The 57671-nt window shown below is 71.9% G+C and carries 46 protein-coding genes and 1 other RNA gene (1 of these 47 cut by a window edge); 30 read left to right on the top strand and 17 right to left on the bottom strand.

The annotated features are described in order from the left end of the window. The 5 genes from mtrB to ACFP2V_RS16155 form a co-directional block, all read left to right on the top strand. Positions 1-34, top strand: partial view of an MtrAB system histidine kinase MtrB gene (mtrB, locus tag ACFP2V_RS16175; protein WP_381211983.1) — the 3' end only. 2141 nt of this gene lie to the left of the window's left edge; only the last 34 of its 2175 coding nucleotides appear in the window; the start codon falls outside the window, past its left edge; it ends in the stop codon at positions 32-34. Next, positions 24-1889, top strand: a complete 1866-nt coding sequence (locus ACFP2V_RS16170) for an LpqB family beta-propeller domain-containing protein (RefSeq protein WP_381211980.1) — start codon at positions 24-26, stop codon at positions 1887-1889. The genes mtrB and ACFP2V_RS16170 overlap by 11 nt, the downstream gene beginning before the upstream one ends. A 94-nt stretch (positions 1890-1983) precedes the next feature. After that, complete coding sequence (locus ACFP2V_RS16165; protein ID WP_381211977.1) at positions 1984-2991, top strand: ComF family protein; 1008 nt, start codon at positions 1984-1986, stop codon at positions 2989-2991. 308 nt (positions 2992-3299) lie between these two features. After that, positions 3300-3992: a ribosome hibernation-promoting factor, HPF/YfiA family gene (hpf, locus tag ACFP2V_RS16160; protein WP_381211974.1), complete on the top strand. Its 693-nt coding sequence runs from the start codon at positions 3300-3302 to the stop codon at positions 3990-3992. 207 nt (positions 3993-4199) lie between these two features. Beyond that, entirely contained in the window at positions 4200-4970 is a 771-nt protein-coding gene (locus tag ACFP2V_RS16155) for a response regulator (RefSeq protein WP_381211971.1), read from the top strand. Positions 4971-4976: 6 nt separating this feature from the next. Here the strand turns inward: ACFP2V_RS16155 and ACFP2V_RS16150 are convergent, their stop codons facing one another. Together ACFP2V_RS16150 and ACFP2V_RS16145 are read right to left on the bottom strand one after the other, a co-directional pair. Then, complete coding sequence (locus ACFP2V_RS16150) at positions 4977-6161, bottom strand: winged helix-turn-helix domain-containing protein (protein ID WP_381211968.1); 1185 nt, start codon at positions 6159-6161, stop codon at positions 4977-4979. A 327-nt stretch (positions 6162-6488) separates the two neighbouring features. Next, positions 6489-7058, bottom strand: a complete 570-nt coding sequence (locus tag ACFP2V_RS16145; protein ID WP_381211965.1) for a GNAT family N-acetyltransferase — start codon at positions 7056-7058, stop codon at positions 6489-6491. A gap of 278 nt (positions 7059-7336) precedes the next feature. Here ACFP2V_RS16145 and secA point away from each other — a divergent pair, with 278 nt between their 5' ends. Next, positions 7337-10174, top strand: a complete 2838-nt coding sequence (gene secA, locus ACFP2V_RS16140; RefSeq protein ID WP_381211962.1) for a preprotein translocase subunit SecA — start codon at positions 7337-7339, stop codon at positions 10172-10174. A 130-nt stretch (positions 10175-10304) separates the two neighbouring features. Here secA and ACFP2V_RS16135 read toward each other — a convergent pair whose 3' ends face one another. Further along, complete coding sequence (locus tag ACFP2V_RS16135) at positions 10305-11102, bottom strand: Rv3235 family protein (protein ID WP_381211959.1); 798 nt, start codon at positions 11100-11102, stop codon at positions 10305-10307. A 362-nt stretch (positions 11103-11464) separates the two neighbouring features. Between ACFP2V_RS16135 and ACFP2V_RS16130 the strand changes: the two genes are divergently transcribed. The 3 genes from ACFP2V_RS16130 (at position 11465) to ACFP2V_RS16120 (ending at position 18517) form a co-directional block, all read left to right on the top strand. Next, complete coding sequence (locus ACFP2V_RS16130; RefSeq protein WP_381211956.1) at positions 11465-12010, top strand: DUF6912 family protein; 546 nt, start codon at positions 11465-11467, stop codon at positions 12008-12010. 407 nt (positions 12011-12417) lie between these two features. Further along, positions 12418-13083, top strand: a complete 666-nt coding sequence (locus ACFP2V_RS16125; RefSeq protein WP_381211953.1) for an HAD family hydrolase — start codon at positions 12418-12420, stop codon at positions 13081-13083. A 505-nt stretch (positions 13084-13588) separates the two neighbouring features. Further along, entirely contained in the window at positions 13589-18517 is a 4929-nt protein-coding gene (locus ACFP2V_RS16120) for an NAD-glutamate dehydrogenase (protein WP_381211950.1), read from the top strand. Between the two features lie 107 nt (positions 18518-18624). Here the strand turns inward: ACFP2V_RS16120 and ACFP2V_RS16115 are convergent, their stop codons facing one another. Further along, the gene (locus ACFP2V_RS16115; protein WP_381211947.1) at positions 18625-19557 is read right to left on the bottom strand and encodes an ABC transporter ATP-binding protein; all 933 of its coding nucleotides are present in this window, start codon (positions 19555-19557) and stop codon (positions 18625-18627) included. Continuing rightward, positions 19550-20476, bottom strand: coding sequence for an ABC transporter permease (locus ACFP2V_RS16110; RefSeq protein WP_381211944.1), 927 nt, complete (start codon positions 20474-20476; stop codon positions 19550-19552). The genes ACFP2V_RS16115 and ACFP2V_RS16110 overlap by 8 nt, the downstream gene beginning before the upstream one ends. Before the next feature lie 312 nt (positions 20477-20788). Between ACFP2V_RS16110 and ACFP2V_RS16105 the strand changes: the two genes are divergently transcribed. Beyond that, positions 20789-21415: a TetR/AcrR family transcriptional regulator gene (locus ACFP2V_RS16105; protein WP_381211941.1), complete on the top strand. Its 627-nt coding sequence runs from the start codon at positions 20789-20791 to the stop codon at positions 21413-21415. Positions 21416-21427: 12 nt separating this feature from the next. Here the strand turns inward: ACFP2V_RS16105 and galE are convergent, their stop codons facing one another. Genes galE through ACFP2V_RS16090 form a run of 3 tightly spaced genes read right to left on the bottom strand, consistent with a single transcriptional unit; the run spans position 21428 to position 23141 of the window. Further along, positions 21428-22408 carry a UDP-glucose 4-epimerase GalE gene (gene galE / locus ACFP2V_RS16100; protein WP_381211938.1) on the bottom strand — a complete coding sequence of 327 codons (981 nt, stop codon included), beginning with the start codon at positions 22406-22408 and terminating at the stop codon, positions 21428-21430. Further along, complete coding sequence (locus ACFP2V_RS16095) at positions 22405-22575, bottom strand: hypothetical protein (RefSeq protein WP_381211935.1); 171 nt, start codon at positions 22573-22575, stop codon at positions 22405-22407. The genes galE and ACFP2V_RS16095 overlap by 4 nt, the downstream gene beginning before the upstream one ends. Positions 22576-22589: 14 nt before the next feature. Next, positions 22590-23141, bottom strand: a complete 552-nt coding sequence (locus tag ACFP2V_RS16090) for a MarR family winged helix-turn-helix transcriptional regulator (protein WP_381211932.1) — start codon at positions 23139-23141, stop codon at positions 22590-22592. A gap of 134 nt (positions 23142-23275) precedes the next feature. On the opposite strand from ACFP2V_RS16090, the gene ACFP2V_RS16085 reads away from it, so the two are divergent. Beyond that, complete coding sequence (locus tag ACFP2V_RS16085; protein ID WP_381211929.1) at positions 23276-23689, top strand: organic hydroperoxide resistance protein; 414 nt, start codon at positions 23276-23278, stop codon at positions 23687-23689. 76 nt (positions 23690-23765) lie between these two features. Here the strand turns inward: ACFP2V_RS16085 and ACFP2V_RS16080 are convergent, their stop codons facing one another. The 4 genes from ACFP2V_RS16080 to ACFP2V_RS16065 form a co-directional block, all read right to left on the bottom strand. After that, a complete protein-coding gene (locus ACFP2V_RS16080) occupies positions 23766-24743 on the bottom strand; it encodes a carbohydrate ABC transporter permease (RefSeq protein WP_381211926.1) in 978 nt (325 codons plus the stop codon). Beyond that, positions 24740-26086, bottom strand: coding sequence for a carbohydrate ABC transporter permease (locus ACFP2V_RS16075; protein WP_381211923.1), 1347 nt, complete (start codon positions 26084-26086; stop codon positions 24740-24742). The genes ACFP2V_RS16080 and ACFP2V_RS16075 overlap by 4 nt, the downstream gene beginning before the upstream one ends. Positions 26087-26093: 7 nt before the next feature. Next, complete coding sequence (locus ACFP2V_RS16070; protein WP_381211920.1) at positions 26094-27518, bottom strand: ABC transporter substrate-binding protein; 1425 nt, start codon at positions 27516-27518, stop codon at positions 26094-26096. Between the two features lie 543 nt (positions 27519-28061). Beyond that, positions 28062-31700, bottom strand: coding sequence for an FHA domain-containing protein (locus tag ACFP2V_RS16065; protein ID WP_381212002.1), 3639 nt, complete (start codon positions 31698-31700; stop codon positions 28062-28064). 497 nt (positions 31701-32197) lie between these two features. Here ACFP2V_RS16065 and ACFP2V_RS16060 point away from each other — a divergent pair, with 497 nt between their 5' ends. The 4 genes from ACFP2V_RS16060 (at position 32198) to ACFP2V_RS16045 (ending at position 37631) form a co-directional block, all read left to right on the top strand. Beyond that, positions 32198-33913, top strand: coding sequence for a serine/threonine-protein kinase (locus ACFP2V_RS16060; protein ID WP_381211917.1), 1716 nt, complete (start codon positions 32198-32200; stop codon positions 33911-33913). A gap of 224 nt (positions 33914-34137) precedes the next feature. Then, the gene (locus ACFP2V_RS16055) at positions 34138-35391 is read left to right on the top strand and encodes a serine/threonine-protein kinase (RefSeq protein ID WP_381211914.1); all 1254 of its coding nucleotides are present in this window, start codon (positions 34138-34140) and stop codon (positions 35389-35391) included. A 187-nt stretch (positions 35392-35578) separates the two neighbouring features. Further along, positions 35579-36685, top strand: a complete 1107-nt coding sequence (gene prfB, locus ACFP2V_RS16050) for a peptide chain release factor 2 (RefSeq protein ID WP_381211911.1) — start codon at positions 35579-35581, stop codon at positions 36683-36685. Positions 36686-36995: 310 nt separating this feature from the next. Next, entirely contained in the window at positions 36996-37631 is a 636-nt protein-coding gene (locus ACFP2V_RS16045) for a hypothetical protein (RefSeq protein WP_381211908.1), read from the top strand. A 153-nt stretch (positions 37632-37784) separates the two neighbouring features. Here the strand turns inward: ACFP2V_RS16045 and ACFP2V_RS16040 are convergent, their stop codons facing one another. Beyond that, positions 37785-37976, bottom strand: coding sequence for a hypothetical protein (locus ACFP2V_RS16040; RefSeq protein ID WP_381211905.1), 192 nt, complete (start codon positions 37974-37976; stop codon positions 37785-37787). Positions 37977-38206: 230 nt separating this feature from the next. On the opposite strand from ACFP2V_RS16040, the gene ftsE reads away from it, so the two are divergent. The 6 genes from ftsE (at position 38207) to ACFP2V_RS16010 (ending at position 42722) form a co-directional block, all read left to right on the top strand. Continuing rightward, a complete protein-coding gene (gene ftsE / locus ACFP2V_RS16035; RefSeq protein WP_381211902.1) occupies positions 38207-38896 on the top strand; it encodes a cell division ATP-binding protein FtsE in 690 nt (229 codons plus the stop codon). Positions 38897-38925: 29 nt separating this feature from the next. Further along, entirely contained in the window at positions 38926-39843 is a 918-nt protein-coding gene (ftsX, locus tag ACFP2V_RS16030) for a permease-like cell division protein FtsX (protein WP_381211899.1), read from the top strand. Positions 39844-39910: 67 nt separating this feature from the next. Further along, on the top strand, positions 39911-41074 hold the full coding sequence (locus tag ACFP2V_RS16025; protein WP_381211896.1) for a S41 family peptidase: 1164 nt from the start codon (positions 39911-39913) through the stop codon (positions 41072-41074). 113 nt (positions 41075-41187) lie between these two features. Further along, positions 41188-41667 carry an SsrA-binding protein SmpB gene (gene smpB / locus ACFP2V_RS16020; RefSeq protein ID WP_381211893.1) on the top strand — a complete coding sequence of 160 codons (480 nt, stop codon included), beginning with the start codon at positions 41188-41190 and terminating at the stop codon, positions 41665-41667. Positions 41668-41829: 162 nt separating this feature from the next. After that, positions 41830-42232: a transfer-messenger RNA gene (gene ssrA, locus ACFP2V_RS16015) on the top strand. 220 nt (positions 42233-42452) lie between these two features. Beyond that, positions 42453-42722 carry a hypothetical protein gene (locus ACFP2V_RS16010; RefSeq protein WP_381211890.1) on the top strand — a complete coding sequence of 90 codons (270 nt, stop codon included), beginning with the start codon at positions 42453-42455 and terminating at the stop codon, positions 42720-42722. Between the two features lie 21 nt (positions 42723-42743). Here the strand turns inward: ACFP2V_RS16010 and ACFP2V_RS16005 are convergent, their stop codons facing one another. Beyond that, complete coding sequence (locus ACFP2V_RS16005) at positions 42744-43751, bottom strand: LacI family DNA-binding transcriptional regulator (RefSeq protein WP_381211887.1); 1008 nt, start codon at positions 43749-43751, stop codon at positions 42744-42746. 285 nt (positions 43752-44036) lie between these two features. Next, positions 44037-45425, bottom strand: a complete 1389-nt coding sequence (locus ACFP2V_RS16000) for an MFS transporter (protein ID WP_381211884.1) — start codon at positions 45423-45425, stop codon at positions 44037-44039. An 83-nt stretch (positions 45426-45508) separates the two neighbouring features. Here ACFP2V_RS16000 and ACFP2V_RS15995 point away from each other — a divergent pair, with 83 nt between their 5' ends. The 4 genes from ACFP2V_RS15995 (at position 45509) to ACFP2V_RS15980 (ending at position 51673) form a co-directional block, all read left to right on the top strand. Then, complete coding sequence (locus tag ACFP2V_RS15995; protein ID WP_381211881.1) at positions 45509-46477, top strand: LysR family transcriptional regulator; 969 nt, start codon at positions 45509-45511, stop codon at positions 46475-46477. 182 nt (positions 46478-46659) lie between these two features. Beyond that, on the top strand, positions 46660-48138 hold the full coding sequence (locus ACFP2V_RS15990) for a hypothetical protein (protein WP_381211878.1): 1479 nt from the start codon (positions 46660-46662) through the stop codon (positions 48136-48138). After that, the gene (locus ACFP2V_RS15985; RefSeq protein ID WP_381211875.1) at positions 48138-50336 is read left to right on the top strand and encodes a bifunctional polysaccharide deacetylase/glycosyltransferase family 2 protein; all 2199 of its coding nucleotides are present in this window, start codon (positions 48138-48140) and stop codon (positions 50334-50336) included. Before ACFP2V_RS15990 ends, ACFP2V_RS15985 begins: the two co-directional genes overlap by 1 nt. Next, entirely contained in the window at positions 50333-51673 is a 1341-nt protein-coding gene (locus tag ACFP2V_RS15980; protein ID WP_381211872.1) for an acyltransferase family protein, read from the top strand. The genes ACFP2V_RS15985 and ACFP2V_RS15980 overlap by 4 nt, the downstream gene beginning before the upstream one ends. 470 nt (positions 51674-52143) lie before the next feature. Here the strand turns inward: ACFP2V_RS15980 and ACFP2V_RS15975 are convergent, their stop codons facing one another. Beyond that, a complete protein-coding gene (locus ACFP2V_RS15975; protein ID WP_381211869.1) occupies positions 52144-52347 on the bottom strand; it encodes a DUF397 domain-containing protein in 204 nt (67 codons plus the stop codon). 11 nt (positions 52348-52358) lie between these two features. Next, positions 52359-53213: a helix-turn-helix domain-containing protein gene (locus tag ACFP2V_RS15970; RefSeq protein WP_381211866.1), complete on the bottom strand. Its 855-nt coding sequence runs from the start codon at positions 53211-53213 to the stop codon at positions 52359-52361. A gap of 226 nt (positions 53214-53439) precedes the next feature. Between ACFP2V_RS15970 and ACFP2V_RS15965 the strand changes: the two genes are divergently transcribed. From ACFP2V_RS15965 to ACFP2V_RS15945, 5 genes are all read left to right on the top strand, one after another. Then, positions 53440-53898, top strand: a complete 459-nt coding sequence (locus tag ACFP2V_RS15965) for an ATP-binding protein (protein WP_381211863.1) — start codon at positions 53440-53442, stop codon at positions 53896-53898. 197 nt (positions 53899-54095) lie between these two features. Further along, entirely contained in the window at positions 54096-55307 is a 1212-nt protein-coding gene (locus ACFP2V_RS15960; protein WP_381211860.1) for a uroporphyrinogen-III synthase, read from the top strand. A 489-nt stretch (positions 55308-55796) separates the two neighbouring features. Beyond that, on the top strand, positions 55797-56393 hold the full coding sequence (locus tag ACFP2V_RS15955) for a CGNR zinc finger domain-containing protein (protein ID WP_381211857.1): 597 nt from the start codon (positions 55797-55799) through the stop codon (positions 56391-56393). A 323-nt stretch (positions 56394-56716) separates the two neighbouring features. Continuing rightward, on the top strand, positions 56717-57313 hold the full coding sequence (locus ACFP2V_RS15950) for a sigma-70 family RNA polymerase sigma factor (RefSeq protein ID WP_079040643.1): 597 nt from the start codon (positions 56717-56719) through the stop codon (positions 57311-57313). Beyond that, a partial coding sequence (locus ACFP2V_RS15945) for an anti-sigma factor family protein (protein ID WP_381211853.1) occupies positions 57313-57671 on the top strand: 359 nt, incomplete at its 3' end. The genes ACFP2V_RS15950 and ACFP2V_RS15945, both read left to right, overlap by 1 nt.

Below are 57671 nucleotides of genomic sequence, written 5' to 3'. Positions count from 1 at the left end.
GGACAGGCAGGGGGAGACTTCGCGTGGGCGGTGAGCGCGCAGGACGCGACCGAAGGACGCCGGCACGGATGATCGCGTACGCCACCAGTGGTGCCGTACTGCTGGCCGGGTGCGCCTCGATGCCCGACAACGGGGATCTGCGGGGCGTGGAGTCCACGCCCCTGCAGGACGCGCAGGTGCGGGTGTTCGCGATGCCGCCGAGCGAGGACGCGTCGCCCACACAGATCGTGCAGGGCTTCCTCGAGGCGCTGACGAGCGACGATCCGGACTACAGGACCGCGCGCCAGTATCTGACCGCCGAGGCGGCGGATGGCTGGCAGCCCGAGCGGTCCACCACGGTGCTGGCGGACGGGCCGGGCACGCAGGCCGACCCGCCGGGCCGGGAGAAAACCGGCGAGGTCTCCTTCACCCTGACCGGCGAGAAGGTCGCCACCGTGGACGCGCAGCAGGCGTACGCGTCCGCCACCGGGCCGTACAACAAGCTCGTGCATCTCACGCAGGACGCGAAGAGCGGGCAGTGGCGCATCGACGGGGTGCCGCAGGGCGTCGTCATGGGAAAGTCGGACTTCCAGCGCAACTACATGTCCGTCAGCAAGTACTACTTCGCCTCGAACACCGTGGGGACCGCCGCGGACGGGCCTCCGATGGCGGTCGCCGACCCGGTGTACGTCCGCAGTCATGTGGAGCCCACCAGCCAGATGGTGCGTTCCCTCCTGGGCGGGCCCACCAGCTGGCTGGACCCGGTCGTCAGGTCGAGTTTCCCCGCAGGCGTGGCGCTGCACGAGGACGCCGGACCGCTGACGGCGGACGACCGCGGCAAGCTGACCGTGCCGCTCAACGACAAGGCGGCCGGCACCGGCATCAAGCGGTGCAAGGAGATGGCCGCCCAACTGCTGTTCACGCTGCGCAACCTCAGCCCCGCGGTGGACGAGGTCGAGCTGCGGGCCGACGGGAAGCAGCTGTGCTCGCTGACCCAGGAGGCCACCGGGACCGTGGCCGACCGGGGCTCGCTGAACAGCCCCGACTACCTGTACTTCGTCGACGAGGAGCACCGGCTGGTGCGGATCCCCGCCGGCGGCGACGCCACCCAGCCGGACCCGGTGCCCGGGGCGCTGGGTGAGGCCGAGACCAAGCTGCGGTCGGTGGCCGTCTCGCGGGACGAACGCACGGCGGCCGGGGTCGCACTCGACGGGGGGGCGCTGTACGTCGGATCGATCGTGCCGGGCGGTTCGCTCGGGGAGTCCGTGCTGGGGAGCCAGGGCAAGTCCGAGGACGACCGGCTGACCGCGCCCAGCTGGGATGCGCAGGGTGGCCTGTGGGTGGCCGACCGCGACCCCGCCGATCCGCGGCTGTTCCTGCTCGAGGAGGGCGCGGGCGAGCCGCTGGAGGTGCGCACTCCGGGCCTGGACGGGCGTATCCAGGCGGTCCGGGTGGCCGCCGACGGGGTCAGGATCGCGCTCGTCGTGGCGAAGGGCGACCGGCGCTCCCTGATGATCGGACGGATCGAGCGGGGCGGGACGAACGGCCGGGAGGGGCCGGCCGGACCGGCCGAGAAGACCGGCGCGCGGCCCACCGTCACCGTGCTGCAGATGCGGCCCGCGACGCCCGAGTTGGAGAAGGTCACCGCCATGTCGTGGACCGGCGACAGCCGGCTCGTCGTGGTCGGGCGCGAGGAGGGAGGTGTGGAGCAGATGCGGTACGTCGAGGTCGACGGCTCCATACCGGAGGTCCCGCAGCCCGCCGCCCTGACCGGAGTCGAGTCGGTCACCGCATCCGCCGACGAACAGATGCCGCTGATGGCGCACTCGGTGGACGGGATCGTCCGGCTGCCGTCGGGGGCCCAGTGGCAGAAGGTGACGGAAGGAACCGCGCCGGTCTATCCGGGGTGAGCGCCCGCCGGTCGAGCGCCGGGCGTGCCGGGCGAACCCGGTGGAGTTTTCCACAGGGGTGGCCGGGTGCGGTGGGCCTTGGCACAGTGGGGTCATGCGGGGCTGGTCGCAGGATCTTTCCGACCTGGTGCTTCCGGCCGAGTGCGGCGGATGCGGCAGGCCTCGTGCGGTGCTGTGCGCCCGGTGCCGTACGGCGCTGAGCGGTGCCGCGCCTCGCCGGGTGCGGCCGGAGCCGGAACCGGCCGGGCTGCCGGTGACGCACGCCGCGGCCCGGTACGCGGACGAGGTGCGCGCCACGTTGCTGGCCCACAAGGAGCGCGGTGCCCTGGCCCTGACCCGGCCGCTGGGCGAAGCCCTGGCGGGAGCGGTGCGCGCGGGGCTGCGGGAGGCGTCGCCGCCGGGCTCCGGTGAGCTTGTGGGGCCGGTCCACGGCGACCGTGGCGTGGTGCTGCTGGTGCCCGTGCCGTCCGCGTCACGGGCCGTGCGGGCCCGTGGCCATGACCCGGCCCTGCGGATCGCCCGGGCGGCGGCGGGTGCGCTGCGGCGGCAAGGGGTACCCGCTTCGGTGCTTCCCGCGCTGCGGCAGCGGCGGGGCGTGGCCGACCAGTCGGGACTCGACGCCCGGCAGCGGCTGGCCAATCTCGCCGGCGCGCTGGCGGTGGCGCCGGGCTGTGGCCGGTTGTTGAGTGGTGGGCAGGTCGTCCTCGTGGACGACCTGATGACCACCGGGGCGTCGCTGGCGGAGGCCGCGCGTGCGGTGCGGACCGCGCTGCGGGCCCCGGACGCGGTGGATCACGCGAGATCCGCCGAGACGTGCACGCGGCCGCGTACGGAGGTACGTGTGAGAGTGGGGGCGCAGGTGCGGGAACAAGTGGATCTCAGGGCCGATTCGAGTATTTCGGCGCCCGCGTTCGTGTACAGAGGTGAGACGTGGGAAAGGAGAGGAGAACAGCGAAACGGATCGGCTCAGGCGAGGGCGGGTCGGTGGTCCGGCCTGTCAGTGGGTACGGCGGGTACGGACAGGGCCGACCGGCCCATTGACGTGAAGTGCGCTGCCGTTGTTGCGGCTTCGCCGGATTCTTTCGAAATAAACCGGAACTGATGGGGAACTTGCATCGTTGCAGGTAGTGAGAGCATAAATTCACCTGAACGGAGGTATGCGGCAGGAGAGGGTGACGCCATCCGTCCGAGCGAGATATGTTCGGTTGTGAGGGAAAGCCGCAGGCCACACCTCTTGAATCCGAATGCCGTGCTGCGGGTTTTTCATTATCACCCGGGCCGGTGGAGTGGAGATCTCGCCCGTGGGGGAGGTGGAAGTCACCGAGTCCGAGGTTCCGGGGCTGCCCGGAGCTTGGTGTAAAAGGGAGACGCTCCGCACCGAGGCGGAGTGATCCGGGAACGGAGTTCTGCGTGGACATCGTCGTCAAGGGCCGCAAGACCGAGGTGCCCGAGCGGTTCCGGAAGCACGTGGCCGAGAAGCTGAAGCTGGAGAAGATCCAGAAGCTCGACGGCAAGGTGATCAGCCTCGACGTCGAGGTGTCCAAGGAGCCCAACCCCCGACAGGCCGACCGCAGCGCCCGGGTGGAGATCACACTCCACTCCCGCGGTCCGGTGATCCGGGCGGAGGCGGCGGCGGGCGACCCGTACGCGGCGCTCGACCTGGCAGCGGAGAAGCTGGACGCCCGGCTGCGCAAGCAGCACGACAAGCGTTACTCGCGGCGTGGCGCGCGCAGGATCTCGGCAGCGGAGGTCCCCGCCCACGTCCCCGACGCGGCGACACTGAACGGCACGGGGGCGCAGTCCTCCGAGGGGACGCAGGGAGCCGTCCCCACCAAGAAGATCGGCTCGCTGGAGGTGCAGGGCGAAGGGCCCCTCATCGTCCGCGAGAAGACCCACGTGGCCGCCCCCATGACCCTGGACCAGGCGCTCTACGAGATGGAGCTGGTCGGGCACGACTTCTATCTGTTCGTCGACTCCGAGACCAAGGAACCCAGTGTCGTCTACCGACGGCACGCCTACGACTACGGCGTGATCCACCTCAGCACGGACACCATGGTCACGCAGCCACACGCTCCCGAGGCGGGCGGGACGCTCGGCGGCTGACCGAGCCGAGTCGCAGTCGGACCGGTGCCCCTGGTGCGCGCATGTGCGCCCCCAGGGGCACCGGTGTGCGACCACTTCGCACCCCGAGCTGTCACCCCGGCGCCGTCCGGGCATGGAATCATGGCGGCAACGGCCCAAACGGTGGGCCGTTGCCTTGGGTTGGCGATGGCTCAGGACCACAGGCCACAGCCTTCAGGGGGAGGAACGATGGCGGACAGCTTCGGACCGATGCGTGGAGAGGACTCCGACGACGGCGGCACCGGCATGGGGCCGGACGCGGACTCCGGGTACGGGGAGCCGGCGAAGGAGTCGGACCGGGAGCCGATCAGAGTCCTCGTGGTGGACGACCACGCGCTGTTCCGCCGCGGCCTGGAGATCGTGCTCGCGGCCGAGGAGGGCATCCAGGTCGTCGGCGAGGCGGGGGACGGCGCGGAAGCGGTGGAGAAGGCCGCCGACCTGCTGCCGGACATCGTCCTGATGGATGTGCGGATGCCCAAGCGGGGCGGTATCGAGGCGTGCACTTCCATCAAGGAGGTGGCCCCCAGCGCGAAGATCATCATGCTGACGATCAGCGACGAGGAAGCCGACCTCTACGACGCCATCAAGGCGGGCGCGACCGGTTACCTCCTCAAGGAGATCTCCACGGACGAAGTGGCCACCGCCATCCGAGCGGTGGCCGACGGACAGTCGCAGATCAGCCCGTCCATGGCGTCGAAGCTGCTCACCGAGTTCAAGTCGATGATCCAGCGCACCGACGAGCGCCGGCTGGTGCCCGCGCCCCGGCTGACGGACCGTGAACTCGAAGTACTCAAGCTCGTGGCCACGGGGATGAACAACCGGGACATCGCCAAGGAGCTGTTCATCTCCGAGAACACCGTGAAGAACCATGTGCGCAACATCCTGGAGAAGCTGCAGCTGCACTCCAGGATGGAGGCGGTGGTCTACGCGATGCGGGAGAAGATCCTCGAGATCCGCTGAGTGGTGTCAGGCGAAGGAGCGGGCCAGCTCCCCGATGAGCGGCTCACGCAACTCCGGCGCGTCGACCCGCTCCACGCGGACGTCCGTGCAGTCCACCCAGCCCGCCGCCTCGACCAGGGCCTGCGCGACGGCGGGGACCGCCTTGGGGCCGTCCAGCGTGATCTGCTTCGCGACCAGGGTGCGGCCCTCACGGGCGGGGTCGACGCGGCCGACGAGCCGGCCACCGGCGAGCACGGGCATCGCGAAGTAGCCGTGCACCCGCTTCGGCTTCGGCACGTAGGCCTCCAGGCGGTGGGTGAAGCCGAAGATCCGCTCGGTGCGCGCCCGCTCCCAGACCAGGGAGTCGAACGGGGACAGCAGCGTCGTACGGTGGCGTCCGCGCGGGGGCGTGGCGAGGGCCTCCGGATCGGCCCAGGCCGGCTTGGACCAGCCTTCGACCGCGACCGGCACCAGGCCCGAATCGGCGATCACCGCGTCGACCTGCTCGCCCTTGAGCCGGTGGTAGTCGGCGAGGTCCGCGCGGGTGCCGACGCCGAGTGACCTGCCGGCCAGGCGGACCAGGCGGCGCAGGCACTCGGCGTCGTCCAGCTCGTCGTGCAGCAGGGCATCCGGGATCGCGCGCTCGGCGAGGTCGTAGACCCGCTTCCAGCCGCGGCGCTCGACGCACACCACCTCTCCGTACATCAGGGCCCGCTCGACGGCGACCTTGGCGCCGGACCAGTCCCACCACTCGCTGGTGCGCTTCGCGCCGCCCAGGTCGGTTGCCGTGAGCGGGCCCTGGGCGCGGAGCTGCTTGACGACCTGGTCGTAGGCGCCGTCGGGCAGCTCGTGGTTCCAGTGCGGGCGGGCGCGGTAGGCGCGGCGGCGGAAGGCGAAGTGCGGCCACTCCTCGACCGGCAGCAGGCAGGCCGCGTGCGACCAGTACTCGAACGCGCGCGGCTCGGCCCCGCTCTTCCAGTACGCGTCCTCGACCGTCGCCCGGCCGACGGCGCCGAGGCGGGCGTAGGGGATCAGCTCGTGGGAGCGGGCGAGGACGGAGATGGTGTCGAGCTGCACCGCGCCCAGGTGACGCAGGACCCCCCGGACGCCGGAGCGGCGGTCCGGGGCGCCCAGGAAGCCCTGGGCCCGCAGGGCGATGCGGCGGGCCTCGGCCGCCGAGAGGTCCGTGGACGGACGAGGGAGGGTCGTCATACGTCCGCACGATAGAGGGCGGCACTGACAACGGCCGGGGCGGCGGACTGGGGCAGTGGGCCGGGGCAGTGGGCCGGGGCCCGCCCGGCGGACCGAGGCCGGATGCGGTCGGCGGTGCTTGTCCGGACGGGGCTCCGGCCCGAGCCGTCGGACAGGCCACCGAACTCTGGGCGGACACCGGTTCGGGACGATCCGAGCCGCCCCTTGCCGCCCCTGCTCCAGGCCGGAGATCGTACGGAGATCGAACCAAAGGGGTCCGGGGATCGGGCTGGGGCGGTCTGGAGGCCGGGCTGGTGCGGTCCGGGGATCGGTCCGGGTCCGGGGGCGTCACTCCTTGGCGGGCAGGTAGGGGGTCGTCGACGCGAGGCCCAGGTCGGACGGGAGCAGGGAGCCGATCCAGCAGTCGCGCAGCACCCCCTTGTTGTTGAGCGAGGAGCGCAGGGTGCCCTCGAGGACGAAGCCCGCCCGTTCCGCCACCGCGCGGGAGGCCCGGTTGCCGACCTCGGCGCGCCATTCCACGCGGTCGACGGACATTTTCGTGAAGGCCCAGCGCGACACGCTGACCGCGGCCTCGGTGACGTAGCCGTGTCCGCGGTGCTCCTTGACGCCCCAGTAGCCGATCTCCCCCACCCCCAGGGACCGCAGGGTGATGCCGAGCATGCCGATGAGCTCCCCGGAGGGGAGGAAGGCGCCGAAGGTGAACATCGAACCCCCCGCCCAGCCGTCCGGGGCCATCTGCTCCGTGAAGCCCCGCGCGTGCTCGGGAAGGTACGGGGAGGGAACCGTGGTCCAGCGCTGGATGTCGGAGTCCTGGCAGGCGGCGTACACGGCGTCGGTGTCCTGAGGGCCGACCGCGCGCAGCAGAAGACGGTCGGTGGTGAGGGTGACGGGGTCCATCGGCCGATTCTGCTCACGGAGGAGAGAGCGGCGCCAACTCTTTGCCGTACGTGAGGGAAGGGTCACTCTTCGTGTCATTCGGTGGGTGGGGCGGCACCATCCGGAGGGCCCGGGCGTTGTCCCTTTGAAAGCAGCCGTGAAACAGATATGACGCTGTGCGCGGCCACGGTCACGGCAGGCCTCCCGGCGTGGTGGGGTCCTCGCATACGATGGCCGTTGCTCAGCAATGAAATGGAAACCGACCGTCCCAGGCCCGACCGGCAAGGAGACCACCCCCCGTGTCCGTCCTCTCCAAGATCATGCGTGCAGGCGAAGGCAAGATCCTGCGCAAGCTGCACCGCATCGCGGGCCAGGTCAACTCCATCGAAGAGGACTTCGTCGACCTCTCCGACGCCGAGCTGCGGGCCCTCACCGATGAGTACAAGCAGCGGTATGCCGACGGCGAGAGCCTGGACGACCTGCTCCCCGAGGCCTTCGCCACCGTCCGTGAGGCCGCCAAGCGCGTCCTGGGCCAGCGGCACTACGACGTGCAGATCATGGGCGGTGCCGCCCTGCACATGGGGTACGTGGCCGAGATGAAGACCGGTGAGGGCAAGACCCTCGTCGGCACCCTGCCCGCGTATCTCAACGCGCTGTCCGGCAAGGGCGTCCACATCATCACCGTCAACGACTACCTGGCCGAGCGCGACTCCGAGATGATGGGCCGCGTCCACAAGTTCCTCGGTCTGGACGTCGGCTGCATCCTGGCCAACATGACGCCGGCCCAGCGCCGCGAGCAGTACGGCTACGACATCACGTACGGCACGAACAACGAGTTCGGCTTCGACTATCTGCGCGACAACATGGCGTGGTCCAAGGATGAGCTGGTCCAGCGCGGCCACAACTTCGCCATCGTCGACGAGGTCGACTCGATCCTCATCGACGAGGCCCGTACGCCGCTGATCATCTCCGGCCCGGCCGACCAGGCCACCAAGTGGTACGGCGACTTCGCCAAGCTGGTCAAGCGCCTCAAGCGCGGCGAGCCCGGCAACCCCCTCAAGGGCATCGAGGAGACCGGCGACTACGAGGTCGACGAGAAGAAGCGCACCGTCGCCATCCACGAGTCCGGAGTCGCCAAGGTCGAGGACTGGCTGGGCATCGACAACCTCTACGAGTCGGTCAACACCCCGCTGGTGGGCTACCTGAACAACGCCATCAAGGCGAAGGAGCTCTTCAAGCGCGACAAGGACTACGTGATCATCGACGACGAGGTCATGATCGTCGACGAGCACACCGGCCGTATCCTCGCGGGCCGCCGCTACAACGAGGGCATGCACCAGGCGATCGAGGCGAAGGAGGCGGTGCCGATCAAGGACGAGAACCAGACGCTCGCCACCATCACCCTCCAGAACTTCTTCCGCCTCTACAAGCGCAGCGACCACGGGGGCAAGGAACAGCCCGGCCTGTCCGGCATGACCGGTACGGCGATGACCGAGGCCGCCGAGTTCCACCAGATCTACAAGCTCGGCGTGGTACCCATCCCGACCAACCGGGACATGGTCCGCAAGGACCAGGCAGACCTGATCTACCGCACCGAGGTCGCCAAGTTCGAGGCCGTCGTCGACGACATCGAGGAGAAGCACGGCAAGGGCCAGCCGATTCTGGTCGGCACCACTTCGGTGGAGAAGTCCGAGTACCTCTCGCAGCAGCTCAGCAAGCGCGGCATCCAGCACGAGGTGCTGAACGCCAAGCACCACGACCGTGAGGCGACGATCGTCGCCCAGGCCGGCCGCAGAGGCGCCGTCACCGTGGCGACCAACATGGCCGGTCGTGGTACGGACATCAAGCTCGGAGGCAACCCCGAGGACCTCGCCGAGGCGGAGCTGCGCCAGCGCGGCCTCGACCCCGAGGAGCACATCGAGGAGTGGGCGCAGGCCCTGCCGGAGGCGCTCGCGCGGGCCGAGGAAGTGGTCAAGGCCGAGAAGGACGAGGTCGAGCGGCTCGGCGGGCTCTACGTGCTCGGCACCGAGCGGCACGAGTCGCGGCGGATCGACAACCAGTTGCGCGGCCGTTCCGGCCGTCAGGGCGACCCCGGCGAGTCCCGCTTCTACCTGTCGCTCGGCGACGACCTGATGCGCCTGTTCAAGGCCCAGATGGTCGAGCGCGTGATGTCCATGGCGAACGTCCCGGACGACGTGCCGATCGAGAACAAGATGGTCACGCGCGCGATCGCGTCGGCCCAGTCGCAGGTCGAGACGCAGAACTTCGAGACCCGTAAGAACGTCCTGAAGTACGACGAGGTCCTCAACCGCCAGCGCGAGGTCATCTACGGCGAGCGGCGCCGCGTCCTGGAGGGCGAGGACCTCCAGGAGCAGATCTACCACTTCATGGGCGACACCATCGACGCCTACGTCCAGGCGGAGACGACCGAGGGCTTCCCCGAGGACTGGGACCTGGACCGGCTGTGGGGCGCCTTCAAGCAGCTCTACCCCACCAGGATCACCGTCGAGGAGCTGGAGGAGGAGGCCGGCGACCGGGCCGGGCTGACGGCCGAGTACATCGGCGACACCGTCAAGGCCGACATCCGCGAGCAGTACGAGCAGCGCGAGGCGCAGCTCGGCTCGGAGATCATGCGTGAGCTGGAGCGCCGCGTCGTGCTGTCGGTGCTGGACCGCAAGTGGCGCGAGCACCTCTACGAGATGGACTATCTCCAGGAGGGCATCGGCCTGCGCGCGATGGCGCAGAAGGACCCTCTGGTCGAGTACCAGCGCGAGGGCTTCGACATGTTCACCGCGATGATGGACGGCATCAAGGAGGAGTCCGTCGGCTACCTGTTCAACCTGGAGGTCCAGGTCGAGCAGCAGGTCGAGGAGGTCCTGGTCGAGGAGGCCGGGCCGGAGCCGGCGGTGCAGGACGCGGTGCCCGCTCAGGCGGGCGCCCGGCCGGAGATCCGCGCCAAGGGGCTCGACGCCCCGCAGCGGCGGAACCTGCACTTCTCCGCGCCGACGGTGGACGGCGAGGGCGGCACCGTCGAGGGGGAATTCGCCGAGGACGAGCCGGTACGCTCCGAGGCCGACGGCCTCACGCGCGCCGAGCGCCGCAAGCAGGCGCGGGGCGGACGCCGTCGCAAGAAGTGACCGCGGCTCCGCCGGGAGCGGTGAGCTGCCGGTGGAGACGGGCCGAGGGCCGGGCACCCCAGGGGTGCCCGGCCCTCGGGCGTCGTACGGGGCCTGAGAGGGCGTACGGGCCCGATGGCGGGTGCGGGGTTCAGCGGCCGTACGGGAGGGGCGGGCGGGGGCCGCCCAGCTCCACGGCGGTGCAGCGCCAGCGCAGGTCGTGGCCCTGCTCCAGGCGGAAGGCCATGGCCCGCAGCCTGTCACCCGCCCCGATCCGGGCGAACACCTCGAGGGCGCCCTCGCGGGGGACGTAGTAGCCGATGTCGCGCACGACCGGGCGGGCACCGCGGGTGCGCAGCGGACCGCGCTCGGCCAGGTCCGCCAGCTCGTCGTAGGCGCGGCCCGCGGTGTGCCGGAGCATGGAGTGGACGGGCCGCTGACCGCTCAGGACGGCGAGGAGCAGCTCGGCGAAGTGGTCGGTGGGGCGGGGCTGCGGGACGGGCCGGCGGGGGATCTGGAAGGGCGCCCGGGGGACGGCCGGAGCAGGTGCGGGATCGATGAGCGGTGCGGGATCGGTGAGGGGCGCGGGGACGGCGGTGGGGTGGAGCGGTCGGGGCGCGGCGGGACGCGGGGCTCGGGCGGGGATGGCCCTCGCGGCGCGTACGGAGGCTTCCTGCGCGGGGCTGGCGGGCAGCGGCAGGGGACGAGGCCGAGGGCGTCCGGACGCCGCCGGGGCTGTCGCGGTGAAGGACGGCGGGCGGTTGTCGGTGGGGCGGGTGGAGGCGGCGCCGGCTGAGGGAGAGGGACGGTCCTCGCCGTGCGGCGGGGCGGGGGCGGGGCCACCCGCGGGGATGCGGGGAGGGGTGGTGCCGGTCGGGCGGCGCGTGTCGCGGCGGCCGGGAGGGCGTGTACCGGTGCGGTGCTGAGCCCTGGTCATGACCTTGTTCATGGGACCCCGTTCGACGGGCCGGGCGTCGCCGCCGGCCGGGGGACCGGGGCGATACCAGGCGGTAACTTCGTGGTTGGGGATCTTGTACGGGGCGGCGGAGGCCGGCGGCAAGGCGCTGTGGGCCGTGTCGCGGCGGCGGGAGGATTCACTTATCCGAGTGAATGACGGCCGGTCGACCCCGTGCTGGAGCGGGCGTACCGGGTGAATTCCGGGCTCGGGGTGGACGCCGCCGAGGGGGTGGGCAGGGACTCGATGGGGGACGCCCGCACGTACCCTGAAGGCCCACCCGGCCGGATGCGGCCGCCCCTCCCCGGAGGCGTCCCGCGATCCCCGGCGTACCTCCGACCACGAAAGCTGCCGACATGCGCGTCAAAGCTGCCGACAAGCGCGTCTACGTCCCCCTGACCCTTTCCGGTCTCGCCGAGGCGTACCGGACGGGAGAGCTGGGCGCGGGGCTCTTCCCCGCCTACGGTGTGACGCCCGCGCTGCGCGAGTGGTACCTCCCCGAGGGCGCCGAGGAGGTGGAGTACGTGGAGGAGCTGGAGTACGCGGCGCTGGGCCGTGCCGCGCTGGCTTCGCTGCGGCTGCTGGCGGCGGACGCCGGGGCCCCGCGGCGCCGGGTCGTGGTCGCCGTGGACGTACCCGACCGGGCGGTTTCGGCCGACCCGGCCGACCCGGCCGGCCCCGGTGAGCTACGGGTCGACGGGCCCGTACGGCTGGACCGGGCGGCGGCGGTGCACGTGGACGCGGCGGACGCGGAGCCGGACGTGACGTCGGCCGCGCAGGCGCTGCCCGCGGCGGACAGCGGGGACGGCGGCGCACAGTCCGTCGTGGACAGGGCGGAGGACCACGAACTGCTGTGGTACGCCACGCAGGAGATCCCGAACCTGTTGAGGCCGACGGCCTAGGGTCTTCCGCTGGGACCGGGCCGGGCCGGGTCGGGCCGGGTCGGGGAGAGACGCGATGCCGGGGCCCGCGAGCCCGGCATGATCCGAACGGCAGGCCCTGGGCGAAGCATCGAGGGGCGGTTCGGGGCTGGTGCGGCCGGGCGTCCCGCGGTGATGGGGCACGCCGGCGGCTCGCAGGGCCGTCCGGGGCACCGGGGAGCCCGCGTGGAGAAGCCGGCGACGATGTGGCCGAGGCCCCTGTCCGGAGCTGTCGGGGAGGGGCATACGGTCTCCTCGGCCCCGGTGCGGGCCGCCGGAGGCGGAGCCCGTCCCCGGTCTCCCGTTCCCGGTCTCCCGTTCCCGGCTGTCGGGTATGGCGCCGACCTGGTGTTCTCCCGGTTGTCAGTGGGGGCGGGTACTTTTTTCCCATGGGGATGCACAGGGACGCGCACATCGTCTGGGACTGGAACGGCACGCTGTTCCACGACGTCGACGCGGTCATCGGGGCGACGAACGCGGCCTTCGCCGAGCTCGGCCTGGAGCCGCTCACGCTGGAGCGGTACCGGGAGCTGTACTGCGTGCCGGTGCCGAAGTTCTACGAGCGGCTGATGGGGCGGCTGCCCACCGAGGCCGAGTGGGAGTTGATGGACACGACCTTCCACCGGTACTACACCGAGCACCGGGTGCGGTGCGCGCTCGCCGAGGGGGCGGCGGAGCTGCTGGCCGGATGGTCGTCGGCGGGGCGCAGCCAGTCGATCCTCAGCATGTACGGGCACGAGGACCTCGTGCCCCTGGTCCGGGGCTTCGGCATCGAGTCCCACTTCCTGCGCGTCGACGGGCGGACCGGCCCGTCCGGTGGCGGCAAGTCGGAGCACATGGTGCGGCACCTCGGCGCGCTGACCGTCGTGGACCCGGCCCGCACGGTGGTGATCGGGGACGCCGCGGACGACGCGCTGGCCGCGCGGCACGCGGGGGCGAGAGCCGTGCTGTACAGCGGCGGCTCGCACAGCAGAGCGAGCCTCGAAGCGGTGGGGGTGCCGGTGGTGGACACGCTGGCGGAAGCCGTTGAGGAAGCGGAACGCCTGGTGGCCTGATCCGGACGCCGGACGCCACGGTGAAGGGCGGACGGCGGGCGGGAAACGGACGGCAGGCGACCGGGTGTCGCCGGGCGCGCATTGTGCAGAACGTCAAAGTTCCACCCCGTGTTTTGTACACATACGGCTCATGACGGGCCCCCCGCGAAGGGCGATAGCCTGGGTGGCGTGATCAGCGCGATAGCTCGCGGGGACCTCGTCGTTCCCGCTGTGCGCCCGGCCGCGGACGACATCCGTGGCCGGGCGGCGCTCGCTGGTCCTCGCGGGCGGGACGGGACCCGGAGGGTCCCCACGGCGCGCTGCATCCCCCGGGTACGGACGCCGCGGAGAGCAGCGTCACACCCGTCGGGCGCGTCGAAATGGGCAGAGAAGCCCCCGCTCGTCTCATCCTGCGGCATAGCGTCGGCACGGAGCGGACACCCCGCGTCGGACCACCGCACCGCGGGCGCAGAGACCGCACTTCCTTCTACGTCACGCAACGGCGCGCGACAGGAGCCAGAGGACAATGCAGACCAAGCTGGACGAAGCAAAGGCCGAGCTGCTCGAAAAGGCCGCCCGGGTAGCTGAGAACAGCCCGGCCGGGGGGAAACTGCCGACCGGGACGACGGACAAGGGCATGCCCGACCGGGACACCGTGCTCGCGTTCCTCCAGCGCTACTACCGGCACACCGCCCCGGAGGACCTTGTCGGCCGCGACCCGGTCGACGTCTTCGGAGCCGCCGTCTCGCACTTCCGGCTGGCCGGGAACCGTCCCCAGGGCACGGCCAACGTCCGGGTCCACACCCCGACCGTCGAGGAGAACGGCTGGACGTCCAGCCACTCCGTCGTCGAGGTGGTCACCGACGACATGCCCTTCCTGGTGGACTCCGTCACCAACGAGCTGACCCGGCAGGGCCGCGGCATCCACGTCGTCATCCACCCGCAGATGGTGGTGCGCCGCGACCTCACCGGCAAGCTGATCGAGGTGTCCACCGAACCCGCCGGGGGCGAGCTCCCGCACGACACCTACGTAGAGTCCTGGATCCACGTCGAGACCGACCGCGAGACCGACCGCGGCGACCTCAAGCAGATCACCGTCGACCTGCTGCGCGTCCTGTCCGACGTCCGCGAGGCCGTCGAGGACTGGGGCAAGATGCGGCAGGCGGCGACCCTGCTGGCCGAGGGCCTGCCCGACGAACCCGTCCCCGGGGACGTGCCGGGTCCGCAGGTCGAGGAGGCCCGGGAGCTGCTGCGCTGGCTCGCCGACGACCATTTCACCTTCCTCGGCTACCGCGAGTACCAGCTGCGCGACGACGACTCGCTGGGCGCCGTCCCCGGCACCGGCCTCGGCATCCTGCGCTCCGACCCGCACCATGCCACCGACGAAGAGCACCCGGTCAGCCCGTCCTTCGAGCGGCTGCCCGCCGACGCCCGCGCCAAGGCGCGCGAGCACAAGCTGCTCGTCCTGACCAAGGCCAACAGCCGGGCCACCGTGCACCGGCCGTCGTACCTGGACTACATCGGCGTCAAGAAGTTCGACGCGGACGGCAACGTCGTCGGCGAGCGCCGCTTCCTCGGCCTGTTCTCCTCCGCCGCCTACACCGAGTCCGTCCGCCGGGTCCCGGTGATCCGCCGCAAGGTCGAGGAGGTCCTCGAGCGCGCCGGCTTCTCGCCGCACAGCCACGACGGGCGCGACCTGCTGCAGATCCTCGAGACGTATCCGCGCGACGAGCTCTTCCAGACCCCGGCCGACGAGCTCCAGGCCATCGCCACCTCGGTGCTCTACCTCCAGGAGCGCCGCCGCCTGCGGCTCTACCTGCGCCAGGACGAGTACGGGCGCTACTACTCCGCCCTCGTCTACCTCCCGCGCGACCGCTACACCACCGGTGTGCGACTGAGGATCATCGACATCCTCAAGGAGGAACTCGACGGCATCAGCGTCGACTTCACCGCCTGGAACACCGAATCGATCCTCTCCCGGCTGCACTTCGTGGTCCGCGTCCCGCAGGGCACCGAGCTGCCGCAGCTGTCCGACCACGACCGGGAGCGCATCGAGGCCCGGTTGGTGGAAGCCGCCCGCTCCTGGACCGACAGCTTCGGCGAGGCCCTCATCGCCGAACTGGGCGAGGAGCGCGCCGCCGAACTGCTGCGCCGCTACTCGGGCGCCTTCGCCGAGGGGTACAAGGCGGACCACACCCCGCGCAGCGCCGTCGCCGACCTGGTCAGGCTCGAACAGCTCGACGACGAGAAGAACTTCGAGCTCAGCCTGTACGAGCCGGTGGGCGCGGCCCCCGAGGAGCGCCACTTCAAGATCTACCGCAAGGGCGAGGCCGTCTCCCTCTCCGCCGTGCTGCCCGTGCTCCAGCGGCTCGGCGTCGAGGTCGTCGACGAGCGACCCTACGAGCTGCGCTGCTCCGACCGCAGTGTGGCCTGGATCTACGACTTCGGGCTGCGAATGCCCCAGGCCCCCGGCAGCGCCGACCACTTCGGCGACGACGCCCGTGAGCGGTTCCAGGAGGCCTTCGCGGCGACCTGGACCGGCCAGGCGGAGAACGACGGCTTCAACAGCCTCGTGCTGAGCGCCGGGCTGAACTGGCGGCAGGCGATGGTGCTGCGCGCGTACGCCAAGTACCTGCGTCAGGCGGGCTCCACCTTCAGCCAGGACTACATGGAGGACACCCTCCGCAACAATGTCCACACCACCCGGCTGCTCGTCTCCCTGTTCGAGGCGCGGATGTCGCCGGAGCGGCAGGGCGCCGGCTTCGAGCTGGTGGACGCCCTGCTGGAGGAGGTCGACGCCGCTCTCGACGAAGTCGCCTCGCTCGACGAGGACCGCATCCTGCGCTCCTTCCTCACGGTGATCAAGGCGACGCTGCGTACCAACTTCTTCCAGGAGGCGAGCGGCGGCCGCCCGCACGACTACGTCTCCATGAAGTTCGACCCGCAGGCCATGCCCGACCTGCCGGCGCCCCGTCCGGCGTTCGAGATCTGGGTGTACTCGCCGCGGGTCGAGGGCGTGCACCTGCGGTTCGGCAAGGTCGCGCGCGGCGGCCTGCGCTGGTCGGACCGCCGGGAGGACTTCCGCACCGAGATCCTCGGCCTGGTCAAGGCGCAGATGGTGAAGAACACCGTCATCGTGCCGGTCGGCGCCAAGGGCGGCTTCGTCGCCAAGCAGCTGCCGGACCCGTCCGTGGACCGCGACGCCTGGATGGCCGAGGGTATCGCCGCGTACAAGACGTTCATCTCGGCGCTGCTCGACATCACCGACAACATGGTGGCCGGCGAGGTCGTGCCCCCGGCCGACGTCGTCCGGCACGACGGGGACGACACCTATCTCGTCGTCGCGGCCGACAAGGGCACCGCCAGGTTCTCGGACACGGCCAACGAGGTCGCCCAGGCCTACGACTTCTGGCTCGGTGACGCCTTCGCCTCCGGCGGCAGTGCCGGATACGACCACAAGGGCATGGGCATCACGGCCCGCGGCGCCTGGGAGTCCGTCAAGCGGCACTTCCGGGAGCTGGGCGTGGACACCCAGAGCCAGGACTTCACGGTCGTCGGCATCGGCGACATGTCCGGCGACGTGTTCGGCAACGGCATGCTGCTGAGCAAGCACATCCGGCTGGTCGCCGCCTTCGACCACCGGCACATCTTCATCGACCCCACCCCGGACGCGGCCCTCGGCCACGCAGAGCGCCGCCGCCTGTTCGACCTGCCGCGCAGCTCCTGGGCGGACTACAACACCGACCTGCTGTCGGCCGGCGGCGGCGTGTTCCCGCGCACCGCCAAGTCCATCCCGGTCAACGCCCAGATCCGCGAGGCCCTCGGCCTCGACTCCGGCGTCACCAAGATGACCCCGGCGGACCTGATGAAGGCGATCCTCAAGGCGCCGGTGGACCTTCTGTGGAACGGCGGCATCGGCACGTACGTCAAGGCGTCGAGCGAGTCCAACGCCGACGTCGGCGACAAGGCCAACGACGCCATCCGTGTCGACGGCAAGGACCTGCGGGTGGCCGTCGTCGGCGAGGGCGGCAACCTGGGCATGACCCAGCTCGGCCGCATCGAGGTCGCGCTGCACGGCGGCCGGATCAACACCGACGCCATCGACAACAGCGCCGGCGTGGACACCTCCGACCACGAGGTGAACATCAAGGTCCTGCTCAACACCCTGGTCACGGACGGCGACATGACGGTCAAGCAGCGCAACAAGCTGCTCGCCTCGATGACCGACGAGGTCGGCCGGCTGGTGCTGCGCGCCAACTACGCGCAGAACACCGCCATCGCCAACGCCCTGGCCCAGTCCAAGGACATGCTCCACGCCCAGCAGCGCTTCATGAAGCACCTGGCGCGCGAGGGCCACCTCGACAGGGCCCTGGAGTTCCTGCCCACCGACCGCCAGATCCGCGAGCGGCTGAGCGCCGGGCAGGGCCTGACCGGCCCGGAGACGGCCGTCCTGATGGCGTACACGAAGATCACGGTCGCCGACGAGCTGCTGCGCACCTCACTGCCCGACGACCCGTACCTCAAGGTGCTGCTGCACTCGTACTTCCCGGCCCCGCTGCGCGAGCAGTTCCTCGACCGGATCGACGCGCACCCGCTGCGCCGCGAGATCACCACGACCGTCCTGGTCAACGACACGGTCAACACGGGCGGTACGACGTATCTGCACCGGATGCGGGAGGAGACCGGAGCGTCGCTGGAGGAGATCGTCAGGGCCCAGACCGTGGCCCGCGCGATCTTCCGGGCCGCCACGGTGTGGGACGGGGTCGAGGACCTCGACACGAAGGTCGCGGCGGACGTCCAGACCCGGATCAGGCTGCACTCGCGCCGGCTGGTGGAGCGCGGCACGCGCTGGCTGCTGAACAACCGGCCGCAGCCGCTGGAGCTCGAGGAGACGGTGACGTTCTTCGCCGAGCGCGTCGAGCAGGTCTGGTCGCAGCTGCCGAAGCTGCTGCGCGGCGCGGACCTGGCGTGGTTCCAGAAGATCCACGACGAGCTGACGGGCGTCGGCGTCCCGGCGGAACTCGCCACCCGCGTGGCCGGGTTCTCCTCCGCGTTCGCGGCGATCGACATCGTCTCGGTGGCCGACCGCATGGACAAGGAGCCGCTGGACGTCGCCGAGGTGTACTACGACCTCGCCGACCGGCTGCGCATCACCCGGCTGATGGACAGGATCAGCGAGCTGCCCCGCGCCGACCGCTGGCAGTCCATGGCCCGCGCGGCGATCCGCGAGGACCTGTACGCGGCCCACGCGGCGGTCACCGCCGACGTACTGGCGGCGGGCAACGGCACGTCGACACCGGAGCAGCGGTTCAAGGTGTGGGAGGCGAAGAACGAGGCCATCATCGGCCGGGCCCGCGCCACCCTGGACGAGATCCAGAGCTCGGACACCTTCGACCTGGCGAACCTGTCGGTGGCGATGAGGACCATGCGGACGCTGCTGCGCTCGCACTCGTAAGCCGGCACGCGGGGCGGCACACGCCCGCCCCGCCCACGGCCCACCACTCGCAGGGGCGCCCCGGACCATCGTGTCCGGGGCGCCCCTGCGGCGTTGCGGTGCCGGTCTCAGGCGGGCTTCGGAGCGGGCTCGGGGGCGGGCTCGGGCTTGGGTCCGGCCGCGGGCTCGGTTCGGGTCTTCGCCTCGGGCTGCTCGGGCTCGGGGGCCGGCTTCGGGGCGGGCTTCGGCTTCGGTTTCGGCTTGCGGGCCTTGTCCGGGCCGCCGGTGAACGCCTCGTACTCCTTGAGCACCTCGTCCGTCGGGCCGTCCATGCGCAGCTCGCCCCGCTCCAGCCACAGCACGCGGTCGCAGGTGTCGCGGATCGACTTGTTGCTGTGGCTGACCAGGAACACCGTCCCGGCATGCTTGCGCAGTTCCCGGATCCGCGCCTCGGAGCGCTTCTGGAAGGAGCGGTCGCCGGTGGCCAGGGCCTCGTCGACGAGGAGGACGTCGTGGTCCTTCGCGGCGGCGATGGAGAAACGCAGCCGGGCGGCCATGCCGGAGGAGTACGTCCGCATCGGCAGGGTGATGAAGTCGCCCTTCTCGTTGATGCCGGAGAAGTCGACGATCTCCTGGTAGCGCTCCCGGACCTGCTCGCGGGACATGCCCATCGCGAGCCCGCCCAGCATGACGTTGCGCTCGCCGGTGAGGTCGTTCATCAGGGCGGCGTTGACGCCGAGCAGGGAGGGCTGGCCGTCGGTGTAGATCCGGCCGTTCTCCACCGGGAGCAGGCCGGCGACGGCCTTGAGCAGGGTCGACTTGCCCGAGCCGTTGGTGCCGATGAGGCCGATGGCCTCGCCCCGGTAGGCGGCGAAGGACACGTTGCGCACCGCGTGGACCGTGCGCACTCCGGACGCCTTCTCGGTCTTGCGGCGGCGCACGATGCGGTTGAGGGCCGCGGTGGCGGAGCCGCGTCCGGCGCCGGTGCCGTTGACCCGGTAGACGATGTCGACGCCGTCGGCGACGACGGTGGGGATCTTCTCGTCGGTGTTGTCAGCCACGGCCGTACCTCTCCTCAGCCTTCCAGAAGTAGATGAAGCCGATCACGCCGGCCAGCAGCGCCCAGCCCACCGCGAAGGCCCACACGTGCGGCGGCAGGTACGAGGAGCCGTAGTCGTCGATCATCGCGAAGCGGACCAGGTCCATGTAGACCGCGGCGGGGTTCCACTGCAGCACGTCGGCGAGCCAGCCGGGGACGTCCTTGCCGGCGAGCATCGCCGGGAGGCTGAACATGACGCCCGAGGCGTACATCCAGGTGCGCAGCACGAACGGCATCAGCTGGGCCAGGTCCGGCGTGCGGCTGCCCAGGCGCGCGAAGATCAGCGCGAGGCCGGTGTTGAAGACGAACTGGAGCAGCAGTGCGGGCAGCACCAGCAGCCAGGACAGGGCGGGCATGCTGCCGAACGCCGTCACCACGACGACCAGGACGATCATCGAGAACAGCAGTTGCTGGAGCTGCTGCAGCGCGAAGGAGACCGGCAGCGCGGCCCGCGGGAAGTGCAGCGCCCGGACCAGGCCGAGGTTGCCGGAGATGGCGCGCACACCGGCGAGCACCGAGCTCTGCGTGAAGGTGAACACGAACACGCCGGTGACCAGGAACGGCACGTAGATGTCGCTGGGGATGCCCCGGCGGGCCCCCAGCAGCAGACCGAAGATGAAGAAGTACACGGCCGCGTTCAGCAGCGGGGTGGCCACCTGCCAGAGCTGGCCCAGCTTCGCCTGGCTGTACTGCGCGGTCAGCTTCGCCCGGGAGAAGGCGAGGATGAAGTGCCGGCGCGCCCACAGCTCGCGGACGTAGCCGGGCAGGGTGGGGCGGGCGCCGCTGACCGTGAGGCCGTGGCGGGCGGCGAGGGCCGGGAGGTCGTCCTCGGCGGCCGGGTGGACCGGCGGGGGAGGCGGTGTGTGGAGGACCTGACTCACATCCGCTGCTTTCGCTAGGGGGGTGGGGGTGACGGCGTGGTGGTGCGGTGCCGGGTCCCGCCCGGTGTTTCCCCGCGCGTCTTCGCACGTTCACCTACGTCGGGACGGCACCGTATCGTCGCAACGCGAGCGTAGGCCGAACGCGCGTCGGAACGCAACCGTTTCGTCGTGACGGCCCAGGTCCGGAGCAGGTCCGGGGGAGACCCGGTTCCTGTCCGGGTCGGACCTGGCCAGTGCCTTTCTGTGTCGGATCGGTGTACGTGCTGTCGTCAGAACGGGCCCGTATCGTCGTCGCGCCCTATGCTGGACCGCATGACGACGAACGCCGACGAGTCCCAGCCGCGTCCGCGCCGCAGGGCCCCCGCCGGGGCCGCCGTACTGCGGGAGGACGTGACGGAGGCGATCCGGGCGGCCGTCTTCGAGGAACTCGCGGCCGTCGGCTACGCGCGGATGTCCATCGAGGGCATCGCGCGCCGCGCGGGCGTCGGCAAGACCGCGGTGTACCGCCGCTGGCGCTCCAAACTGCACCTGGTCCTGGACCTGGTCTCCGCCATCGCCGTGCAGGGCCTGCCCGCGCCGGACACCGGCTCCCTCGAGGGCGACCTGCGACTGCTCTACGAGGTCACCTCCCGCGCCCTGCGCCACCCCGTCGCCTCGCAGATCCTCCCCGACCTCCAGGCCGAGGCCGCCCGCAACCCCGACATCGCCGAGGCGCTGCAGAAGGCGCTGCGGGAGGGCCAGGACGGGGTCGCCAAGGGCGTCGTCACGGCGGCGCAGGAACGGGGCGAAGTGCGCCCCGGCATCGACCACGCCCTGGCCCTCGACCTGATCTCGGGCCCGCTGTACTGGCGCTCGGTGATCATCCGCAACCCGAAACTGCCGAAGGGCTACCTGGGCGCACTGGCCAGAGCCACCACCGAAGCGCTCAAGGCGCTGTAGGGCGGGGCGCGGTCAGGTCCCGGGGTGGAGGCGCTGCCAGCCGGCCCAGGCCGAGGTGATCATGGCGTCGACGCCGTGGCGGGCCTTCCAGCCGAGTTCGGTGGCGGCGCGGTCGGCCGAGGCGACGACGTTCGCCGGATCGCCGGGGCGGCGGGGGGCGACCGTGGGCGCAAGGTCGTGGCCGGTGAGGGCGTTGATGCGGTCGATCATGCCCCGGACCGAGACGCCCTCCCCGCGGCCGATGTTGAGGGTGAGGTCCCGGCCGGGTGTGGCGCGCAGGGCGCGTGCCGCGGCCACGTGGGCCTCGGCCAGGTCGACGACGTGGATGTAGTCGCGGACGCAGGTGCCGTCCGGGGTCGGGTAGTCGTCGCCGAACACGCGCGGGGGCTCGTTCGCGGTCAGCTTCTCGAAGACCATGGGGACGAGGTTGTAGACGCCCGTGTCGGCGAGTTCCGGGCGCGCTGCGCCCGCCACGTTGAAGTAGCGCAGGGAGGCCGTGGACAGTCCGGCCGCCCGGCCCGTCGCGCGGACCAGCCACTCGCCGGCCAGCTTCGTCTCGCCGTACGGGGACATCGGCAGGCAGGGGGTGTCCTCGGTGACCAGCTCGGCGCCGGTGGACGGCGTGCCGTACACCGCCGCCGAGGACGAGAACACGAAGGACGACGCCGTGCCCGCCGCCGTCACCGCCTCCAGCAGGACGCGCAGGCCCTCGACGTTCTCCCGGTAGTAGTGCAGGGGCAGTTCCACCGACTCGCCCACCTGCTTCTTCGCCGCCAGGTGCACGACGCCGGTGACCTCGTGGTCGGCGAGGGCGCGTGCCACCCGCTCGCCGTCCAGGACCGAGCCGACCACCAGCGGCACCCCGTCCGGCACGCGGTCGGGGAGGCCGGTGGACAGGTCGTCGTACACCACCGTCCGTTCTCCCGCCTCGGTCATCGCGTGTACGACGTGCGCCCCGATGTAGCCGGCGCCGCCGGTGATCAACCAGGTCATGTGCGGCCGTCCCCTCGTCGTTGCCCCATGGTGGTGCGGGTGGTGCGGGTGGTGCGGGTGGTGCGGGTGGTGCGAGTGGTGCGGGTGGTGCGGGTGGTGCTCCGGTGGTGCCGGGGTGTGCGGTGGGCGGTCGGGCTCCACCGCTCGGTCGGTCGTCCGGTCTCCACCGTTCGGCAGGATCCTAGGCTTCGTTCGCCGCCGCCGTGTCCAGTGCGGTGGTGAGACGGTCCAGGCGGGCTTTCAGGTCCTGGATCTCGTCGAGCCCGGATCCGGTCGCGGTGACGATCCGGCGCGGAACGTCGACGGCCCGCTCGCGCAGCGCGATGCCCTCCTCGGTGGGCCGCACCTCCACCGAGCGCTCGTCGCGCGCACTGCGTTCCCTGTGGACCAGGCCGGCCGCTTCCAGCCGCTTGAGCAGCGGGGACAGGGTGCCGGAGTCGAGCCGCAGGTGCTCGCCGAGCTTCCTCACGGGCAGCGTGCCGTGCTCCCAGAGGGCCAGCATCACCAGGTACTGCGGGTAGGTGAGGCCGAGGTCCTTGAGGAGCACGCGGTACAGGCCGTTGAAGGCGCGCGAGGCGGACTGCAGGGAGAAGCAGATCTGCTGGTCGAGGCGGAGCCAGTCGCCGGCGGACCTCGGTGACGGGGCACCGGCCGGGCTCGGGAAGGGCGCTGGGGCCGAGGCCGGCGCGGTGGCCGGCTCCGGGGCCGGCCCGGGGTTCGGGGTCGGTGTCATGGGTCCAGGGTAGCTCTTTCGAGCTATTTGATTGCGCACAACTTAATTGTGTGCTTTCCTTGTGGTCGTGCGGAGGCCGGGGCACCTACGGGCCGGCCGTCCCACGACCACGACTCGAAAGGGAAGGTTTCCCCATGGACGCGCTCTACACCGCTGTCGCCACCGCCACCCACGGCCGCGACGGTCGCGCCGTCACCTCCGACGGCAAGCTGGACCTCGGCCTCAGCGCCCCCGTGGAGCTGGGCGGCAACGGCGAGGGCACCAACCCGGAGCAGCTGTTCGCCGCCGGTTACGCGGCCTGTTTCGGCAGTGCCCTCGGGCTGGTCGGCCGGGCCGCGAAGGTGGACGTCAGCGAGGCCGCGGTGACCGCCGAGGTCGGCATCGGCAAGCAGGGCGAGGGCTTCGCGCTCGCCGTGACGCTGCGCGTCGAGCTGCCCGACACCGTGGACCAGGAGACCGGCCGCAAGCTGGTCGAGCAGGCGCACCAGGTCTGCCCCTACTCCAACGCCACCCGCGGCAACATCCCGGTCGAACTCGTCATCGAGTAGTCACCGGTCCAGGCTCCGGCCTGCTCCGCTTCGGGTCCCGGCGCGCACATCGCGTCCGGGACCCGTACGCGGCACGTCACTTCACCGCGCCCGCCATCACGCCGGAGACGAACTGCCGCTGGAAGGCGAAGAACACGGCCAGCGGGATCACCATCGAGATGAACGCGCCCGGCGCCAGCACGTCGATGTTGTTGCCGAACTGTCGTACCTGGGTCTGCAGGGCGACCGTGATCGGCTGGCTCCCGGAGTCCGTGAAGATCAGCGCGACCAGCATGTCGTTCCACACCCACAGGAACTGGAAGATGCCCAGCGAGGCGATCGCCGGGCCGCCCAGCGGCATCACCACCCGCGCGAACAGGCGCAGCTCGCCGGCCCCGTCCAGTCGGGCCGCCTCCAGCAGCTCCTTCGGGATCTCCGCGAAGAAGTTGCGCAGCAGGAACACCGCGAACGGCAGACCGAAGCCGACGTGGAAGAGGATCACGCCGACGAGCGAGCCGAAGACGCCGATGGTGCCGAAGAGTTCGGCGATCGGGATGAGCGCCACCTGCACCGGCACCACCAACAGCCCCACCACGCCCAGGAACCACCAGTCCCGGCCCGGGAACTCCATCCAGGCGAAGGCGTATCCGGCGAGCGAGCCGATCACCACCACCAGCACCGTCGCCGGGACGGTGATGTACACCGTGTTCAGCAGCGAGCCGGTGATGTCGTCGTTCTCCAGCAGGGTCTCGTAGGCGCCGAAGGTGAGCCGCGAGGGCTCGGTGAACACCGTCCACCAGCCGTCGGCGGCCATGTCCTGCGGAGTGCGCAGGCTCGCCAGCAGCAGACCGATCGTCGGGACCAGCCAGAACAGGCCGACGACGATCAGGAACACCCGCACCAGACCACCGCTGATCCACTCGCTCAGCCGGGAGCCGAGCGACCGGGAGCCGCGCGCCTCGGACCCCGGCGGCCCCGGATCCGGCGGCCCCGGCTCCGGCGCCCCGGACTCCGGCGCCTCGGACCCCGACGGCCCGGACTCCGGTGAACCGTCGTCCTCCAGACGTGAGCTCATCGCCTGACCTCCCGCCTCAGCCGCCGCACGTTGAACCACATCACCGGGATCACCAGAAGCAGCAGGAACACCGCGATGGCGCTGGCGATGCCCGGCTGGTCCTCGGAGAAGCCCTTGCGGTACAGCTCCAGCGCGAGGACGTCGGCGTCGTCCTGGGAGGAGCCGGGCGCGATGATGAAGACCAGGTCGAACACCTTGAGCACATTGATCATCAGAGTGACGGTGACGACCGCGAGCACCGGCGCCAGCATCGGCACCGTGATCCGCCGGAACACCTGCCACTCGTTGGCGCCGTCGACCCGCGCGGCCTCCAGCAGCTCCCGGGGCATGCCCGCGAGCCCGGCCGCGATCAGCACCATCGCGAAGCCCGCCCACATCCAGATGTACGAGCCGATGATGGCGGGCGTGACCAGCGACGGACCCAGCCAGTCCAGGCCGTTGTACGGCGCCTGGAAGTTGCCCGCCGGCAGCCGGAGCTGTGCGCCGTCCGCCTTCGCCGACAGGGAGAACGTGCCGTCGGCGTCCGCCGTGGCCGTCTCCACCACCGTGCCGTCCTTGACGGCCTCGATCTTCATGCCGGGATAGCCCAGTTCGTCCGCGTCGACCTCGTTCAGCGTGCCTGCGCCCTTGCCGCGGGTGAAGTCCTGCCAGGTCGTGCCGGTGATCCGGTCTGCCTCCGGCTTCGGCGCCGCCGCCCGCCCGGCGTCGTCGGGGATCAGGTCCGGGGCGACGCCGACCAGCGGCAGCGTGACGGTGTCGCCGACGCTCACCGTCCCCTTGGTGACGAAGGCGCCCCCGCCGGCGGCCTCCAGCGGCGACTCGCGGCCGGGGTGCGCCTTCGGGTACGCCGACGACTCGGCGAAGGTGTCGTGGACACCCACCCACACCGCGTTCGCGACGCCCTTGTCCGGGTCCTGGTCGTACACCAGACGGAAGATGATGCCCGCCGCCAGCATCGAGATCGCCATCGGCATGAAGACGACCAGCTTGAACGCCGTGCCCCAGCGGATCCGTTCGGTCAGCACCGCGAAGATCAGGCCGAGCGCGGTGGCGACCGTCGGCGCGAACACCACCCAGATGACGTTGTTCTTCAGGGCGGTGCGGATGCCGTCGTCGGTGAACAGGGCCTGGTAGTTGTCGAATCCGGTGAATCCGTCGCCGGACCGGTCGTAGAAGCTGCGGACGACGGAGTACCCGATCGGGTAGACCACGAGCGCACCGAGCAGCAGCAGCGCGGGCAGCAGGAACAGCGCCGCGACGGTTCCGCGGGTGCCGGTGACGCTCCTGCGCGAGGTGGGGGCGGCGGGGACCCCGGAGGGCCCCGCCGCCGTGTCCGGCTCCATAGCCGGATCAGTTCCCGTACGCCGCGGCCGCGTCGGCCTCCAGCTGCCGCTGGGTGCCCGCGATGTCCTTCGGGTTCTTCAGGAAGTCCTGGAGCGCCTTCCACTCGCCCTTGCCGGGGGTGCCCCCGAAGGCCTGCGGGGCCTGGTCGGACATGTCGAAGCGGAAGTCGTCCCCGGCGTCGACGAGCGCCTGGGCCATCTTCTGCTGCACCTTGTTCGGATACGCCGAGTTCGGCACGTTCTTGTTCGGTGAGAGGTAGCCGCCCAGCTTGGCCTGGATGCCCGCGGCGTCCGGGGAGGCGAGGAACGTCGCCAGCGCCTGCGCCGCCTTCGAGTCCTCCAGGATCACGGCCGCGTCGCCGCCGGACACCACCGGCGGGCCGTCACCGACCGAGGGGAACGGGAAGACCTTCGCGTCCGTGCCGACCTTCGCCTCGGTCTCGCCGATGTTGACCTGGACGAAGTCGCCCTCGTAGACCATGCCCGCCTTGGGCTGGTCGCCGCCGGTGAAGGTCTGCGTCACGGAGGCGGGGAACTCGGTCTGCAGCGCGCCGTCCGGGCCGCCCGCGAGGTAGTCGGCCTTGCCCCAGATCTCGGCCAGAGTGGCCAGCGCGTCCTTCACGGACGGGTCCGTCCACTTGATCTCGTGCGCGGCGAGCTGGTCGTACTTCTCCGGGCCCGCCTGGGAGAGATAGATGTTCTCGAACCAGTCGGTGAGCGTCCAGCCGTCGGCGCCGCCGACCGAGAACGGGGTGACACCCGAGTCGTAGACCGTCTGCGCCGCGGTGAGCAGGTCCTGCCAGGTCTTCGGCTCGTTCGCGCCCGCGTTCTCGAAGACCTGGGCGTTGTACCAGATCAGCGACTTGTTGGCGGCCTTGTAGTAGACGCCGTACGGCGTGCCGTCGACCGAGCCGATGTCCTGCCACCCCTGCGAGTAGTTCTTGGTGAGCTCCGCCCGCGCCTCGGCGCCCAGCGGCTTGGCCCAGCCCTTCTCCACGGCCTGTTTGACGGCGCCCGGCTGCGGCAGCAGCGCCACGTCGGGCGGGGCGCCGCCCGCGATCTTGGAACCGAGGAAGTTGATGATGGGGTCCTGGGCGGGAACGAACGTCACCTTCGCGCCGGTGCGCTTCTCGAACTCCGCGAGGACCTTCTTGAAGTTGGCCTGTTCGGTGCCGGTCCACACGGCGGCCACCTCGAGGCTCTGGCCGTCCAGCTGGGGAAGGGTGACGGTGGAGGCGGTCTCGTCGGCGCTGCCGCCCGTCTCGTCGTTGCCGCCGTCGTCGCCGCCCCCGCACGCGGTGAGCGAGACCGCGAGCACGCCCGCGACGACGGCCGCCCCCGCTCTGCCGGCCCTGCGGGCGCGGGGGGTTGCCGTTGCCGTGGGTGTGCCGGACGACCTGCGTGCCCGGATGATCCTGCTCGTCCTGCGCATCACTGCCCCGTTCTTCGTACCTCGTCGAACGTCGAGCGCTGTCCCGTGCGCTCTGGTGTACGCCCGTGAGGTCGAGGGCGGCAAGAGCGCGTCTCGTGTCAAGTCCGGGATCGTGACCGCGTCGTGACTCTCCGGGGCGGAAGAGTCCGGGCCGGGCCCGTCGAGGCGGGCCGTCCGCCCGCACTACCCGACGGGGTACGGAGGAGCGTACGGACCGAGGTGACGGCCGACGCCCCGCGCGCCACCCCCCCGCACCCGTACGCGCGTCACGTGAGGGAGGGGGAGAGGTGCGCGGGGCGTCGGCCGTCCCTTGCGGGGGCGCCCCGGCGTTCACGCCGGGAAGGAAGCGCATCCGGGCGCGGAGCGCTTGGACGGTCGCCCGACGGAGCCCGGGGTGGGAACGCGTGTGCTTTCGGTCGCGTGATGCTCCTTCGGTCCGGTCTGAACCCGGCCGGTGCCGATCACGTAGGACTCGATCGCTCGCCGAGCGAACAAGCGGCGTGAGTCAGGAACCCCCTCGTCTCGTTGCACGAGGGAGGGCATTCAAAGCAGCGACGGCACCTCGGTGGCCGAGACCTCGCGGCCCGCGCGTTCCAGCGCGCTGGCGAGCAGGGCGAGGTCGGTCGGGCCGTTGCCGAGTTCCCGGACCGGGCGGCGGGCGGGCGGATCGCCCATGCGGTGCCACTCCAGCGGCACGACCGTGGGCCGCAGCGTCGCCGTGCGCGGGATACGCCCGGTCACCCGCCCGCCCTGGAACGCGGTCACCCGGCCGTCCGCATGGACCAAACGCCCCCGGCCCGGCGCCGGTTCGCCCCCGCTCTCCCGGTTCGGTTCGAACGAGGACACGGCCGCGCGGCCCGGTGCGGGCGGATCGAGCGTCACGCGCAGGGCCGCACGGCGCACCGGCTCGGACTCCGCCGTACGGGCGCAGGGACCGGTGGCCGACACCAGATGCACGCCCAGCCGCTCGCCCTCCCGTGCCACCGCCTCCAGCGCCCGCAGCACGGACCCGGCGGCGGGCCGCCCGGGCGAACCGAGCGCGGGGGAGACCAGCGCGTCCAGATCGTCCACGACCACCACCAGCCGGGGCAGCGGCGGCGGAGCCTGAGCCCTGCGCCGCGCGGCCCCGGGCCGCAGCCGCAACGTGGAACTGGTCGGGGCCTCCAGGTCGTCCCCGGAGTGCTCGCCGCCGACGGCTGCGGAGCCACGGGGCGCGGTCGTGCGCTGGGCGACCATACGGTCCGACAGCTCGCGCCCGGTGTGCCACTCCACGAAGTCCGACCGGCCGAGCAGTTCGGCACGCCGCTTCAGCTCGGCGCTCAGCGACTGGGCGAACTCCCGCATCCGCACCGGGTCGTTGGCGCTGAGATGCGTGGTGACATGCGGTACGTCCGTACACACACGCAGTCCGTCGCCCTGCCCGCCGCCCGGCCCGTCGCCCTGCCCGCCGCCCGTCGTGCCGGCGCGGCCGTCCACCAGCACGACGCCCAGCCGGTCCGGCCGTTCGGCCGCTGCCAGGGAGGCGACGACGGCCCGGAGCAGTTCCGTACGGCCGCTGCCGGACGGCCCCTCCACCAGCAGATGCGGCCCGTCGGCCACGAGGTCGGCGGACACCGGGCCGCGCGGCCCGGCACCCAGCACCGCGCACACCCGGCCGCCGAGCCGCTCCTTGTCGTCGGTCGCGTCCGCCCAACGGGCCATCAGTGAGGCCGGGGTGGCGCGGGCCAGACCCAACTCGTCCAGCAGTCGCGCCGACGGGGGCAGCGGCGCCGACACGCGCGCGTGCCGCGCACCCGGGGCGCCCGCCGTACGCAGCGGTGCCAGGGCCCGCGCGAACCGCTCGGCCCAGGCGGGGGAGACCGCGTCGACCGTGGCGACCGTGCCGTGGCCGACCGGGCCCGGTGCCGCCCCCGAGCCGGTGGCGGCCACCCGCAGCAGCCGCAGGGTGGTCGCCACGTCCCCGCTGAGCAGGGCGACGGCACCGCACTCCCGGAACGCGGGCGTCACCGCGCAGGCCGCCTCGTACGTCTCCGACACCGGGGACGAGGCGGAGGCGGCGGCCGTCTCGGCGAGACACACCAGGTGCATACCGGCCCGTGGCCCCTCCACCGCCAGCCGCGCCACCGCGTCGCGCACCTCGGGATCCCCGGGGTCACCGTCCACGACGACCACGGTGTACGGCCCGGTGAAGCCGCCTGTCGGACCCTCGCCGGCGTCCCGGGCGGGCCGCCGGGGGGCGCCCCGGTCGGCGCCGGATGTCCGGGGCTGCTCGGGAATGAGCGGGGCGGCCGGGGCGGACGAGGTGCGGGCCGCGTGGTCGTGGTCGTCCAGGCGGCGCAGCAGCTCCTCGGCGCGGGCCGCGGCCTGTTCGCGGTCGTGGGCGAGGAGCAGCCGGCAGTCCTGCCCGTGTCCCGGCCGCACGTGCGGCAACCAGCCCAGCCAGGCCCATTCCGCGGTGCGCTCCTCCAGGGTGCGGGAGCGGTCGGCGGTGATCAGGACGATCTCGAGCGTGTCGGGGGAGTGCAGCGCGGCGAGCTGGGCCAGCACCGCGCGGGCCAGCCCGGTGAGCCGCTCGCGCGGACCGGCCAGGCCCAGCGAGCCCACCTCGCGCAGCCCCGACGTCACGGGCACGGCGGGCAGCAGGACCGAGCCGCCGGGGATCATCCGGTCGGCCGTGCCGAGGCGTATCGCCAGGGCCTCCGGGTGGCCGGGCCCGCGTTCCCACAGGCGGGGCCCGGGGCCCAGCGCGGTCAGCAGCAGGGCGGCGGGGTCGGGCCAGGTCTCGGGCGGGCCGGGCGCGGCGACGGCCGGTTCGACCGGGACGGGACCGGCCGCCGCCTGGCCGTACGTCTCCGGTCCGGTGCGCTCCTCCGGTTCCGGACGTCCCCCGGCCAGCCGGCGCGCCCACGCCGAGAGCCCACCGCGACGGCGTCCGCCGGAGGGCTGCGGCGCGAGACCGGCGTCGGCCGGGTCGGTGCCGCGCACCGGCGTGCCCTCGCGGCCGCCGGCGGGCCGGGCGCCCGGGGCGGCGGACCGGGCGGTGAGCCCGCCGTTGACGCCGGGCCCGGTGGGCGTACCCGCGCTGCCCGGGTGAGCACCGGCCTCCGCTTCGGACGCCGGGGCGAACCCGCCGTCGGCCGGCCTCGGCTGCGACACCCGGCGCCCCTTGGGGACCCGTGGCACCTCGCCCCGGGAAACCTCATGGACCGTACGCCTGCCGCTGCCGCTGCCGCTGTTGCGGCCCGTGCTTCCGGAGTCGAAGCCGACATCGGAGCCGGAGCCGGAGCCGGAGCCGTAGCCGGAGTCCGCCTCCGTACCGCCGCCCGTCCCGCGGTTCTCGATCCCCGGTGTGCCCCCCTGGCCGGGCACCAGCGGGGTTTCCCCGGTGGTCCGGGCCGCCGGGGAACCGTAGCCGTGGTGCGTCGGCCCGTCCGGCGGACGCACGGCCGCCGGCTCCGCCCTCGCGGGCGGCTCCGCGGATGCCCTCGCGGGCGGCTCCGCGGATGCCCTCGCGGGCGGTTCCGGCACGCGGACGTGCCCCTCGCCGTCCGGCGTCGTCCGTGCCCGCGCCCCCGGTCCCGCGGCCGGGGTGAGCCGCAGCGCCGACTCGCCGATCCGCAGCAGCGCGCCCGGTGCCAGACCGACCGGGCGGGAGCCCACCCGCCGCCCGTCCAGGGTCGTGCCGTTGGTGGAGCCGAGGTCGGCGACCGAGACCCTGCCGTCCGGGCCGACCGTCACCGCGCAGTGCAGCCGGGAGACGTCCGGGTCGTCGAGCGGCACATCGGCGTCGGCCGAGCGGCCGATGCGGATCTCGCCGCCGTGCAGCAGATGGACGCCGCCCGCGTCGGGACCGGCGACGACATGGAGCCTGGTCGGGGTGTCGTCCAGCTCGGGGTGCGGCTCCGGCTCGCCCGGGGCGCCCACGGCCAGCACCGCGCCGTCGATCAGCGGAGGCTCGCCGAGCGTGCAGCGCTGGGCGTCCAGCCGCTGGTCACCGGCGTACAGCACCGGGGCGCCGGAGGAGCCCGCGGAACCGGAGGCGCTGTCGCCGCCGAAGACCGCGGAGACCAGCGCGGCGGCCACCGCCGCCAGGGCCGTACCGGCGGGGGCGGTGACGACCCCATGGCCTCGCGCGGGGGAGGTCAAACCCAGCGGATCTACCACGGTCAGCCGGATCTGCATCGCCGTGAGCGGTCCCTTCTGCGCGAGCGCCCGCGGCACGGAGGACGGAACCACCCCGCGGACCCCCACCGCGGACTTCCCCCACCACCACACGCGCACGTACGGCCAGTACTGCACGCATCCTCGCACCTGCCACCGACAACGCGCCCGCATCCCCCTATCAAATGATCTTGATTGGTCGGCTCTGCCCTCAAAAGTGCCTGACCAATGCGTCGTGGATGATCGTTTCAGCGCTGCTTGAGATCGGTCACGTCCGGCCGCCGGCAACCAACGGACCGGGTCGAGCGTCTTTCTTCGAACACGGGCAGAGCCCCCGCGGGCTCCTGGTCTGCGCCCCGCCCGGGGAAACCGCGTCATACCCGTACGAGAACCGGGAAGGAAGTCGTCGACGGCGTCAAGCCGGTGCCCCGCGCCGCGGCATTACAGTGGGCGGAACATTTCCGAGCACGACACACCACGGTGTACGCCAGTCAAGCAAGCAGCAGGGAGCGCATGACGTGCGGCCGGTAGGCAGCAAGTACCTGCTCGAGGAGCCGATCGGACGCGGCGCCACGGGCACCGTCTGGCGAGCCCGCCAGAGGGAGACCGCGGGGGCCGAGGCGGCAGTGCCCGGTCAGCCGGGAGAGACCGTCGCGATCAAGGTCCTCAAGGAGGAGCTCGCGAACGACGCGGACGTCGTGATGCGTTTTTTGAGAGAACGCTCCGTCCTGCTCAGACTGACCCACCCCAACATCGTCCAGGTCCGCGACCTGGTCGTCGAGGGCGATCTGCTGGCCCTGGTCATGGATCTCGTCGAGGGCCCCGACCTGCACCGTTACCTGCGGGAGAGCGGGCCCTTCACCCCCGTCGCCGCCGCGCTGCTGACCGCCCAGATCTCCGACGCCCTCGGCGCCAGCCACGCCGACGGCGTGGTGCACCGCGACCTGAAGCCCGCCAACGTGCTGCTCAAACAGGGCGGCGGCGAGCTGCACCCGATGCTGACCGACTTCGGCATCGCCCGGCTGGCCGACTCCCCGGGGCTGACCCGCACCCACGAGTTCGTCGGCACGCCCGCGTACATCGCGCCCGAGTCCGCCGAGGGCCGCCCGCAGACCTCCGCCGTCGACATCTACGGCGCCGGCATCCTGCTGTACGAGCTGGTCACCGGCCACCCGCCGTTCTCCGGCGGCTCCGCCCTGGAGGTGCTGCACCAGCACCTGAGCGCCGAACCGCGCCGTCCCTCCACCGTCCCGGACCCGCTCTGGACGGTCATAGAGCGCTGCCTCAGCAAGAACCCCGAGCAGCGGCCCAGCGCCGAGAACCTCGCACGCGGCCTGCGCGTCGTCGCCGACGGCATCGGCGTGCACGTGAACTCCGCGCAGATCTCCGCCGCGGAGAACGTCGGCGCGCTCCTCATGCCCGACCCCGCGCCCGCCATCGTGCCCGGCACACCCGGCGCGCCCGGTTCCGCCGACCCGACGCAGGTGCTGCCGCACACCGGGGGCGCGTACGACCCCAACGGCGCGACCAGCGTCCTGCCGCAGACCGGAGCCCATGCCGGAGCGGGCGCCGGCGGTCCCTCCGGCGCGGCCGACCCGACCGCCGTCATGCCCCCGGTACCGTCGGGCCCGCCCGGCCAGGGGGGCCAGGGACAGCCCGGGTCCGACGACCCGCATCCCTGGCAGAACCAGATGCGCGCGGCCCGCGACCGCAACGAGCAGACCCAGGTCCAGTACCTCGACCCGGGCGAGGACCCGCTGCGCCGCCGCCCCCAGCGGCAGGTCGCCCGCCCGCAGCCCTCGCAGCAGCCCCCGCAGCGCCGCCCGCAGCCCCAGCCCGGCCCCGGTTACGGTCAGCCGCAGCCGTACCAGCAGGCACAGCAACCTCAGCAGCCTCAGCAGTACGCCCCGCCGCAGCGGCCTCAGCGGTCCCAACGGCCGCGGCAGCCGGAGCCGCAGCGGTACACCCCGCCGCCGGAGCCGCGCCGCCCTGCGCGCGAGCCCCGGCAGCGCAGCGCCAACCCGATGCGCATCCCCGGCCTCGGCTGCCTGAAGGGCTGCCTGTTCACGATCGTCATCCTGTTCGTCGCGAGCTGGCTGATCTGGGAGCTGAGCCCGCTGCAGGGCTGGATCGGCAGTGGCAAGGGCTACTGGGAGCAGCTCACCTACTGGTTCAACAACACGGTGGACTGGTTCCAGGACCTGGGCGGGTCCGGGCCCGACCAGCCGCAGTAGCCCGGCCCCGCCGCAGTGGTCCGGCGCTCCGGGACTTCGGCCCTCCGGGGCTTCGGCGTTCCGGGCCGCCGGTGCTCCGGTGTCGCGGTGCCGTCGACGGTCCGGGCCGTGTCCGGCTGGTTTGCTGATTTGTCGACACCCGACGGGTGATTTCCGGATCCCCGGTGAAGGTTGGCTTCCGGGGCGCGTAGCTTTGGCGGCAACACGCGTCGGTAGGAGCAGTCTTGGCACGGAAGATCGGCAGCCGGTACACCGCCCACCAGATACTCGGACGGGGCAGCGCCGGCACGGTGTGGCTCGGTGAGGGGCCGGACGGGCCCGTCGCCGTCAAGCTGCTGCGCGAGGACCTTTCCTCGGACCAGGAGCTCGTCGGACGCTTCGTGCAGGAGCGGACGGCGCTGCTCGGTCTGGAGCACCCGCACATCGTCTCGGTGCGCGACCTGGTGGTCGACGGCAACGATCTCGCGCTGGTCATGGACCTGGTCCGCGGTACGGATCTGCGCACCCGCCTCGACCGCGAGCGCAGGCTCGCCCCGGAGGCCGCCGTGGCGATCGTCGCCGACGTCGCGGACGGCCTGGCGGCGGCGCACGCCGCGGGGGTCGTACACCGGGACGTCAAGCCGGAGAACGTCCTGCTGGACATGCAGGGCCCGCTCGGCCCCGGCGGCTCGCACCGCGCCCTGCTGACCGATTTCGGCGTGGCCAAACTCATCGACACCCCGCGCCGCACCCGCGCCACGAAGATCATCGGGACGCCCGACTACCTGGCGCCGGAGATCGTGGAGGGCCTCCCGCCGCGCGCGTCGGTCGACATCTACGCGCTCGCCACGGTCCTGTACGAGCTGCTCGCCGGCTTCACGCCGTTCGGCGGCGGCCACCCGGGAGCGGTGCTGCGCCGCCATGTCACCGAGTCGGTCGTCCCACTCCCCGGTATCCCCGACGAGCTGTGGCAGCTGCTCGTGCAGTGCCTGGCCAAGGCGCCGGCCTCGCGGCTGCGGGCCTCGGAGCTCGGGGCGCGGCTGCGGGAGCTGCTGCCCCTGCTGGCGGGGACGCCGCCGCTGGACGTGGACGAGCCGGACGCCGAGCCGGTGGAGCGGGCGGGCGAGGACACCCGGCAGCCCTCCGGTCCGGCGCCGGCCGCCGGGGAGCCCGCGCGGCGGCGCGGCGCGGTCCCGCTGGTACCGGGCGCGAAACCGGCCGACTCCAACCGGGACACCCACACGTCGATGCGCGTACCGGCCCCCGACGAGCTGGCCGGAGGCGCCCGCGGCACGGCCCGCGCGCCCCGTGCGAGCGGCGCCCGCCGCCCCGGCTCGGCCCGCAACCGCGCGGTGGCCCGCCGGCGCCGGCTGACCCTGGCCGCGCTGACGGTGACCCTGCTGGCCGCCATCGGCGCGGGCGCCTGGCTGGCCGCCTCGGACGACGAGCCGGGAGCGGACCCGCACGACTCGAACAACTCGGCCCCCGCCACCCCCTGATCCTGACCACGGCCCCCTGACCCCGGCCAGGGTCCCGCCCCCCTGATCCTGACCACGGCCCCCGCCCCCCTGACCCCGGCCAGGCCCCCGCCACGCCCCGCAGCCCTGACCTGCCCCGACGCCCGCGACAGGTCCCGCGAACGGGCGTCCGGCGTGGTGTGCCCGGGCGAGCCGTTACGCTGGGGGTGTGGCAGTCGTCGATGTTTCCGAAGAGCTCAAGTCCCTCTCCTCGACCATGGAGTCGATCGAGGCCGTTCTGGACCTCGACAAGCTGAGGGCAGACATCGCCGTGCTCGAGGAGCAGGCGGCCGCTCCGTCCCTGTGGGACGACCCGGATGCGGCGCAGAAGATCACCAGCAAGCTCTCCCACCTCCAGGCCGAGGTCAGGAAGGCGGAGACGCTGCGCGGGCGGATCGACGATCTCGCCGTGCTCTTCGAGATGGCCGAGGAGGAGGACGACCCGGACACCCGCGCCGAGGCCGAGTCCGAGCTGGTCAACGTCCGCAAGGCGCTCGACGAGATGGAGGTCCGCACCCTCCTGTCCGGCGAGTACGACGCGCGTGAGGCGCTCGTCAACATCCGCGCGGAGGCCGGTGGCGTCGACGCCGCCGACTTCGCGGAGAAGCTTCAGCGGATGTACCTGCGCTGGGCCGAGCAGCACGGCTACAAGACCGAGATCTACGAGACGTCGTACGCGGAGGAGGCCGGCATCAAGTCGACCACCTTCGCCGTGCAGGCGCCCTACGCCTACGGCACCCTCTCGGTCGAGCAGGGCACCCACCGGCTGGTGCGCATCTCGCCCTTCGACAACCAGGGCCGGCGCCAGACCTCGTTCGCGGGCGTCGAGGTGCTGCCCGTCGTCGAGCAGACCGACCACATCGAGATCGACGAGTCCGAGCTGCGGGTGGACGTGTACCGGTCGTCCGGGCCCGGCGGCCAGGGCGTGAACACCACCGACTCCGCGGTGCGGCTCACCCACATCCCCACCGGCATCGTGGTCTCCTGCCAGAACGAGCGCTCGCAGATCCAGAACAAGGCCACCGCGATGAACGTCCTCCAGGCCAAGCTGCTGGAGCGGCGCCGTCAGGAGGAGCAGGCCAAGATGAACGCCCTCAAGGGCGACGGCGGCAACTCCTGGGGCAACCAGATGCGTTCGTACGTGCTGCACCCCTACCAGATGGTCAAGGACCTGCGCACGGAGCAGGAAGTCGGCAACCCCGAGTCCGTGTTCAACGGCGAGATCGACGGCTTCCTGGAGGCCGGAATTCGCTGGCGCAAGCAGCGGGAGAAGTAACCCCGCGCGCGAACAGCGCTTTGTCGACAAGGCAACTGCCGTCCCTGGGGCGGCAGTTGCCTTTTGAGTGCCGGGGATGTCGGGCTTTTGCGTCACCATCACAGCTTCAACTCTCGGCAAAGCGTGCGTACGTGGACATCACGTACGCAACGGCCTTGACGTTCATTTGAAAAGTGGGAAAGGTGAGGATCGGCATGCGTATCTCTGGGGCGCATGTGAACCGGGGGGCTTGCCATCGCAGTCGGCTCCCTGTTGATCACGGCCCCGAGCGCCGCCTCACTGACGATGAGCTACTGGGGGTAGCAACCACATGACCAAGAAGACGCGCATCCGTGTCGCACGGATCGCGGCCGGTGCCGTGATCGCGGCCGGCGCCTCGCTGACCGCCGCCGGCGCGGCCTCCGCCCTCGACATAGGCGTGAGCGCCGGTGTCGGGGGCGAGAGCACCAACGTCAATGTCAACCTGGAACTCGACGACGAGAATCCGGCCGAGCCGGACCCGACCGAGCCGGACCCGACCGAGCCGGACCCGACCGAGCCCACCATCCCGACGGAGCCGGACCCGACGGTGCCGGACCCGACCGAGCCGGCCCCGACGGTGCCCGCCGACCCGACCGAGCCGGCCCCGACGGTGCCCGCCGACCCGGAGGAGCCCACCGAGGCCCCGACCACCCCGGGTGGCAGCAGCGGCGGCGGCAATGGCGGCAACGCCGCCGACCCGGCCGGCGGTGCCGGCGCCTCCGCCCAGGAGGAGGGCTCCTCGGCCCTCACCGACACGGGCGACAAGCCCGCCCCGTCGGCCCAGGGCAGCGGCAAGGAACTCGCCGAGACCGGTGCCGCCGAGATGACCTTCCTGGTGATCGGCGCCGCCACGATGATCGCCGGTGGTATCGGCTTCCGCGTGCTGCCGCGCCTCATGGGCAACCGTGGAGCCGCTGCCGCCTGACGGTGACGACGCGCGTACGTACCGTACGCGCGGCAGGAGACGGACCGAGGGGTCCGGAGCGCGTTCGCCGCTCCGGACCCCTCGGGCGTCCCTGTCCGTTCCGTGCGGGAGCCGTGCCGTGCGAGCCGCCCCGTGGTTCGGGTGCTCCGCGCCTCAGACGGTCTGGTGGGCGAGCAGCGCCACCGCCGCGACCAGCACCACCAGCAGCGCGATCAGCGCCGTCGGGTTCAGACCCGCGAAGAAGTTCACCTGCTGCAGCCGCTCACGGTTCGCGCGGCACACCGGGCACCGACCCTCGCTCACGGGTGCGGCGCAGTTGGCGCACACCAGCCGGTCGTACGTCATGCGCTCGCCCTCCTCGCACCGGTTTCGGTCAGTACAACGCCCACGACGACGCGAACGTTCCCCTACCACTGTGCCAGGTTCCGCGGCCATCGGCGCGGCCCTCCGTGTCCTGCCCCGCACATCCGGCATATAGCGCGCAAGTGTCACGCAACCCGGGCCGGTGACTGCGAGCGGCCTTCCGCTTCGCGTAAGGTCACGCACATCTACCCCCGGCGACCCGTGGTGCACCCGTGATCCGATTCGACAACGTCTCCAAGGCCTACCCCAAACAGAACCGTCCAGCCCTCCGGGATGTCTCCCTGGAGGTCGAGAAGGGCGAGTTCGTGTTCCTCGTGGGGTCCTCGGGCTCCGGCAAGTCCACCTTCCTGCGGCTGATCCTCCGCGAGGAGCGGGCCAGCCACGGGCAGGTGCACGTCCTGGGCAAGGACCTCGCGCGCGTCTCCAACTGGAAGGTGCCGCAGGTCCGGCGCCAGCTGGGGACCGTGTTCCAGGACTTCCGTCTGCTGCCCAACAAGACCGTCGCCGAGAACGTCGCCTTCGCGCAGGAGGTCATCGGCCGGTCCCGCGGCGAGATCCGCAAGTCCGTGCCGCAGGTGCTCGACCTCGTCGGGCTCGCCGGCAAGGAGGACCGGAGGCCCGGTGAGCTCTCCGGCGGTGAGCAGCAGCGCGTCGCCATCGCGCGGGCCTTCGTCAACCGGCCCAAGCTGCTCATCTGCGACGAACCCACCGGCAACCTCGACCCGCAGACCTCGGTGGGCATCATGAAGCTGCTCGACCGGATCAACCGGACGGGCACCACCGTGGTGATGGCGACGCACGACCAGAACATCGTGGACCAGATGCGCAAGCGCGTCATCGAGCTGGAGAAGGGCCGCCTCGTCCGCGACCAGGCACGCGGCGTCTACGGCTACCAGCACTGACGAGGAACGGAAAGGCTTAACCCCACGCCATGCGCGCCCAGTTCGTTCTGTCGGAGATCGGTGTCGGTCTCCGCCGCAATCTGACGATGACCTTCGCCGTCGTCGTCTCCGTCGCCCTGTCGCTCGCCCTGTTCGGTGCCTCGCTCCTGATGAGCGACCAGGTCACCAGTATGAAGGGCTACTGGTACGACAAGGTCAACGTCTCCGTCTTCCTGTGCAACAAGAGCGACGCCACGTCCGACCCCAACTGTGCCAAGGGGGCGGTGACCGAGGACCAGAAGGGGCAGATCAAGGACGACCTGGAGAAGATGTCGGTCGTCGACTCGGTCACCTACGAGTCCCAGGACGCGGCGTACAAGCACTACAAGGAGCAGTTCGGCGACTCCCCGCTGGCCAGCTCCCTCACGCCGGACCAGATGCAGGAGTCGTACCGCATCAAGCTCAAGGACCCGGAGAAGTACCAGGTCGTCGCGACCGCCTTCGACGGGCGTGACGGAGTGCAGTCCGTGCAGGACCAGAAGGGCATCCTGGACAACCTCTTCGGGCTGCTGAACGGCATGAACTGGGCCGCCCGCGCGGTGATGGCGCTCATGCTGGTCGTCGCCCTCATGCTGATCGTCAACACGGTGCGCGTCTCGGCGTTCAGCCGGCGGCGCGAGACCGGGATCATGCGGCTGGTCGGTGCCTCGGGCTTCTACATCCAGGCGCCCTTCATCGCCGAGGCCGCGGTCGCCGGACTCATCGGCGGCACCCTCGCCTGCGGATTCCTGCTGGTCGGCCGGTACTTCATCATCGACGACGGACTGGCGCTGTCGGAGAAGCTGAACCTGATCAACTTCATCGGCTGGGACGCGGTGCTGACGAAGCTTCCGCTGATTCTCGCCACCAGTCTGCTGATGCCGGCCCTGGCCGCTTTCTTCGCGCTGCGCAAGTACCTGAAGGTGTGACCCTTGCCAAGAGGGGCGTACGGTCAACCGGCCGTGCGCCCCTTCGCGTTGTCCTAGACTCACCGGCATGTCAGGTCGTGCCCTGTTCCGCGAACCCCGTCGGATCCGTCGAGGGGGCGCCCTGACCTTGGTGTTCACCGGCGTGCTCGTAGCCGGCGCGGTCACCGGCAACCTGCCCGGGCCGGCCGACCGGAAGCCCGCCGCGGGCAGCGCCCCGTCGGCCGCCCCCCTCGACCACCATGCCGAGGTCGCCGAGGCGGCGAAGGCGGCCATGGCCGCCGGCACGTCCCCCGTGGAGGCCGCGCAGCGCGCCGTCAGCCGCAGCGGGGACCGGTGGGGCGCCGTCTACTCCCCGGGCGAGTACGAGGAGTTCGTGGACGCCCTCGACGGCCGATACACCGGCGTGGGTCTGTGGGCCCGGGAACGGTCCGGCCGCATCGAGGTGACCAAGGTGGGCAGCGACACCCCTGCCGCCGACGCCGGTATCCGCGCGGGCGACCGGCTGCGCAGCGTCGACGGCGCGACGGTCGACGGGCGGCCCGTCACCGAGGTCGTCTCCTTACTGCGCGGTGACGACACCGACGAATCCGCCGGCACCACCGTCCGCCTCGGCCTGGAGCGCGGTACGCGCACCTGGAGCGAGACCCTGCGCCGGGCCCGGCTCTCCCGCGACACCGTCACCGTCGACGGACTCCCCGGTGGGATCACCGTCGTCAAGGTCGCCGCCTTCACCAAGGGTTCCGGCGACGAGGTCCGGGCCGCCGTGCGGGAGGCCCCGGCCGGCACGGGCATCGTCCTCGACCTGCGCGGCAACTCCGGTGGCCTGGTCGCCGAGGCGGTCACCGCGGCCTCCGCCTTCCTCGACGGCGGCCTGGTCGCCACGTACGACGTCGAGGGCGAGCAGCGCGCCCTGCACGCCGAGCCCGGCGGCGACACCCTCAGACCCCTGGTCGCGCTCGTCGACGGCGGGACGATGAGCGCGGCCGAACTGCTCACCGGCGCCCTCCAGGACCGCGGAAGGGCGGTCGTCGTGGGCTCCCGCACCTTCGGCAAGGGCTCGGTCCAGATGCCCGCCCGGCTGCCGGACGGCTCGGTCGCCGAACTGACCGTGGGCCACTACCGCACCCCGTCCGGCCGGGGCGTCGACGACCGGGGCATCACCCCCGACCTGGAGGCCGAGGAACAGGCGCTCCAGCAGGCGGGCACGGTCCTGACCGGACTCGGCCGGTAGCGCGGCCCGGACCGCGCGCCCGGCGGAGAGCCGCCCGCCGCGGTCCCCGCCGTCCCGCCCCCGGAAACCGGCTTTCCGTCGACCCCCTCCGTAGTGCCAAAATGGGCGGCACTATGGCTAAGGAAAAAGGGCGCAAGCTGATCGCGCAGAACAAGAAGGCGCGGCACGACTACCTCATCATCGACACCTACGAGGCCGGCCTGGTCCTCACCGGGACCGAGGTGAAGTCGCTGCGCCAGGGCAGGGCGTCGCTGGTGGACGGCTTCGTCCAGCTCGACGGCAACGAGGCGTGGCTGCACAACGTGCACGTCCCCGAGTACAGCCAGGGCACCTGGACCAACCACAGCGCGCGGCGCAAGCGCAAGCTGCTGCTGCACCGCGAGGAGATCGACAAGCTGGAGTCCAAGTCCCAGGAGACGGGACACACCATCGTGCCGCTCGCCCTGTACTTCAAGGACGGCCGCGCGAAGGTGGAGATCGCGCTGGCGAAGGGCAAGAAGGAGTACGACAAGCGCCAGACGCTCCGCGAGAAGCAGGACCGGCGCGAGACCGACCGGGCGATCTCGGCGGTCCGCCGCAAGCAGCAGGCCTAGGCCTGTCCGAGCGGTTCCCGGCCGCCCCGGAGCCCCCGGAGCCCCCGGAGCCCCCGGAGCCCTCGGAGCCGTCGCGCGGGAATACGCTGGCACCGACCCGCGTTGGTCACGTACGATGGCGGTAGCACCTCACAGCGGGTGCGTACCTTGAGAAAAAAACATGGGGATGATCGGTTTCGACAGCGGCTGTCGAAGCAGGGGAAGCGTGTCGAGGAAGCGGCCATGATCTCGTAAACCACAGGCCGAAAAAATAATCGCCAATTCCAAGCGATCCATCTCCCAGGGCGAGCTCGCCCTCGCTGCCTGATCTTCAGGTAGCGAGCAGCGGCTCCCCTACCAAAGGGAGTGTCAGCCCGGGGGTGTTCCCGACCCGGTTCCTGGCATCATTTAGGGAACTAAACCTTGATCCCGGTCACGGGGTGAAGAGGGAAATCCAACAGTGACTGAGCCCGTCGGAGACTTGTCCGCGTGATCTCCGGGGCTGAGAAAAGCACAGCGGACTGCACACGGAGAAGCCCTGATTCTGCACCGTTGGACGCGGGTTCGATTCCCGCCATCTCCACTTACCCCATGTGGGCCCAGGCCCCGTCGCATCAGCGGCGGGGCCTGTGTCATGTTGCGCTCAGGCCGCCGGATCGCCGTACGTGTGCAGGTACGTCGGGCCTCCCAGGCCCCCGAGCAGTGGGGCGACCGGGTGGCGCGCCGCGCGGCCCGGATACGCCGGACCCTGGCCGGCGCTGACGGTTCTGCACGGCACGGCCGACCACACGGTGAAGTCCGCCGGCATGACCGACCTCGTGGAGCAGTGGACCGAGGTGCACGGCGCCGACCGGACGGCCGACGTGAGCGACACCGTCGCCGGGTATCCGCACCAGGTGTTCCGGGGGGCCGGGTGGGAAAGCGGTGGTCGAGACCTACGCCGTCACCGGCATGGGGCACGGCCGGCCCGTCGCCCCGGGGGCGCCGGCGGGCAGTGCGGGACGGCCGGGGCGTACTTCCCGGACGTGAACCTGTGCGCCGCCCACCGGCTCGGGTCGGCCCGGGGGCTCGGCTGAGCGGCCCGCGGGCCGGGCGGGTCAGCACGGGCGCGGGCCCGTGCTGGCGCGTTCGGTCAGGCGGGGCGGCAGCAGCGTGGCCTGCGGTACGGGGGCGCCGGACAGCTTCCGTATCAAAAGGTGCACCGCGCGGGTGCCCAGCTCGGTGGACGGCATGGTGACCGAGGTGACCGGGATACGGGCCGAGGCGGCGACCGGTGTCGGGCAGACGGCGGTGAGGGAGAGGTCGTCGGGGATGCGCACCCCGAGTTCCTCGAAGGCGTCGATCAGCGGGTCGAGCAGCGGCTCGTTGTGCACCACCACCCCGGTCAGCGCGGGCTGCTCGCGCAGCAGCCGCTCGGCGATCGCGCGGGCCGCGCCCCGGCCCGTCCCGCACGGGTGCACCGTGGACCCGATCCGGTGCCGGTCCGCGGCGGCGGTGAAGCCCTGCACGAGCCGCCGCGCGAACGCCGTGCGCCGGACATACACCTCCGGCGGTGAGCCGACCAGCGCCACCGTCCGGTGCCCGAGCCGGGCCAGATGGTCCACGCACAGCTCGCCCGCCGCACCGAAGTCCAGGTCCACGCACGTCAGCCCGTCCGGCTCGGCGGGGACGCCGATCAGCACGGACGGCAGGGGCAGCGAGCGCAGTAACGGCAGCCGGGGGTCCTGGAGCTGTACGTCCATCACCACCACGGCGTCCGCCAGACCCGCCTCCGCGATCCGTCCGATCCCCTCCCCGCCCTCCCCCTGGGTGAGCAGTAGCACGTCGTGGTCGTGGGCGCGGGCGGCGGTGACCACCGACACCGCGAACTGCGTCACCACCGGCACATGGACGCCGGAGCGCATCGGCACCGCCAGTGCCAGCACCCGCGATCCGGCGCCGGCCGCGCCGTGGGTACGGACGTGCGTGCGGTAGCCCAGCTCGCGGACGGCGGCCTGGACGCGGCGCCGGGTCTCGTCGGAGATCGGCCGCTTGCCGCTGAGCGCGTACGACACCGTGCTGGGGGAGACCCCGGCGCGCCGGGCCACATCCGTGATCTTCACCATCGGGGGTCCTTATCGGGGGTCCTTCACCGACAACCGGGAGAGCAGTCGAAGCGCTTCGACGGGTGAAGGTATGTGCGGGCCGTGGGGCCGTCAATGGGGCGCGCGGGAATCGGCGGAGCGGTTCGACGCGCCGAACCGCGGACAGGGGTGAAACGGGGCCGAAGGGGTGGAACAGCAGGTGATCCGGGGGAGGGGGAGCAGCCGGTCTCAGCCGCCCGAGCGGGCCGGGCTCGGTTGTCCGGGCGGGCCGGGCGGGCTGGCCTCGGCCGTCCGGGCAGGCCGGTCTCAGCCGCCCAAGTGGGTCGAACCCGGTGTCCCCGGCGGACGAGGGCTCCACGGGCCGAGCAGGACGAGGGCGGTCAGCAGAGCCGTCGCGGCCGCCGTCACCGGGACCCCGTACCCGGCCGCGGCCGAGACGTGCTCGACCGTCCAGCCGCCCGCCGCGCTGCCGCAGGCGATCCCGCCGAGCAGGCCGGTCACCGCGAGGGTCATGCCCTCGTTCAGCCGGCCCTCGGGGGTGCGGTGCTGGACCAGGGTGATCGCCGTGACCATCGTCGGCGCCGTGGCCATGCCGGCCAGCAGGAGTGTGCCCGCCAGCAGGACGAGCGAGCCGGTGAGGGACGCCGCGAGCAGCGGCAGCACCATCAGCGCGGTCATGGCGGCCAGACACCACGGCAGCCGGGACCACGCGGACCCCGCCGGGCGCATCGCCCCGTACGCGAGCCCCGCCGCGAAGGAGCCGGCAGCCTGGAGGGCGAGCACCACGCCGGCCGCCGGGCGGTGTCCCTGGGCGTCCGCGAACGCGATCGTGACGACCTCCATCGCGCCGAACACCGCGCCGGTCGCGAGACAGACGGCGAGCAACGGGCGCATCCCGGGCGCCCGGAGGGGCGCCCGGCCGCCCGGCGCGTGGCGTCCGGCCGGCGGCTCGGTGGAGCGCTGGGCGGTGAACAGCGTCACGCCCGTCAGCAGCAGTACCGCCCCCACCAGCGTGCCCGCCTCCGGGAAGAGCGCTGTGCACAGGAAGGCCGCGAGCACCGGGCCGAGCATGTAGCAGAACTCGTCCGCGGCCTGCTCGAAGGAGTTCGCGGTGTGCAGGGCCTCGGCGGCGGCCTGCGGGTCGTCCCCCGGTTCCCCGGTGCGGGAGCTCAGCAGGTGTGCCCAGCGGGCCCGGGACATCCCGCCGGTGTTCGGTGTCGTGGCGGTGGCGGCGTAGGCGGCGAACAGGACCCAGTCCGGGGCGCCGTGGCGCACGCAGAGCAGCAGTGCGAGCAGGCCGAGCACGGCGAACACCGTGGCGGGCAGGGCGATGCGGGCCTGCCCGTACCGGTCGACCAGCCGCGCGATCCACGGAGCGGCCACCGCGGTCACCGCGAGTCCGGTCGCGACGACCATGCCGGCCAGGGCGTACGAACCCCGCGTCGCGGCGATCATCATGACCGCGCTCACGCTGAACATGCCCATCGGCAGCCGGGCGAGAAGATTCCAGGCCGTGAACGCGCGGGCGCCGGGCAGCGCGAAGAGGCGGCGGTACGGGCCCTCCACCCGGCCGCGATCGCTGTCCGTCCGCCCGCGTGGCGAGAAGTCGACGGCGACCAGGGCGTCGGCGGTGACGGTGAACAGGGGGGTGTTCCGGGAGGTCGGAGGGCGCCTGTGGAAGGTCGGTTGCGGCATGCACTCACCGTCGCCCGTGCCCGCGGCACCGGTCCAACACCTTCCCGGTACCGATTCACGCATCCGCGTTGTAGGTTCACGGGATGCCCGCCCCCGCCCACCTCGACCCCCGCCTCCTGCGCGCCTTCGTCACCGTCGCCGAGGAACTGCACTTCACCCGCGCGGCGATGCGCCTCTACGTCGCCCAGCAGGCGCTCAGCCGCGACGTACGGCGGCTGGAACGGGAGCTGGGCAGCGAGCTGTTCGTCCGGACCACCCGCCAGGTGACGCTCACCCCCGACGGCGAACGCCTGCTGCCGTACGCCCGCCGGGCCCTGGCGGCGCAGGACGACCTGCTCGCCGCCGCCGGACGGACCCGGCCGCTGCTGGTGGACCTCAACTCCCCGGGACTGGCCACCGGGCGCCGGGTCCTGCACCGGGCCCGCGAACTCGGCCCCGGCCACGAGCTGATGGCCCGCTACGAGAGCGGACTGACCTGGGCCGCGGGCGAGTTGACCGCGGGGCGGCTCGACGCGTCGTTCGGGCGGTTCGCGGGGCTCCCCGCGGTGCTGAAGGCCGGGCTCGACCAGCAGCCCGTACGGTACGAGCCGATGGCGGTGATCCTCCCCGAGGGCCACCGGCTGGCCGCCCTGGCGGAGGTGCCGCTCGACGCGCTGGCCGGCGAGGCGGTGTACGCCGGGGCGGGCAATCCGCGCACACCGGAGTGGACCGACCTCGCGGGGCTGTTGTTCGAGGGGCGGGGCATCGACGTCGCGCCGCCCGTGCCCCTGGCCGTCGGGGACGAGGAGTTCCAGCGGATCATGGCCCGCACGGGTCATCCGGTCCTCGCCGTGGTGGACTTCCCGCCGCTGCCCTCGATGGTGCTGCGTCCGCTGGTCGACCCCGTTCCGCTGTCACCTGTGTCACTGGTGTGGCGAAAAGGGCTGATTCACCCCGCTCTGGAGGGACTTCGCCGGGCTGCGTCCGATATGGCCGCAGAGGAGGGCTGGTTGTGCCGGCCCGCGAACGGATGGGTTTCGGACAGTGATCTTGATGTCATGAGTTCTCCCTGATGTCTCGCAATTGATACGAATCCCCTCCCGGCGAACACGGAACCTTCGCGTGCGCTACATTCGATGCTTGAGCACGGTGTGATAGACGGGGCGCTCGGAGAGGGTGGGGGCCCACTTCCGGCGGCGAGTGCTCGGGCCGTACGCGCACCCGGAACAGTCCCGTGGGGGGAAGAAGCGTGCGCGTGGAACAGTGGCGAGAAGACGCCCAACCTGATCGGTCCGAGACCGAGGACGAAGTCGACCTGGTCGAGGACGACCGGTCTGCCTCCGGCAGTTCTGCCGCCGACCACGGAGCGTGGTTCTCCCGAGTCGTGCCCGGCCGCACCGCCGAGGCGAACGACGTCACCGCGGCGAGGACCGCACCCCGCGCGGCCGGCCCGGCCGACCGGGCCGACCTGAATGACCGGGCCGACCTGGATGACAGGGTCGCCCCGGACGACACAAAGGCCACGATGAGCGCAACGCCACCACCCGGCGGCACGAGCAAGGTGCCGGCACCGGGCGGCATGAGCAGGATGCCCGCACAGCGCGGGCCGGAGAACGCGAGCAGGCAGGACAGGGCAAAGAGACCCGCCCCGACGTGGCGGACGGCTCCGGAGCCCCCGGCGGCTTCCGAGGACCCCGAGGAGACCAGGGCCCTCCGGATCAAGCCCCTCACCACCCCCGCGCCCCCCTCCGCCGGTTCCACCGGCTTCACCGCACGCCTCTCCGCCCAGGCCCCCGGGACCCCCCGGCCGCCCCGCCCCGCCCTGCGCGACCCCTGGCAGGAGGGCGCCGAGACGTCCGTGCTCCCCCCTGTCGCAGCCGCGCCCACCACGCCCGTCCCCGCCGCACCCGAGCCCACCAGGACCATCCCCGCCGCAGGCGCGGACGCCGACACCACCGAGCACACCCACGACCCGCACGAGGTGACGGTCCAGCTCGACGCCGTGCAGTTCGGCGACGGCGTGCTGCGCGCAACGCCGGGCAAGCACCGCGCCGGTAACCCCGACGTCGCCGACGGACCCGTGTTCGTCGACGAGTCCGGCCGCCGCAGCCGCCTCTACCGCCGGATCGGCCTGGCCGTCGGCCTGGCCTGCGCCGCGTACGCCATCGTGATCGTCGCCACGCTGCTGTCCGGCAACTCCAACGCCCCCTGGGTCCCCGTACCGGGCCAGGAGGAGGAACAGCCCGCCGGGAAGGTCGAGACCTCGCCGCGGCCCGCCGAGCCGGACGCGTCGCCCGGCTCCGGTACCGACCCGGCCCCGGGCGCCGAGCCGACCGCCGGTGACGCCGACCCCCTTCCCTCGTCCGGCGCCGGCCTCCCCGCGGGCGGCGTGACCGTCCCCGAGGGGGGCTCCGGCGAGACCACCGGCCCGTCGTCGACGCCGACCCGGGCCACCCCGGGGCCGGGCACCGGCGCCGGCGGTCCCACGACGACCGCTCCGGCCGCCCCCCCGGCCGCCTCGGTGCCCGCCGACCCGACGACCCCGTCCGGCGGCACCGGCACCGATCCGACCACGCCGCCCGCCGGGGAGGACCCCGGCGACGAGGAACCCGCGGGTACCGGCAACGTCGCCCAGGCGCCCGTCGGAGCGCCGCCCGTGGCCGCCGAGAACCCCGCCGCACAGCCGGCCCCGTCCACCGCCCCCGCCGAACCGTCCCCGGAGCACGTTCTCTGATGGCATCCCACTCCCGCCGCCCCGGGCCCGCGACCAGAGCCCGAGGCGGCTCCCGGCGTCGCCGTCTGCCCTTGCGCCTGCTGCTTCCGCTGCTCGTCCTCGTCGCCCTGGCGGCGATGCTCATGCTGCGCGGATACACGCACAGCGAGATCCTCGCCGACCACCGCGTCCAGGCGCCCGCCCCCACCGACAAGGTGCCGGAGAAGATCCTCGAGGGCGGCCCGGTCATCGACGCCCGTGGCGGCCGCACCGAGAGCCTGAGCGTGCCCGACCGCCGGATGGTCCTCACCTTCGACGACGGCCCGGACCCGGTCTGGACGCCGCGCGTGCTGGACGTGCTGAAGAAGCACGACGCGCACGCCGTCTTCTTCGTCACCGGCACCATGGCCTCCCGCTACCCGGACCTCGTCCAGCGCATGGTCGACGAGGGCCACGAACTCGGCCTGCACACCTTCAACCACCCCGACCTCTCCCTCCAGTCCAAGGAACGCATCGACTGGGAGCTGTCGCAGAACCAGCTGGCGATCACCGGCGCGGCCGGCGTCCGCACCTCCCTCTTCCGCCCGCCGTACTCCTCCTTCTCCGACGCCATGGACAACAAGTCCTGGCCGGTCACCGAGTACATCGGCAGCCTCGGCTACATCACCGTCGTCAACAACACCGACAGCGAGGACTGGCAGCGGCCCGGCGTCGACGAGATCATCCGCCGTGCCACGCCGAAGAACGGTGAGGGCGCCATCGTCCTGATGCACGACTCCGGCGGTGACCGCAGCCAGACCGTCACGGCCCTGGACCGCTTCCTGCCCGACCTGAAGAAGCAGGGCTACGAGTTCGACAACCTCACCGAGGCCCTGGACGCGCCCAGTGCGATGAGCCCGGTGGCCGGCTCCGAGCTGTGGAAGGGCAAGGCGTGGGTCTTCCTGGTCCATGCCTCGGAGAAGGTCACCAGCGGCCTGGCGGTGGGCCTGGCGATCGTCGGCACCCTGGTCATCGGCCGCTTCGTGCTGATGCTCCTCCTCTCCGGCGTCCACGCCCGCCGGGTGCGCCGCCGGGGCTTCGGCTGGGGCCCACCGGTCACCGAACCGGTGACCGTGCTGGTCCCGGCCTACAACGAGGCCAAGTGCATCGAGAACACCGTCCGCTCCCTGATGGACAGCGATCACCCGATCGAGGTCCTGGTCATCGACGACGGTTCCGACGACGGCACGGCCCGCATCGTCGAGGCCATGAACCTGCCCAACGTCCGGGTGATCCGCCAGCTCAACGCGGGCAAACCGGCAGCGCTCAACCGGGGCCTGGCCAACGCCCGGTACGACATCGTCGTGATGATGGACGGCGACACGGTCTTCGAGCCGTCCACCGTCCGCGAACTCGTCCAGCCCTTCGGCGACCCGAAGGTGGGAGCCGTGGCGGGCAACGCCAAGGTCGGCAACAAGGACAGCCTCATCGGCGCCTGGCAGCACATCGAGTACGTGATGGGCTTCAACCTGGACCGCCGCATGTACGACATCCTCGGCTGCATGCCGACCATCCCGGGGGCCGTCGGCGCCTTCCGCCGCTCGGCCCTGGTCCCGATCGGCGGCATGAGCGACGACACGCTCGCCGAGGACACCGACGTCACCATGGCGCTGCACCGCGCCGGCTGGCGCGTGGTCTACGCCGAGAACGCCCGCGCCTGGACCGAGGCCCCGGAGACCGTCCAGCAGCTGTGGTCCCAGCGCTACCGCTGGTCGTACGGCACCATGCAGGCCATCTGGAAGCACCGCCGCGCAGTGATCGAGAAGGGGCACTCGGGCCGCTTCGGCCGCGTGGGCCTGCCCTTCGTCTCCCTGTTCATGATCGTGGCCCCGCTGCTGGCCCCGCTGATCGACGTCTTCCTGCTCTACGGCATAGTCTTCGGCCCGACCCAGAAGACGATCATGGCGTGGCTGGGTGTCCTGGCCGTCCAGGCGGTCTGCGCGGCCTTCGCCTTCCGCCTCGACCGCGAACGCATGACCCATCTCATCTCGCTGCCGCTGCAGCAGATCCTCTACCGCCAGCTCATGTACGTCGTGCTGCTCCAGTCCTGGATCACCGCGCTCACCGGCGGCCGCCTGCGCTGGCAGAAACTGCGGCGCACCGGCGTCGTCGAGGCGCCCGGCGGCTCCGTGCCCGGCCCACGTGCGCAGAGCAGCGATGATCGGAGGCCCGTGGCATGACCCATGGATACACGACAGGTACGGGTCCTGGCCCGGAGTCGGCCGGCCCGTACGGAGCCGCGCACGCCGGGGACGCGAACGGGGCCCCGGGGATGCAGTCCGCCGTCCCGCGGCAGCGCACGACCGAGCCCGCACCCGTACCGGACCCCGCCGCCCCGGCCGCCGCCCCCGGGAAACCGGGCCGTGACCGGTACCTCGACCTGCTGCGCTCCATCGCCCTGGTCCGCGTCGTGGTCTACCACCTGTTCGGCTGGGCCTGGATGACGGTGCTGTTCCCGTCGATGGGCGTGATGTTCGCGCTGGCCGGTTCGCTGATGGCGCGTTCACTGAAGCGTCCGGCGGCGAGCGTGATCCGCAGCCGGGTCCGCCGTCTCCTGCCGCCCATGTGGGCGTTCGGCGTGGTCGTGCTGGCGCTGATGTTCGCGCAGGGCTGGAACCCGGCGAAGGACCCGGACCACGGTGACACCTGGGGCCTGATCGGGCTGTTCAACTACATCGTCCCGATCGGGGCCCCGCCCTACCCCTGGCAGCTCGGCTCCGCGTCGGGCCTGCTGGACGAGACCTGGGCGGTGCAGGCCGCGGGCCCGCTGTGGTACCTGCGCGCCTACCTGTGGTTCGTGATCGCGTCGCCGCTGCTGCTGTGGGCGTTCCGCCGGGCGCCCTGGCCGACCCTGCTCGCCCCGCTGGGCCTGACGGCGATCGTCGGCACGGGCCTGGTGACGATCCCCGGCGAAACGGGCAACGCGGTCACCGACTTCGCGGTCTACGGCGGTTGCTGGGTGCTGGGCTTCGCCCACAACGACGGCATGCTGAAGAAGATCCCGCGCTACGTCTCGGTCTCCTGCGCGTCACTGGTGATGGCCTTCGGCCTGTGGTGGGCGTCGAACCACCTGGGCCCCGACGGCTGGGACCTCAACGACATCCCGCTGGCCCAGGCCGCCTGGTCGTTCGGCTTCGTCGTGATCCTGCTCCAGTACTCCCCGTCCTGGCAGCAACTCCCGGGACGCCTGGCGCAGTGGGACAAGCTGGTGACCCTCTCCAACAACCGGGCGGTCACCATCTACCTGTGGCACAACATGCTGATCATGGCGACGGTCCCGATCATCGACCTGCTGTACCGGCTCCCGTTCATGCAGAGCGAGCGTGCGATGGGCGCCCTCGACAGCACGTACACGCTCTGGATGTTCGCCCTGATCTGGCCGCTCATCGGCCTGGCGGTGCTCGCGGTCGGCTGGGTCGAGGACCTCGCGGCGAAACGGAGCCCACGCCTGTGGCCGAACGGCGCGAAGCGCTCCGCGGGCAAGCAGTCCGGAAGCCGCGCCGCCCACCGGGGCTGACGACGACTCTTTTTTCGGGGCTCGGCTTTTCGATGGCAGCGTTGACGAGGGTGGGAGGCATGCGGTCCAAGTCCACGTCGGGCAGCGCCCCCCCCGAGAAACCTTGCCCGCCCGCCCTGCGCCGGGCGAGGCAGAGCAGGGCCTGGGTGTGGTGTTTTAGCAGGACCTGCCTCACCTGCCGGAGTCACCGCTTTCGGCAGACGGTCCCGACGCTGCGGGGCCGGAGGCGGGTACCTTGCCGAAAAGCGTGAACAGTCGACAGCCCAATGACACACCGGCGCTCAAATGAGCAACGTGAGGACAGCCGTAGTCGAAATGCTCACGCTTTGGGGATGACGTGTCACGCCCAGGGCACGGACGGCCTGTCCCGGCACCGCACGGCGAGGCCGCTTCCCCTCAGGCGGTCACGGAGAGCGCCGGCACAATCAGCAGACCATCCCCAACAAGGCCCGATACCCCGTCACTCGGTCTCACGCCCGCCGAGCAGCGCTACCGGCCCCGATCTCCTTGGCGTACACGATGAAGGTGGCCCACGTAGCACGGGAGAGGCCGAGCCGGGGTCCGGCTGCGTCCTTCGAGTCGCGTATGAGGATGGTGGCCGGGGCGGCGGCTATCTCGACGCAGTTCGAGCTGTCCCCGCTGTAAGTGGACTTCTGCCAACGGACGGTCTGCACGGCGTTCCTTCTCAGGCTTCTCGGATGAGGTTGTGGATGAAGTCGCGTGACTCGGCAGGGCCGAGCGCGCAGGACGTCATGTGGTCCAGTACGGCGCGGTACTTGGTCAACTGTGCCTCCGCGTCCAGAAATCCGCAGCCCCCGTGGTGGGTGTCCAGTTGGACGGTGTCGAGCTGCGGTACAGCGCCCGCGACGTAGTCGAAGGACTGGCCGGTGCTCGGGAAGTAGCCCGTGCCGAACGGGATCACACGGATGGTGACGTGGGGCATTTCGCCCATGCCGAGCAGGTGCGTGAGCTGGCCGCGAGTCACGACGGGGCCGCCGAAGCCCATGCGCAGGGCCGACTCGTGGATGATCGCCGAGTAGGGAGGCGGGCTCTCTCGGTGCAGGATGCCCTGTCGCTTGATGCGATGGGTGAGGCGGTGCTCGATCTCGTACTGCCGCATGGGCGGCACCACTGCCCGGAAGAGGGCGCGGGCGTGATCGGTGGTCTGTAGCAGCGCCGGGATGTGGATCACCAGGGCGACGCGCAGTGCGGTGGCGTGATGCTCCAGCTCGGCCAGGTCGACCAACGCGGCGGGCAGGTGTTCGCGGTACTCCTCCCACCAGCCGCGGGACCGGCGTCCGGTCATCGCGGCCAGCGTGACGATCAGGGCCTCGTCGGAACAGTCGTACGCAGACGCCATCCCGCGTACGAGATCGGCGCTTACGGAGCTGCGACCCGTTTCGATCATGCTCACACGCCCTTGGTTGACGCCCAGGTGCGTGGCGGCCTGGGTCACCGTGAACCCCGCCCTTTCGCGGAGTTTGCGCAGCTCGATGCCGAGTCGCCGTTGGCGCAGGTTGGGGTTGTTGGTGGGCGGCAAGGTGTCTCCGTCCGGGCCGCGAAGCGGCTCTCATGTACCTCACACGAGCTAATTGAAGGTGAATCTCCCTAGAATGGAAGATTCATCTCCCCTTCCGCTTTTATCGTAGCGGCACCGCTCATATGCCGCGTTCGTCAGCCGGAAGCGCACCCACCAAGGCACTGCCACCGCTTGGCGCGGTCATGGACGAGTGATCCGAGTTCCCCTCTATTCCCTGGAGTCGTTCATGGTCACCGTAGCCCCGTCCCCACCCTGGATGTACGCCCTCCGACTGCCCCATGACCCTCGCGCCGTACACGTCGCACGTATGACGGTGCGGGCGGCGCTCGGTGGGCACGACATGCGGGACGTCGTCGACGCGGTGGAGCTGTTGACGTCCGAGTTGGTCACCAACGCGTACCGGCACACCAAGGGCCCCGCGTCGCTGCGGCTCACCTGCTTGAGCGACGGCCGGTTGAGGGTCGGTGTGTGGGACAGCCACCCGTACATTCCTGCCCCCTTCAGCGAGGCGCCCGGGAACTCCGTCCCACCCGTCCCGACGGATGCCGAATCCGGGCGCGGGCTGCGCCTCGTGCAGGAGTATGCGGATTCCTGGGGCGGGTGGGCGCTCGGTGACGGCGTGCTGGGGCGGAGCGCGGGGAAGCTGCTGTGGTTCGAGGTGGGCGGGCGGCGGAGCGCCGGGTGACGGCCGGGGCCGGTCAAGGGCTCCGGCCGCGCTACCGCGTCGGCGCCCTCCCGTGGAAAACTGCCCGTGTTGCGGAAGCGAACAAGGCGGCCGAGGGGCGGGTGCGGACGAGCCGTGCCTCAGGCGGCACGCCGAACGCAGCACCCACCGAATGCAGCACACCGACTCGAGTGCGGGACGAGAGCGGGACGAGAACCATGCGCGACGAACAGCAGCAACCCGACCGGTCCACGGAGCCGCCTCCGGAGCCGCCTACGGAACTGCCCACGGAGCAGACCCCCGGCCACGGGCCGCTCGCGGGCTTCACCGTGGGCGTGACCGCCGCGCGCCGGGCCGACGAGCTGGGCGCGCTGATCCAGCGGCGCGGCGGTGCCGTCCTGCACGCCCCCGCGCTGCGGATCGTGCGACTCGCCGACGACAGCGAACTGCTGGCCGCCACCAAGGAGATCATCGGACAGGCCCCGGACATCGCGGTCGCCACCACGGCGATCGGCTTCCGGGGCTGGGTGGAGGCCGCCGACGGCTGGGGGCTCGGCGACGATCTGCTGGCGCGGCTGCGCGGGGCGCGGATCCTGGCCCGCGGACCGAAGGTCAAGGGCGCGATCCGGGCCGCCGGGCTGAGGGAGGAGTGGTCGCCGTCGTCGGAGTCGATGGCCGAGGTCCTCGACCGGCTCCTGGAGGAGGGCGTCGACGGGCTGCGGATCGCCCTCCAGCTGCACGGCGAACCGCTGCCCGGGTTCGTGGAGTCGCTGCGGGCCGCAGGGGCGGACGTGGTGGGAGTGCCCGTCTACCGGTGGATGCCGCCGGAGGACATCGCCCCCGTCGACCGGCTGCTGGACGCCGTCGTCGCCCGGACCCTGGACGCGGTCACCTTCACCAGCGCGCCCGCCGCCGCGTCCCTGCTGTCCCGCGCCGGTGAGCGCGGCCTGCTCGACGACGTCCTCGCCGCCTTCGGACACGACGTCCTGCCCGCCTGCGTCGGCCCGGTCACCGCGCTGCCGTTGCAGGCCCGGGGCGTCGACACCGTCCAGCCGGAGCGCTTCCGGCTCGGCCCCCTCGTCCAGCTGCTCTGCCGGGAACTGCCCGGCCGGGCCCGCTCGCTGCCGGTCGCTGGGCACCGGGTGGAGATCCGCGGGCACGCCGTCATGGTGGACGGCGAGCTGCGCCCCGTACCGCCCGCGGGGATGTCGCTGCTGCGGGTGCTGGCCCGCCGCCCCGGCCGGGTCGTCGCCCGCGCGGACCTGCTGCGCGCGCTGCCGGGCACCGACCGCGACGAACACGCGGTGGAGACCGCGATGGCCCGCCTGCGCGCCGCCCTCGGCACGCCCGGGCTGATCCTGACGGTCGTCGAACGCGGCTACCGCCTGGCTCTGGAACCCCAGGCGGACGCGGAGGACGGGGACGCCTGAATCTGGATCCACCGACGACCATGGAGGGCAGACTGCGTCCTCCCAGGTCGACCAGCCCTTCGGGCAGTAGTCGATCTTCACTCGAGAGGTGAAGGAGCGGAACAGCTCGATGGGGCCGCTGACCTGGATGAAGGCTGCTCGGGTCCGGTTTTCGTCGGTGGATTCAGGCTGAACGGACCGGCCGGCGCGGCGCCGCGTGCGAGGCCGGGTGGGGCATACAGGGGCGGGGTTCGGATCGGGACTTGGAGCGGCCTCGGTCGGGACCCGCATCGGGCCCTGGGACGAAGGCTCCGTGCTGGGGCCGGGGCCGTCCCGGGACGCGGGCAGCACGGGGGCGAGGTCCGTTCCGGGACCGGGGGGGTGCCCAAGGGGTTCCGGGTGGAGGAGCGGGCAGGCACTGTAGAGGGAGCGGATTCCCGGAACAGATTCCTCACTCGCATCGCACCGGCCCCCACGCGACCGGGGCGAACCCTAGGCGGTGACAGGCACATGGCACTGGGTACGGTCACGGCGCCCCACGAGCTGCGGTTCGACACCGGGCGGATCTGTCTGGATCTCCTCGCGACCACGCATCCCGAGGAACGGCTCGGCTCCGTCGACGTGCTGAGCGCCTGGATCACCGGCTCCGGACTCGTCCCGGCCGGCACCCCGCTGACCCACGCCGACGGCGCCTGGCCGGCCGCCTTCCGTGAACTGCGCGGCCACCTCGCCCGTCTGGTGCACGGCCGGCCGGCGCCCGGCAGTGCCGCGTACGACCTCGCGCTCGCCCGCGTCAACGAGATCGCCCGCGCCGCGCCCCCGGCGCCGCGCGCGGTCCCCGGGGACGACGGGGCGCTGGTGCGGCGGTTGGAGGCGCCGCCCGGCTGCGCCGCGCTGCTCGCGGTGATCGCCCGGGACGCCGTGGACCTGCTCACCGACCCGCTCGCGCGCGCGTGCCTGCGGCAGTGCGAGGGCGACAACTGCCCGATCGTGTACCTGGACACCTCGCGGGGCCGCCGCAGGCGCTGGTGCTCCAGCGAGGTCTGCGGAAACCGCGAGCGCGTGGCACGCCACCGCCGCAGGGCCGCCGCCCTCACCCGCGCCTGACCCGGCCTCACCTCGCGGGCGTACTCAACTCGGCTGTCCTGTATGCGGCTTGCGTCACCTCTTTCGCCGTTTCCCGGCGCGTGCCGCCCCTCAAGTGCTCAAGTGACTTCACTCACGCCCGGTTTGCCTTGCGGTCGGCATGGGCAACCCGGCTCGTCGTCGGTCCGTGGCGGAAATGTGAAGGAAAGGCGGGGGAAATGTGCTCCCATGTCCCGGTCTTCACCTCGTCCCCCAGAAAACCGGCGCCTCCCGTTGAACACCCAACGCATCGCGTCCGTACCCGATGTCGAGCGACCGACGGGGGGATCCCCGGGACACCGGAGGTGGGCGTGCGCAAGGATGCGGCCGTGGCCAATGAACGTGGAGCGAGGGCCCGACATCGCATGTCTTCGTCCTCGTCGTACTCGTCGAACGAACCTGACGAGGAGTTGATGCGTGCGCTGTATCGAGAGCACGCCGGGCCTTTGCTCGCGTACGTCCTGCGGCTGGTCGCCGGAGACCGGCAGCGAGCCGAGGACGTCGTGCAGGAGACGCTCATCCGTGCCTGGAAGAACGCCGGTCAGCTCAATCGGGCGACCGGATCGGTACGCCCCTGGCTGGTGACGGTCGCCCGGCGCATCGTCATCGACGGCCACCGCAGCCGGCAGGCCCGGCCGCAGGAGGTCGATCCGTCGCCGCTGGAGGTCATCCCCGCGGAGGACGAGATCGACAAGGCGCTGTGGCTGATGACGCTGTCGGACGCACTCGACGACCTGACCCCTGCCCACCGGGAGGTCCTGGTCGAGACGTATTTCAAGGGACGTACCGTGAACGAGGCGGCCGAGACCCTCGGGATACCCAGCGGCACGGTGCGCTCCAGGGTGTTCTACGCCCTGCGTTCGATGAAGCTGGCACTGGAGGAGCGGGGGGTGACGGCGTGATGAGCGTGTACGGGGGATTCGGAGCGGGCGGTACGGGTATGTCTGGTGCCATGCAGGGATCACCGGTGCCGAACGAGCACGAGACCGTCGGTGCCTACGCCCTCGGCATCCTCGACGATGCCGAGGCCACCACGTTCGAGTCGCACCTCGCCGGCTGCGAGTGGTGCGCCCAGCAGCTCGACGAACTCGCCGGTATGGAACCGATGCTGGCCGCCCTCGCGGACCTGCCCGGCACCGGCACGACGCCGTCGCTCGGTGAGTCGCTGTCGGCCAAGCCGGCGCCGCGCGTGGTGGAGAAGCTGGTCGACGAGGTCGCCGAGCGCCGCGCCAAGAAGCGCCGCCGCAACTTCTACATGGT

This window comes from Streptomyces incanus (assembly GCF_042656345.1).
GTDB classification, from domain to species: Bacteria; Actinomycetota; Actinomycetes; order Streptomycetales; family Streptomycetaceae; genus Streptomyces; species Streptomyces incanus.
Note: the sequence above shows the minus strand (reverse complement) of the source record. Positions and strands in the feature narration are given on the sequence as shown.

Bases quoted from the DNA above. Each gene is read 5' to 3' on its own strand.
- ACFP2V_RS16165 (WP_381211977.1), top strand. From the start codon at position 1,984: ATGCGGGGCTGGTCGCAGGATCTTTCCGACCTGGTGCTTCCGGCCGAG.
- ACFP2V_RS16155 (WP_381211971.1), top strand. From the start codon at position 4,200: ATGGCGGACAGCTTCGGACCGATGCGTGGAGAGGACTCCGACGACGGC.
- ACFP2V_RS16150 (WP_381211968.1), bottom strand. From the start codon at position 6,161: ATGACGACCCTCCCTCGTCCGTCCACGGACCTCTCGGCGGCCGAGGCC.
- ACFP2V_RS16145 (WP_381211965.1), bottom strand. From the start codon at position 7,058: ATGGACCCCGTCACCCTCACCACCGACCGTCTTCTGCTGCGCGCGGTC.
- ACFP2V_RS16135 (WP_381211959.1), bottom strand. From the start codon at position 11,102: ATGAACAAGGTCATGACCAGGGCTCAGCACCGCACCGGTACACGCCCT.
- ACFP2V_RS16130 (WP_381211956.1), top strand. From the start codon at position 11,465: ATGCGCGTCAAAGCTGCCGACAAGCGCGTCTACGTCCCCCTGACCCTT.
- ACFP2V_RS16125 (WP_381211953.1), top strand. From the start codon at position 12,418: ATGGGGATGCACAGGGACGCGCACATCGTCTGGGACTGGAACGGCACG.
- ACFP2V_RS16120 (WP_381211950.1), top strand. From the start codon at position 13,589: ATGCAGACCAAGCTGGACGAAGCAAAGGCCGAGCTGCTCGAAAAGGCC.
- ACFP2V_RS16105 (WP_381211941.1), top strand. From the start codon at position 20,789: ATGACGACGAACGCCGACGAGTCCCAGCCGCGTCCGCGCCGCAGGGCC.
- galE (WP_381211938.1), bottom strand. From the start codon at position 22,408: ATGACCTGGTTGATCACCGGCGGCGCCGGCTACATCGGGGCGCACGTC.
- ACFP2V_RS16090 (WP_381211932.1), bottom strand. From the start codon at position 23,141: ATGACACCGACCCCGAACCCCGGGCCGGCCCCGGAGCCGGCCACCGCG.
- ACFP2V_RS16085 (WP_381211929.1), top strand. From the start codon at position 23,276: ATGGACGCGCTCTACACCGCTGTCGCCACCGCCACCCACGGCCGCGAC.
- ACFP2V_RS16080 (WP_381211926.1), bottom strand. From the start codon at position 24,743: ATGAGCTCACGTCTGGAGGACGACGGTTCACCGGAGTCCGGGCCGTCG.
- ACFP2V_RS16075 (WP_381211923.1), bottom strand. From the start codon at position 26,086: ATGGAGCCGGACACGGCGGCGGGGCCCTCCGGGGTCCCCGCCGCCCCC.
- ACFP2V_RS16070 (WP_381211920.1), bottom strand. From the start codon at position 27,518: ATGCGCAGGACGAGCAGGATCATCCGGGCACGCAGGTCGTCCGGCACA.
- ACFP2V_RS16065 (WP_381212002.1), bottom strand. From the start codon at position 31,700: ATGCAGATCCGGCTGACCGTGGTAGATCCGCTGGGTTTGACCTCCCCC.
- ACFP2V_RS16045 (WP_381211908.1), top strand. From the start codon at position 36,996: ATGACCAAGAAGACGCGCATCCGTGTCGCACGGATCGCGGCCGGTGCC.
- ACFP2V_RS16040 (WP_381211905.1), bottom strand. From the start codon at position 37,976: ATGACGTACGACCGGCTGGTGTGCGCCAACTGCGCCGCACCCGTGAGC.
- ftsX (WP_381211899.1), top strand. From the start codon at position 38,926: ATGCGCGCCCAGTTCGTTCTGTCGGAGATCGGTGTCGGTCTCCGCCGC.
- ACFP2V_RS16025 (WP_381211896.1), top strand. From the start codon at position 39,911: ATGTCAGGTCGTGCCCTGTTCCGCGAACCCCGTCGGATCCGTCGAGGG.
- smpB (WP_381211893.1), top strand. From the start codon at position 41,188: ATGGCTAAGGAAAAAGGGCGCAAGCTGATCGCGCAGAACAAGAAGGCG.
- ACFP2V_RS16010 (WP_381211890.1), top strand. From the start codon at position 42,453: ATGACCGACCTCGTGGAGCAGTGGACCGAGGTGCACGGCGCCGACCGG.
- ACFP2V_RS16005 (WP_381211887.1), bottom strand. From the start codon at position 43,751: ATGGTGAAGATCACGGATGTGGCCCGGCGCGCCGGGGTCTCCCCCAGC.
- ACFP2V_RS16000 (WP_381211884.1), bottom strand. From the start codon at position 45,425: ATGCCGCAACCGACCTTCCACAGGCGCCCTCCGACCTCCCGGAACACC.
- ACFP2V_RS15995 (WP_381211881.1), top strand. From the start codon at position 45,509: ATGCCCGCCCCCGCCCACCTCGACCCCCGCCTCCTGCGCGCCTTCGTC.
- ACFP2V_RS15985 (WP_381211875.1), top strand. From the start codon at position 48,138: ATGGCATCCCACTCCCGCCGCCCCGGGCCCGCGACCAGAGCCCGAGGC.
- ACFP2V_RS15980 (WP_381211872.1), top strand. From the start codon at position 50,333: ATGACCCATGGATACACGACAGGTACGGGTCCTGGCCCGGAGTCGGCC.
- ACFP2V_RS15965 (WP_381211863.1), top strand. From the start codon at position 53,440: ATGGTCACCGTAGCCCCGTCCCCACCCTGGATGTACGCCCTCCGACTG.
- ACFP2V_RS15960 (WP_381211860.1), top strand. From the start codon at position 54,096: ATGCGCGACGAACAGCAGCAACCCGACCGGTCCACGGAGCCGCCTCCG.
- ACFP2V_RS15955 (WP_381211857.1), top strand. From the start codon at position 55,797: ATGGCACTGGGTACGGTCACGGCGCCCCACGAGCTGCGGTTCGACACC.